Genomic DNA, 57,671 nt, shown 5'->3' with positions numbered 1-57,671 from the left:
GCTAATAAATCCAAATAGCATGATCGATATTTCTTTGCTAGTAATTGATATTGCTGTTGCTTTAGATCCTTGAATATCTATAATAACCATGATACTTCGGTCAGTGTTTAATAATCTTTTAAAGAAGTTCCTATTTATTCCTGCGACCACGTAATTCACTAATTGATTACTTCGGGAATACACTTCACTTGACTGTACAGCTATTTTCTTAGAAACGTAAATGTATGGCATCTGCTCATTATTATGAAAATTCGAAATTACGTTTCCTATTATTTTTCCATTTAGTACTTCAATCATTGTATAAAATGGTTCTCCAATTGTTTCTGGAGACGAAAAATAAAAGACAAAAGTGAAAGCAATGTAACTATTTGCGAAGCAGTAGCAAATTTTAAAAGAGTGAAAAATGGGTGAAAAAACTTTGTCTCCGTAAGATTTTTTTCATTCCACGGTCGAAACCACGGTCAAAGATTTTATTTTAGTGCTAAAACCTTTATAAACACTGTTGTTAAAGCATTTTGTGAAAAGGGAGTTCGACTCCCGCCGTCTCCATATTATGATGTCACAGCAGCGTTTAAGCGATGTGTGGCATCATTATGGCAACAACATATATAACAAAAACGACTTCATCTTTTGATGAGGTCGTTTTTTGTTTGGGTAAAATTCAGGGGTACCTATGCGTTGCGTAAAGACAACCAATTCGTGTATCTGAGTCGTGTCTGTGAGTATTTATTTTGAAGGATGTGGAGAAGTGGAATTAGGAAGCCAGAAGCTGAACCCATTAATATTTACATTCCCAGTATTAGAATGAGGACTCTACTTTTAAGCAAGATAGAGCAAAGGTTTTAGTGAAGGTAAACGAAGAAAAGAATTTATTTTTCATAATCCCTATATTGTTCCAAAAGGATGGTACTATTGTAATGCGAGGGGGATATTATATGAAGAAGTGGTCTTATTTACTAGTTATTTTACTTGTATTTTCTTTGCACAATAATGCAGAGGCGCATTCAGGACGAACGGATAGTAGCGGAGGACATAATTGTAGTCCGAAATCTGTCTCAAAAGGGTTATGCACTAGCTATCATTATCATAATGGTGGAGGAAGTACAAACACAGCACCTGCACCTGCTAAACCAGTTTACAACCCAAAGATTTACTATGATAGTGGTTACAAAGCTGGTTATGGCAAAGGACATGAAATGGGGTACAAAAAAGATTCACCTGAACAGAGTTCTGATGATTCTAACACGGACTATGTTGAAGGCTGGTCAGCTGGATACCAAAAGGGTCTAGAAGATGGACTAGCTAAAATTAATAAAGAAGAGCAAGATGCAAAAGATAAAAAAACCGGAAATGATCAAGGGGAAAAAGACGGTGCAACTTCATTTTTAGATGGGAAAAAAAACAATGATTTTTTATATGCTTCCGGGAGTTCGGAGCTTTATAAGAGTTCTTATATAGAAGCATTTGCTTCTTCGTGGCAATTAACAAAGAATAGTAAAGATAGTTATGATAAGGGTTATGAGCAAGGATTATCGCAAGATGAAATAGTTATTCCAGCTGTTTTTCAAACTGACATACTGACACCTGAATTTGAGAAGGGTCACAAAGCGGGAGAAGATGAACGAGATAAAAATGAAATAGCGAAGTATGGAAAGGAAGGACAGGCTTTAGGGTACGAGGTAAAAGAGTTAGCTATAACTGCGGATATTAAAAAAGATATTTATATCGAAGCATTTAAACAAGGATATGAGAGTGGTCTGCAAAAACGGAAAGAAGAAGTTGTAGAAGAAGGCTATAATTACGCTTTTAAACAAATGAAGTTTGCAAACTCTCCTTATGAAGGAAAAGAACACTTTTCGGAATGGATCAAAGAAGGTTACGACAACAATGAACTTGCAGTAGAAATAAAAACTAAATCAATTGAACTAGGCAAAGAAAATAAAGCATACACTATCCCAAAGAAATATATGGTTAACGATGATGCGATTGCCTTACACGATAAACTTTTCTTGAAAGGACAGAATATCCAAGAAGAAATAGATAGGAATAATCGTAACACTTTACTGACAACTGGTGCTATTGGTATTCCAGCGGTAGGCGGTGGAATATATTTTTGGACTCGAAAACGTAAAAAGAAAATAGCATAATTGTAAAGATGGTTTCATAAGATTTTTAAAAATATATTTATGAAATTATGAAACTATTGGAGAATAGGAAATATCTGCTATAAGTAGTATTAACCGTTACGCGAGGCGACACGATAAGGACTAAACCATTTCAACTTTTTGTTAGCGTTAATGTGCAACCATAAAAGCTCCTATAATCATTTGGGGAGCTTATTTGCGTTGAGAATTAATTAGATGAATATTTTATACAGGCTATCTAATCGTTGCTACGAAGTTGTCTGTGAGAGTGTGAAGGCTTAACAATAGGACTTGCATTTATAAGAATCGATCATAAAGGCAAGTCCCTTAACATCTTGTTAATTATTTTTTTCTGGTATTTTTAAAAATAACTTCAGTTGTAATAATTGCTAATTTTATTGTTATGATTATTAAAAAAAGTTCAATAACAATATTATCAAGATACATTCCTGATGTTAAAAAAGCTTGCATTTTTAAATAAACTACAATAAAAAAACTAGCACTATTTTTCCGAATATATATTTACCTAAATTACTCAGATTACCCGCCCTTTCATCGGAGTTATGTATTCATTTTTTACTGAATATGTAATTCAAATGGCTTGCTAGTTTCGTAACTAAATATTCATTCAATCGGTATATTCTAGAATATTAACAAATATTTAGTGAGTGCAGCCTATGCACGGTGCAAATCAGACACGATTCAGAATTAATTCGAATTGTGTGATACACAGGCAGACAAAACATTGAAGAAATGAACGAACTAAAAGATGAAGAAATCATTCAACATGCAAGTGAGGGTGCTACTTCAATAGTGAATCGTAACTATTCTCTGAATATCATTCTAGACGGTGATGGTCATGACACTAAAGAAGTAGAACTTCTTGTAAAGGATGATTCTATAGTGCAGAAGTTTTGAAATAACCCTACGGTGAATTTAAAGTAGACCTGCCATCAGAGCATTTGCTGGTAGTTTTTTTATTCTTGTATTTTAACGCCTGTTTGATATGGTGGTGGAAGGATGGTTATGGAGGAAATTATGACAAACATCAAAGAATTAGCTGGGCTTCTAGTTTTAGGCTTATTTTTCAGCCTTTTCACTTGGGTAATGATCGATTCTTATCTGGATGAGTACGATTTAGCTTCAATTCGATCAGCAGAAGCGACAGTCATTGAAAAAACAGCAAGCAAAGGGTTATTCACCCCTCCTACCTATTTTGTTTGGGTCGAACTTGCTGGCGGAGAAGAGATTAAATATCGCAACCGTGTTTCCAAAAGTCAGATAGAGAACATTGAAATTGGCGATACGATTAATGGTTATTTGACAGGTGCTACAACCTTTTCGACACTGCGCGATATACTCATTGATGGCCTCTATTACTTGATTGCTATTTTTGTTTTTGCGTTTATAGCTTTCTGTTTACTCGTGGCCTTTTTCTTATCCATTCCTGCATTGGAGCGCTTAGAAGAGAAGATATCTTCTGAGCGATTTAAAAAAAGGAAAAGAATGAGGAAAAAGAAACGAAAGAAAAAAGTAGATTCGAGACAAAGGGCTTGGAGAAATGCAGGTATTGTCATTGTAATTTTTCTTTTCATTGCCAAAAGTTTTGTAGTTAACCTGATTCGAACAGTGCAGCCATTCGGAAAGACAAAAACGGAAGCTACAGTGGTTGACCGATTCGAGTATACGACTTATCGGAAATACGAAGACTCAATTCGGGATTTAACCATCTCTTATAAAGATCATACGGGCAGAACTTTTGAAATGGCCAAAGACGTAACGCGACACACCTATCGGCAATATGGCATAGGAGACAAACTACCAATTAGCTATCGAAATGCCGATCCGTATGATGTGTTTGTTCGAGGGAATTCTATATGGGATTACCTTCTGTTATTTACATACTGGGAATTGTCTGTTTATATTGGTTTGATTGCTGTGAGTGCATTCTCTATTTGGGCTTTTCTAGATGATCATAAAGGAAAAAAAAGGTTTTGGCAAAAGTTTAATAGGAAGGTCGATAAAAAGTAAGATAGGCAAATGGATAGGATGCGGATATGCTGGTTTAGCCATGCATTTCTTTTTTGAATATTGCATATCTGTGCAAGAAACTTTTATGACAGTTTTTAAAAAATGCATTTGATTTTAGCGTAGTGGATAGTCAACATTTGCAAGTATATTTACTTAAATATGTAAGTCTTTAGAGGCAGGTTCGACTCCCGCTGTCTACAAATATGTTGTCACAGCAACGTTTAAGCGATGTGTGGTAGCAGTATGGGAACAATATATAGTAAAGAAAGACGATTTCATCTTTAGATGAGGTTGTTTTTTAGTGAGTGCTCCCTGTGCACGGTGCAAATCAGACACGATTCAGAATCAATTCGAATTGTGTGATGCACAGGCAGACAAAACTTTACATCAATGGACATGCCAAAATGTTAACTGATAATAGAGATGAACATTGACAAAATACTCTGTTTTCGTATACACTTTTCATAAGGAAGCTCCTTTCTGTAGAGTAGATAACTGATTAGTCGTCAGTTTCATTTTACAGAAGGAGCCCTTTTTCGTATTAATTTAACTTTATTTCTGATCCCAATCATTTTTTACGTTATTTTACTGCTATGCAACGCTAGTGGGCAACTGGTACTCTTGTAGAAGGGTAGTCAATCGGCTACTCTTTTCCCATCAAACAATAAAAGAACATTTCATTTAAAAATGAGAGGATGAGTAAAAATGGATAATTCACAAGAGAGAATCTGTAAGTTTCTAACTCAAAACAAGTTAAAATTCATCAGTGAAGATCAAGTAGCTAAAAAGTTCGGATACAAGAACATACTGACCTTTTACATTGGGAAAGAAGGATGGTCAGCCTATGGTATTGATGGAAGAGACTTTAAAGGTCGAAACCATCAAACATCTAAAGTTGGATTTCTTATTACAGAGTATAAAGATTCTGAAAAGGATACATATTAAAAAGCTGAATTTATGGGAGGGGAAAGAGTTATCTAATAGAAAATAAAAGCAACATTTTATAGCGCTAATAGAACTTTGTGACACCCGTTTAACCCCTATAATGGGGCTTTAGCAAGTTCATATATTGGGGTAGGCGGTACGGGGCTATTCCCCTTGCAATTATTCCTGAACCATTGGCATATTGAGTAAGTGCTGCCTGTGTACGTAGCAATAATATAGTTAGTGGTGGAAGTGGAAGGAATTTAGAATGGAGATGATTTTAAATGGGGTATCCTGGAATGCCACCCGGGTTTTGGGTAGAACTTATTAAAATATTATCAGTTGCTATTTTACTGGTCGGCGTTATTCCAGCTGTTTTTCGTTATAGAATGGGTGCAAGTAAAAAGAAATGGTTTTCATATAATCATATAAATGAATTTCATAAAAAAGTCGATTGGACATTGCGTATAGTTTTTATGATTTCTCTTATAATTAGTACAATCCTTATTAATAGTCAGCCCTTTATAACATATACAATATTTGGTGTTTTTGTACTAACTCAAATTGGTGTTCAAGCATATATAGAATGGAGATTTTCGGATAACAGAAAAGACTTTCAGGTATCACTAATCCAGCTTACCTTAACTTTTATTACCTTACTTGGATTCGTCTTCTGGTTAGAATATTTTTCATAGGAACAATTACTTTAAGTAGATTTAATAAAGCAAACGAGCGCGATTGTTGGCTAAATACTTTTTGAAAGGGGAGCTTTGGCTACTCTTTTTTTTGTTTTGTTTGCGGTTTTCCCTTTGAAACTTTTTCTGGACATCTAATTTTGTGGTACCTGTACGTCAAGAAAAGACTAGCAATTCGCACACCTGAATAAACATACAAAAAAAAGCAAACAGGTGCCAATTTGTCTGATTTTCATTCTATTATTACACAATTATAGTGAATTAACTAATTAGTTCTTCGAGCAGGTACCTGACACTATTACTCCCGCCGTCTCCATATTGAGAAATCTTTAAATTACAAATAGCATGTGACTTTAAGTATATTTTAGGCAAGGTTATACTTAAAACTATTCCATACAGCCAAAATCCAGGTTTAAAAACCCTATTACTTTGGTTTAAAGGGTATTATTTAGTAATATTAACATCAAATAAACAACACAAAAAGCGCCCGAAACCGTAAAGGTTTTAGGCGCTTTTTGACTCAACACTATTCAGTTTATCATTTGTGAAGAGAATTCAAATACCAATTTACGTGACATCCATTTCGTCAAGGGTTATATAGTTACTATCCTTTGACCTTTAATAGACGAAGTGCATTTAAAATAACGATCAGCGCAGCACCGGTGTCACTTAATACAGCAACCCATAGCGTTAACCAGCCAGGAAGAATTAATAGTAAAGCTACGATCTTTACGATTATCGAAAACCAAATATTTTGTTTGATAATGGATAATGCTTTTCGACTTAGCTTAATTGTATGTGGCAGTTTGTCTAAGTTGTCTGCCATTAAAACGATATCTGCAGTTTCCATTGCGGTATCTGTACCAGCACCACCCATCGCTATCCCAAGGTTTGCAGTAGCTAGTGCAGGGGCATCGTTTATACCATCACCTACCATGGCTACTCGATAGCCTTCTTCTTGCAATTTTTTTATCACATCTACTTTTTCTTCTGGTAATAATTCAGAGAAATAGCGATTCACGCCAACTTCTAAAGCGATTGCTTTGGCAGTCCCTTCGTTATCACCTGTCAGCATGACCACTTGTTCAACGCCTATTTTTTCTAGGCTTACAATCGCTACTTTAGTTGCTTTTCGGATTGTATCTGAAACGCAAATTATCCCTAAAATCTTTTCGACCGTCCCTATAATGATAATGGTTTTCCCTTCATCTTGCAGTCTTAAAATTTCGTCAAGATGATTATCAATAGGAGTGTTGACCTCTTCAAACAATTTTTTGTTTCCTGCAAAGTAGAGTACATGACCGATTGTTGCTTGGATCCCTTTTCCTGCAAGGTTCTTAAACTTTGAACCATTCTTTGCTTGAATGCCTTTCTCTTTCGCGTAGTCCACTATTGTTTTAGCGATGGGATGTGTGGAGTATTCCTCTAACGTTCGAGCGATTGATAACATGTTTTCTTCTGAATCATTAAAGACTACTACATCAGTAACTTTTGGTTTTCCTTCAGTGAGTGTTCCAGTTTTGTCAAAGGTGATGGCATTAATTGTTCCTGCAATTTCTAAGAATGCTCCACCTTTAATAAGAACGCCATTTTTGGCAGCATTTCCAAGAGCTGAAACAATGGCAACTGGGGTCGATATAACGAGTGCGCAAGGACATGCAATCACTAACAGCGTTAGCCCTTTATATATCCATTCATCCCAAGTACCAAATCCAAATAATGGGGGAACGAGCATGACTAAAAGAGCAAGTATGAATACAACAGGTGTATAAATACGTGCGAATTTATCAATAAACGCTTCTGTAGGCGCCTTTTTCTCTTGAGCTTCTTCAACTAAATGAATGATTTTAGAGATAGTTGTATCCTCTATAAGTTTCGTAACTCTAACGCTTAGTGAGCCATGTTCATTTATAGAACCTGCATACACGAAACTACCTTTTTCTTTATCGACAGGGATGGATTCTCCAGTTATAGTGGCCTGATTGACACTGGATTCACCTTCTATCACATCACCGTCTAATGGGATTCTATCCCCAGGCTTCACGACAATCAGGTCATTAATTGCTATCTCTTCAACAGGCTTTTTGATTAATTCGCTTCCAATTTTAACCCAAGCTTCTGGAGGAGCTAACTCCATAAGTCCACGAATCGATTTTCGTGTTTTTTCGATGGCGCGATTCTGCAAATTAAGCCCTAATGCAAACAGCCAAACAACGGTGGCCCCTTCAAGCCATTCGCCTAGAAAGGCAGCCCCGATTGCAGCAGCTGACATGAGGACGTTCATGTCTAACGAACGGCTTCTAATCGCATAATAAGCACTCTTCACAGGTTTATAGCCACTAATTATCATTGCGATCGCGTACATTGTTATCGTTAAATAAGGAGAAATTCCCGTGTAAGAGTCGATAAATCCTAGCGTAATTAATATACCTGAAAAAATGACAGCCCAATTCTGATTACTAGAACGTGTGGAGGAAGGCGGCTGCTTATTGTTAGTGATGAGTGATGCTTTAAATCCAGCTTTAGCTACTTCGTTAATAATGTCTTCTGGGCTATTTTCATGTTCAATCTTCATTTTGCCCGTTGAAAAATTCACCTGAACGTGTTTGACAGTAGGAAGATTATTCAAGTGGTTTTCAATTGTTAAGGCACAAGATTCACAATCCATGCCTTCAATAAAGTAATTATTCAAGTTGGTATTAACTTGAATAGGTTCAATTTCAAAACCAAGCTTCTTCATTTGTTTTTGGATGAACTCAAATTCAAGTTCTTCAGTCGAACTAACCTGCATTTTTCCTGTACTATAGTTTACGTTTACTCCATCGATACTTTGTTGAGTGCTTAGACTTTTTTCAATTGTCACCGCACAAGCTGGGCAATCCATTCCATAAACTCGAAATTCCTCTTTCAATCCTTCATTGAGGTTTACGTTAACCGGATTTAGAATTTCTTTTGAATTAGTGCAACAATCGACTGAAACAATCGAAGTCTTATCTAGTTCTTTACCGCTGCAGCAATTTGTTTGTTCCTCTACTTTTGGGGGTTCTATTTGGCTCGAACAGCATTTTTTGTCCATTTTTCGCACCCCCTTAACTTATATGATTTTCACAACAAGCAACATTGCCTTCAATTTGACTAAGTACATTATCAAATGTGTCTAATAACTCTTTAACTTGCTGATTTCGCAATCCATAGTAGACGTATTTTCCCTCTGGTCTTCCTACAATGATCCCACACCCTCTGAGACAGGCTAAGTGCTGCGAAATATTTGACTGATTACCTTCTATACTTTCAACAATTTGTGATACAGTCTTTTCCTCATATTTGATGCACTCTAATATTTGAACCCTTGTTTTATCTCCGAATGCACGTAAAAACTTTACTTTAAGATCTAAATCTGTCTGATTCATGCTATCTCTCCTTATATATTAGACAAGACTAATATGATTTGTTATTATCATATTAGCAACAACTAATATGTGTGTCAATTTTATGTCTTTATCTTATAGTAGCTGTGAACAATGCGTGTTTTTTCCAAAAGAAATGTTTTAGTATGTTTCTTTTCTTGTACACTAAATTTTGATTTAACGCTATTGAGAGGAAGAGAAGCAATGAAGAGGATTATTAGTGCAACATTAATTTTGTTGTTCACATTTACAACCACTGTCTCTGCACATACCGGTTTAACGATTTCCTCACCGGCTGACGGGGAATACATAACTGAAGATGTCTATGAAATTGTATTGGAATTTAATTCGAAAATCGAATCGACAAGTACTGTGAAGGTCTTTGACGAGAGTAAAGAGGAGATCATCATCAGTAATACTCAAGTGAGTGATAATGTGATCACAGGAGGTTTCATGTCGCCATTGGATAATGGCGCATATACAGTAGAATGGAAGATTATCGGTGCAGATGGGCATCCGATACAAGGAACTTATTCATTTATGGTAAGTCAAGACGAATTAGAAGAGCCAGTAGTAACTGAAGAAAACCAAGAGACATCTGATGTGCCAAAGGAAGAATCAATAGAAGAACCTGTAGAGCAGTCAATTGAAGATTCATCAAAAATAGCATCGAATGATGTTCTTGTTCTAATTCTTGTTATTTTATTTACGATAGCTGGCGGATTTTTTGGATGGATCCTAGGAAGAAGGCAAAAGTAAATGGTTTGGATTTATATTTCTGAAAGTCTTTTGTATCTCTGTTTTTCGCTATTAATGGGATCATTTATCCTTCAATTTATCCCGGAACGGCTGAAACCCAAAATAAGCATCCCTAAACGCTTGATCCAACTTTCCGTGTTAGGAATTATATTCTTTTCAGCTGCACCCGTAATTCGAATCATCTTGTTTCTTTATGAAGATATTGGGTTAATGTTAACAATGCAAAATGTTCTCGGTGGTTTTGAAGTAGGGAAGGCTTGGAATGTCACAGTCATACTTGCACTGTTTTTTTATCTGTTTGTTTCGTTGTTTCCGGTATTGAAAAGCAAAGTACTGGCTGGTATATCTCTAGCTTTTACTTTCATTCTTCTCTTGGCGTTGGGATGGGCAAGTCACGCAGCATCCCTCACTGAATGGAGTGGATTCGTTGTTCACTCATTACACTTTTTAGCTGTTACAGTCTGGGTAGGTATACTCCTGATCGTTGGTTGGTGTTCAAAAAATCAAGAGAATTGGCTTTCTTATTTAAAATGGTTTACACCTTTGGCAATTGGCTGTTTTCTCACGATCATGGGAACCGGAATATATCTTATGACATTAGTCATCGATGTGAATGAGTATGGGGACACATGGATGCTACCATATGGACAAGCCTTACTGTTGAAGCATCTGACCATCATCCCTGTTTTATTTTTTGCTTTTATTAATGGATTTTGGATTAGGCGAAAATTGCAACGACAAGAGCAAATCAATCCAATACCATGGTTGAAGTTCGAAAGCATACTACTTTTCTTTACTTTTGTTTCGACAGCGGTCTTGGGCCAACAGGAACCACCTCACAGTATTGAGATAACTCTTGGTGGTAGTGGTTCTTCGGCAGTCTTCGATTATTTTTATTCAGGGATTATTGATCCTTCAATGCATGTGCAATTCGGATTAAATACAATAAGTACAATGTTTTTCATAGTGGCGATCATCTTCATGTGGCTTATCTTATATAGCTTCAGGAAAAAGGCTCCCGCTAGTGTTTCTTTTTTCATGGGAATGTTCTGTATCCTTTCGCTATATTTAGGATTAATAGCTAGCATTCAATAATTGGGTAGAAAAATAATAGAGAAGAGGTATTTGATGAAACAGAATAAGAATTCAAATATGAAATTTATAGTTGTATTAACACTTGCGGTAGTACTAATATTGGCGGCAGTCGCTGTACTCAGCAATAAACAAGAATCCTTGCCAACAGATATAAAGCAAATCGATGTCACTGGGCAGCCCTCACTGGGGGAGAAAGATGCTCCTGTAACGGTAGTTGAATTCGGTGATTTCAAATGTCCATCATGTAAAACATGGGGGGAAATAATTTATCCGAAATTAGTTAATGATTATATCGACACAGGTAAAGTTAACTTTTCATTCGTGAACGTATTATTCCACGGTAAAGAATCGACTTTAGGATCGATTGCCGCTGAATCCGTTTATGAGCGGAACCCCGATGCGTATTGGACGTTCCATCAAGCACTGTTTGATGCACAGCCTGTTGAAAATCATGATGGACTATGGATAACACCTGAAAAGATACTGGAAATTGCAAGTGCTTATCCTGAGATTGATCAAACATTGTTGAAAGAAGACATGGAAAAGGAAGCGACAATGGAGAGCGTTAAAATCGATGAAGCTTTAGTAAGAGAAGCAGGAATTTCAATGACTCCGTCCATTGTGATAAACGGAAGAATGATGGAGGACCCCTTTGATTATGAAGCCATTAAGTCAGCAATAGAACAAGAGATGATGGTATGTCAACACTAAATCAAACGATATTATTAAGGGCTAATTTTTTATAAGCAACCGGACTTAGGTAGCCTAATGTACTGTGCGAACGGATATTATTGTACCAATTGACATAATCGAAAAGTTCAAGGGACAACTGGTTAAGGGTTTGATAGTGCGCTCCGTTGATTAATTCTGTTTTTAAAATCTTAAATGTTGCCTCTGCCACCGCATTGTCATAAGGATTCCCTTTATGGCTAAGTGATCTTTTAATTTTATATCCACTTAATAATTCATCGATACCAACGTTTTTAAATTCAGAACCGCGATCTGTATGAAACAAGTTCACATTTCCCAATGGGTATTTAACAGAATCGAAGGCACGTTGAACTAGAGCAGCGTCTTTTTGTGCTCCTACGCTCCACCCGACAATTTCACGATTGTATAGATCGATTAAGAAACAAACGTAACTCCAGCGATATCCTACTTTCACGTATGTTAAGTCGCTTACTAACACGGACATCTCTTTGTCCACTTCAAATTCTCGATTTAATACGTTTCGAACGGATTCTTCATTTGGTCTTGTTGCCATTGGTTTATAGGAAGGTTTGGCGTATTTTGATTGAAGTCCAAGTTCGCTCATCAATCTTCCAATTCGGCGTCTCGAGATTGTAAGGCCTTCTGTCTCTTTATCTAGTTCTATTTTTAGTTTCCGAGTACCATAAACGTGTCGGTTTTCATTGAAAACCTTAGCGATCTTTTCTTTTAATACGCGTTCTTCTGCCTGTTTTATTTGTTCTTTTTGAGCGGATACTTCAGTGTCATAATAGAAGGTGCTACGCGCAATTTTCAGGATTTGACACATTGCTGATACCGAATAGGTGTGACGGTTTTGTTGAATCACATCTATTTTCGTCCCATGATCAGCGCTGCTTGCTTTAAAATATCTACTTCCATTTCCAGTTGCTTATTTCTCTTGCGTAAGGCAATCAACTCCTGCTCTTCTGGAGATTGATTATCTTTCTCTGTGAATGAACCAGACTGCCTGAATTGTGTAATCCACCTATCAAAAGCAGATGCGGTTAATTCATATTCTTTGACAATATCTTGTCGGCTTTTTCCGTTTTCATATAGGGCTACCACTTGTTTTTTGAAATCTGTAGAAAACGTTCTTCTTTTTACGGACATAGTAGATCTCCTCGCTTCTTGTGTATTATTCTACTAGCCCCTAATTTAATTGTCCAACTAAGTGTAACCTATCCAATGAAGGATAAAGACTGATGGAGGGTACTAAAAGAAAGGAATCCAAACCGCAGGGATATTTATTATATGGCGCTTGGGTTGTTTCATTAGTTGCAACGTTTGGGAGCTTGTACTTCAGTGAAATAAAAGGGTTTATTCCGTGTGAGCTATGTTGGTATCAGCGGATTCTCATGTACCCCCTTACTTTGATATTAGGGATTGGAACTTTTCAAAATGACAGTTCCGTAAAAAAGTTCGTTCTTCCGTTAGCACTTATTGGAGGAGGTATATCTTTCATGCATTATTTAGAGCAGAAGATACCCGGCTTTGGAGGCATCAAGCCGTGCGTGAGTGGTGTACCTTGTAGTGCCCAATATATAAATTGGTTTGGGTTTATTACGATACCATTTTTAGCATTAGTTGCTTTTGTGATTATTGCTTGCTGTATGGTTTTTATCAAATCAAAGAAGTCTCTTGAGTAAATAAAGTTACTTTAATAAATGAACCGTTACTTCCTTACATAAGGAATAACGGTTTATTTTTATTTTCAATCAAATATATGTTGCGGATTATTTAAAGCTCTACTTGGAATTATTGGAATTACCAGTTCAAATGGATACTGAAGTTCTAAGTGTAATAAAAACTGAAGGCGGTTTTTGTGTAGAAACAACTAAAGGTATATTTAATGCGACAAACATGGTGGTAGCCACAGGACCATTTCAAAAAAAGCGGGTCCCTGCATTTTCGAATTTACTTAGCGGAAATATTGTACAGTTACATTCTTCTGAATATAAGAATCCTAGCCAATTACAAAAAGGAAATGTTCTTGTTGTAGGAGGTGGTAATAGTGGTGCTCAAATCGCAGTTGAAATAGCAGAAGAAAAAGAAACATATATAGCAGTAAGTAAAAAGCTTAGTTATTTCCCATTAACTATTGGTGGGAAAAGTGTGTTTTGGTGGTTTGATAAATTGGGAATATTAAAAGTAACTAACACATCATTTTTTGGGAACATAATTCGGGGGAAAGGCGATCCGGTCTTCGGAACTGAATTGAGAAATGCTATAAAAAAGGGCGGTATTATTCTTAAGGGAAGAGTAACAAGTGCTTTGGATAGCTCAATCATATTCGAGGATTCAACTACTTTAGAAGTGAGCAACATAATATGGGCAACCGGATTCCAACAAGAGTACGAATGGCTAAGAATGGAAGATGTAATTGGTAATAAGAAAGAAATTATTCATAACAGGGGGGGTAGCCCAATAAAAGGACTCTATTTTTTAGGTCTACCATGGCAATCACGTAGGGGGTCCTCACTGCTTCAGGGAGTAGGTTATGATGCCGAGTATATTGTTGAACATATTAGAAGACAGAACTATGAGAGAGATAATTAGTGTGTAAAAGAGAAGGTTGAAGCCAATTTTAGATTAACAGTCTAACAAACTAAATCGACAAAATTGATGGTGTCAAGCAGCGGGGTTGATAATCAAAATTCAGCTTTGAGCAAAACTCCGCACGCATTGATGTAATTTCAGGATGTTTTTCACATGAATTATTCAAATGGAATCCTCTGCCATCTGTTATTGTTCGGCAGATATTAATTTAGTCGTTAATCATAAGTATGCCTAAATTATTATTAAGCAATTAATTACCTGAAATCAGGATATTGATTATTTTATCTTAATTTAAGCGGAAGTGTTGGTATGACTGGACTGGAAAGTATATGGCGAAATAAGCGGCGAAGAAATGATTAAAATCACAATTTTTGGCATCATTATAGCAACAACATATAGTAAACGAAGACGATTTCATCTTGTGATGAGGTCGTTTTTTTGGGGCAAATTATTGGGTACTTGCGTCGCACAAAGACAAACAATTCATACGCCTGAATATACATATAAAAAAAGTAGATAATCTCCAGTTTTACTGATTTTTATTCTATAATTGTACAATTGTAATGAATTACTTGATTAGCGCCACGCATAGGTACCTGAAATTTAACATAGAGAGGAATTCGGTCATCGGGAAACTGATACCGTAGAAGATAAGAAATCAGATGACACAATAACATACCGATTTCCATACACTATTCAAAAAGGAGATTTTACCTTTATGGATAGCAACTGCGAACTAAGCCATGTGACAAAAGCCTATCTGGACCATTACTACGATATCCTCAATACTATGATTTGTGATATGACAAGTGTTACCCTCACCAATAGTATTTCAGATAACTTTATTAAGCAGATGATTCCACATCACTTAGCAGCAATTAAAATGTCTAAAAACATACTACAGTACACAACAAATCTTCAATTGCAAAGTATCGCCACAAATATCATTTCAGAACAAACAAAAAGTATCTCAAATATGCTAGCTATACAATGTAAATGTAGTAAGCTGACAGATTCAGAATATGACCTCTATCTATATCTGAATAATTTCAATAAAATAGCTGAAACAATGTTTATGAAGATGGGTTCGGCCGCTATTACAAACGACATAAACGCAAACTTTATGCGAGAAATGATTCCTCATCATAAAGGTGCTGTCCGGATGTCAAACAATGCACTTATGTTTAATATCTGCCCTGAACTCAAACCAATTCTATATGCAATCATAACTTCTCAATGCAAGGGCATAAAACAAATGCAACAACTGCTAAGAGAACTCGATAACTGTTAATGTAAGACATCCGTTAGTCGTTAAAAGAGAAGAAATTAAACGGAGAACTACAGATGATGCTGGAAGAGACGGAGGATGTCCCGCCGACAACAGTGAATATCTATTATCGGAGTGAAAAGGCCAAGATATTTCCCTTCCCACGATGATTATTCAAGTGTTTGGACAGGCTTATATGTAGAGGTCTAGCGAATGGGCTCCATTGTGAACGTTAATAAAAATCGGGATATTGTACCTGATCATTGATCGAATTTCAATAAATCAAAAAGCAGGCATGCCAGCACATATCGGCTTTTTACGATGTATGAGATCCGTCCGTGTGAACGTCCATGGCGGCCGGTATATACTACTGAAATCAATAAAGCAGCTCTGACTCAGACAAAGGGAGGGGATGCAGATTGTGGGGTACACGTTACTCATTCATTCAAAGTTAAAAAAGCCTAATCCCTCCGTATCTTAGGCGAGGAATTAGGCTTATCATTTTCAACAATAGCACCCGATGATTGAATAAGTATGTTCATCACCTATTTTCTTTCTTGTCCCTATTGGTGAAAAACGTAGACATCAAAACTATAAAAACAGGCAATATACTCCATAAAAAGAATCCCCAATTATGTGTAATTAAAGATAATACTAAGAAAAAAGCAAGTGCTCCAATTGAAATGTAAACCGTACGTTCTTGATATTTATTCAACATACACACCCCTTTTTGGTATTGGAAATATTTTGCGTGAAATTTAATATACATTTTCCTTAAATGGCCCTATTACTGCACAAATTTATTTCGTTATCGTGCACGTTTTTGAGACTGCGTTATTCAACAAAATGACTCTATTCCTAAATCGGTACAGAACCTCATTCTAGAAAAGAGCCTATTTATCGAACAAGTTGAAAATTACTTTTTAGGCATAGCGAATGTCGCAGAAATACCATTGATTTCTTCGATTTTCTTAAATATTTCATTAAGAACTTCTAATGCTCTTTCATTTGATTCGTACTTCCCTAAATCTTTACTCCATTCGTCTAAAGACGAACCGCTAACAAAACCTTTTATTTTTTCCCGTTTACAGTAACTTCTTTTACATTTATCAAACTGTGCTTATCTTGTGTAGAAATCCATAACATAGAAAAACTCATCCCCTTTGTTCGTATTTGTCCGAATTATACCACAATTTAGCTCGATTATTGAAGACAGTTCTTCTTGAAATTCAATCAAAAGAGTACAATAAGTATGTAAGCGCATATTTGACGCTTACGGGACAAGTTACTCATTCGATCATGAAAGTTCACACAAACTTGTTTGTTCCATTAATGATCGGGTGAATACACTTTGAAAAGATAGAACAATAACTCCATCTTTTTTAAACGCTTAATGAGGCAATGCCTATGAAAATATGGGATGTAGATTTATTTCAGGATGGGCTACAGCGCAACATTACTATGTTGGACAGGCTAAGCGGTGAGATGGAAGCGATCCACCATGCAGTGGAGGGGCTAGTTCAGATGGAGGAACAATTTAAAGGAGCCGGGGGTAATGCCATTCGTTCATTTTACCAGGAATGTCATTTACCATTTCTTCATTTTTTCCAGTTGTTTTCCGAACAGTTCAAACAAGTGCTTCAGCAGATGGAGGCAGCACTTCATTCACTCGAACCTGATTCAACCGGTTACATATTAGAACCATTCCTAGAGGGAGAGCTAGAACAGGGACTTACGCTAATTGGTCGCCTCACCGCTAGTTTGACGGATGAGGCAAACAGTATCATGGATCAGGTGAGTGATATTGTCGGACTGCCCCACTTAGATGATAGCGGAGTGCAGGAGGGAGTCATTCGTTCTAAGAGAAAACGTGATGATACGAACTCACAACTGTATGAATTTGATGCAACTCAGACTACTGTACTACATCCCATTGAACAAGATTTGCAGACGATGAACACGTGGCTTACGGATATGGAGGGACTGTTCCAAGCAGGAGTAAAGGATATCAGCTTCGTGCCGAGCCAATGGAATGTTCTGACGTTTAGAAGTGAAATTAGAACAGAACTGTTCCCAAAAGTGTACTCAAATCCAAATGACTTATGGGTAAAGGAACATCAACAGCTGATTGGTACGATGATTACTACAGCGACTTTTCAAACCCTTGAAGGGAAAAAAGTAAACACTGTCAAAGAGAATCTGGATGAAAATATAAAATACCATATGTATGAAAATGGTTTACTCATTAAAGAGTATGTTGTAGGCCAAACAGTTTTCTATGAAGTTGTTTCCAAAGTTGACTATAGGGAAGAAGAGACCGTTAAAGTCGACAAACCCAAAGAAAACAAATTACTTGATTCTTTCCAGTTTGGATTAGATTTAGCAGGGCTTATACCTGTTGTTGGTGAAGTCGCAGATGGCGTAAATGGTGTTATCTATACGGCAAGAGGGGATGCATTAAATGCGGCCCTTTCTTTTGGAGCGATGATTCCAGTTGCTGGCTGGGCAAGTACGGGTGGGAAATTAGCCTTAAAAGGAACGATTTAAATCAAGTAAGTAAAGTGGTAAGTACAGAGAAGATGGCGTCCATTTATTCGCCAATTTACCAAGATGTCGTCAACAGTCCACTAGGAAAAACTCAAAATCAACTAGATCTCTTAACTAATACTCATTACCAATTGGGTACGCCAAATGCCCTTGCATTCAATATGCCATTCCCAAAAACAGATATTCCTACGAGTATCAAAGTTGGAGATGTTAAGGTTGAAGTGAAGAATGTGGATGTTGGGGGTAAGGGTACGGGAAAAGGTAATATAGTCAACGAAGTTAAAGAAATTGACTTCGGAAAGCACATAATAAAAGGTGAAAATGGTAAGAAACAACTACTTCCAAATACTAAGTATGTAACCAATAATAACTACAAATATACTACTGATGAACTTGGAAGTATAGTAAATGTAAATGCTCCTGAACTTGTATTGAAAAAGGCTGATAGAAATAAATATGCCCAGGCAAATGTAGGGGGAAAAGACAGATTACCAGATGATGATGGCGGACATTTAATAGGAGCACAATTTAATGGTCCTCCTGATATTGATAATCTTGTACCACAAAATAGTCAAATTAATAGGAGGGGTGGAGTTTGGTACGAAATGGAGACTGAGTGGGCCAATGCATTGAAAGAGATACCACCGAAGAAAGTTTCTATTAGCATTGATCCAATCTATTCTAATAATTCAATGCGACCTGATTCCTTTATGGTCGAATATGAAATTGAAGGACAATTCCCAGTGATTCGTGAGATTGCAAATAAATCAGGAGGCTGATATTGATGAGTTTTGAAATAGAATTAAACAAGTTATATAATAAAATTGCACAACAGGTTAATGATATGATTCCAACTGAATGGGATAATTTCTATTTTAATGGTGAAGTTAAGGAGGGAGAAGGAGGAGTTTTCTTCTTTTTTACACCCCAAGGTGAGGAGCAACACGTTTATTCACATTATATTCCAAAATTATATAGTATAGATAAGAGGGCTTATAATAAAGAACTACATAAATTATTGCAACTAACTGTTGAACTTCAAAAAGTTTTTACTGATAACGACCAAGAACCTTGGTTTTCAGTGACATTATTATTAAATGATACAGGAAAATTAAATGTACATTTTGATTATACAAATTGGCATGAAAGTGAATTTGGCCCAACAGCTAGAATTAAGTATTTTGAATATAAATATGTAAGCCAAAACAAAGAACAGCCAGATTTAGATTTAATAGAGAGAATGAAGGGATTTGAAAAAAAGTAAACAATAAAGCACTTGATTGCCTTTTAGGCAACAGGTGCTTTTGTTTTTGGCGAGAAATTTAAATTTTGGGGTACCTACTATAGTGAGAGGCTACTCCACCTCGATTAACTCCTGAATGTTGATGTCTAACACCTTTGCATACCGTTTCTAATGTGGATAGATATACTCTGTCCACGATGTCTGAACAAAGATGGCTTATTGTGTTGGGACGAAGCCCTGTCATACGTGCCAATTCACGTTGTGAAATGTCACGTTCTTTAAGGATTTCCTTGAGTTTGATAGATATTGGCGAAAAACTCAAAATCAACTAGATATCTTATATACCACTCATTACAATTGGGTACGTCAAATGCCTTTACATTCAATATGCCATTCGCAAAAAAAGATACTCCTACGATTATCAAAAGTGGAGATGTCGATGTTAAGGTTGAAGTGAAGAATGTGGATGTTGGGGCTAAGGGTACGGATGAAATTAATTATGTTTATTTTAATAAAACACATAAAGATTCCTTACCTAAACCAAAAGGAGATGGTCCAAATGGTGGAAAATTACAATCTCATCATGGATTACAGCAGGAATGGGCAAAAAATAATTTAAGTCAGTATGTGTATGATTCTAAACTTGCCCGACAATAACTATCGAGACAGGGAAAGAACTACAACATACATTCATTTCCAATTCTCAAACTGCGAGACGAAATAAACGGATGGCTTCAGGTGTAGGGAAATGGAGCACCACTTTACAGGAAGAATTACAATTCATGGTGGACGATTTAACTAAAGCCGGTTTTTCACGTAATACTACTAGTCAAGTTCTTGAACAACAATATAAGATGCTAGATAAACTAGGTGTTAAGTATGAAAGGATTGATTATTAATGAACATACTAGATAATATCAGTAGTGTGTACACAATTGATGCCAGAAAATCTCCTTCGAAAGAAGAAGAAATTAAAGCACTTCGGGATTTTTCGACAATAGATGTACCTACAGAATATAGAGAAATAATTCAGCTAGCTTCAGACATTGAATTTAATATTAGCGACCAAATGTATATTCGAATTTGGGGAGCATCAGGGTGCATAGAAATGAATGAAGCTTATGAAGTGCAGAAATATCTCCCGAATTCGCTCGCAATTGGTGATGATGAAGGAGGTGGTGCATTAATCTATCTACATGGTAAAGATGGTTTTGGGATATATTATAACAGATTCGCAGATTTGGACATTGAGGAGGCGGTGAAAATTGCACCATCGCTAACTGAATTATTAGTAAGTAATGCAGGTGTGAATACTTTATTAGACATTTGAAAATATTTAGAGAAATTGATAGGCTTTATAGTCTTTCAAGGTTTTTTTAATGATTTAGAACGGAGTGTTATTAAATATACAATTTGCCATCTGGAAAAATGGATATCCTAACGAGTATCAGAAGTGAAGATGTCGATGTTAAGGTTGAAGTAAAGAATGTGGATGTTGGGGCTAAGGCTAAAGCTACTGAGGATGCTATTGCTTCTAAAAAACCATATAGCAGACCTAGTTATGGAAAAGGTCAAGTTAATCAAGTATGGGAAAATGCAAAAGATCCTATTACTGAGAAATTTTATGACCCAACAGGAGTAGAGAAAATTTGGAATAAATCTAAACCAAGAAGTGGCAAATGGGATATGGGGCATATACCAGAAGAAAAATATTCTGATATGCATGAGTTGTATATGAATGGGACTATTACTAAGAAAGAGTTCTTAGTGGGTATAGAGAACCTCCAAACTATCGACCAGAATTACCTAGTACTAACCGAATTCATAAGTTTGAATGAAGGGATGATAGAAGAAATGGATATTAATAAAACTGATTATTGGACTATTATAAAGTTTGGAAGTCTTGAATTGTTTCTGGAGAAGCTAAGAATTGAGAAAGAATGTATTGAAGAAGTTGTAAACTCTATTGATAAGTTAATATAATTTAAAATGATGAATGTAATGAATGGCACTATTTAGCAGCAAATATTAATTGTACAGGTGCGGTTGAATTGGATGTAGATTTGATTTTAAAAGATAAAAAATTTGGTGATTCTGGAATATGGTCTTTATGTCAAGAAGTTTTTAAAAAACGAACAAAGGAAGGAAATGATTTAATCGTAAAATGTTTAGAAAAACGTCCAAATATTAATAATTTAAATAAATCTGGATATTTATTGAAGTATTTAATTGAAGAAAGTGGAACTGAAGATATGAAAAAAAGTCATGGAGGTGATTAGTTGAAAAAGAGTAGTGGATTAGGTGGTAGCGTTGTATCTACTAATATTTTGCGGAATAAAGGGAAATTGAAGTGGTGTATTAAAGAAAAACCAGTAAATGCTCTTGATAATGGGTGGAGATTTTTGTCAGATATAGATACAGACGAATATCTTGCTGATGCTTCAAATATGTCAATTTGTGATTGGGGAACTATTATTGAGATAGAACCAGCAATAATGTATATATTTGATATGCCATTAGGAACAGATATCACCTTACTTAATGAAAATAATACAAAGTCCTTTGTCTATACTGAGTCAGGGGAAAAGGTAATGTTTAAATAGTTTAGCAACACAACATGAAATTGTAAGTATCCCATTGTATTCGCACAAAGTACAGAAGGCGATTGATTTATGGGGAAATAAAGAAAGGTATAGTTGAGATATTGAGAAAGCACTGTGAAAGAAAAGAAGTGAAAATTATCGGAGCTCTAGCTTGTAAAGATCATATATATTTGTAGGTAAGTACTCCACTTAAAATAAGTTTGTCTTCATTTGTAGGATATCTCAAGGGGAAAGACAGAATGACGATATTAGACAGACATGCGAATTTAACATACCGATACGGGAACCGAAAGTTTTGATGTACAGGATATTATGTAGATGCAGTTGGGAGAAACAAAATGATAAAAGAAGGAAATTGCTATGAATATGACACATGAGCAGCTAAAGAATACTTATTTAAATGTGAAATTAACTCAATAATCAAAGGGGGGGGCTTTTTAAGTGGAAACTATATTTAGCGATTTTATTAAACATGAAACTGTTGATGAAGATGTTATTTTGAAGTATAAGGATAAACTTCCTGAAGAGTTAATAGAAACATGGGAAAAATATGGTTTTGGTAGTTTCGTAAATGACTATTTAAAAGTTATTAATCCAGACGATTATTTAGATATTTTAGAGAGAAGTTACCTAAGGTATGAGCAAGCGATTCCTATTTTTACAACCGCAATGGGTGATATTATAGTATGGGAAAAAGATAAGTATGTAAATTTGTTAAACTTTAGGAAAGGATATGTTAATGTTGTTTCATCCGGATTTGAATTCTTTTTTGATGATTTGAAAGATAATGACTTTATGAACGATGAATTAATGTGGCAGCCTTATCCTGAAGCGACTAGTAAATATAGTGCCCCTAACTATGACGAGTGTTTTGGATACACCCCTTTATTAGGATTAGGTGGAACAGAAAAAGCTGAAAATCTAAAAACAGTGAAACTAATAGAGCATATATTAATTGCCACTGAATTCATGGGTCCTATTGAATAACAAGAAACTCAGTTTTAGATAAGACGAGTCGAGTGAACAATGATTAACTCATAAACTAAGCTGGAAGATATATTATCTTCCAGTTTTTTATATCTTACTTTTTAAATCTGTTTCCCGTATTAATATATATAAGCATAAATACAACTATGCCAAGAAATAAGACAAGACCAAAGGAGAATAACCAACTAATTTCATATGCTTCACTGAGTAACCAAAACAACATACTAAACGACAATGAAAACATCATTATCCCCATAAACTTACAGAGGGCAACTATATCATATTTTTCTTTTTCTTCTGGAGGCATTGTATTATACCCTGCAATTAAGAAGGAGCCTTTGCCATTGATTAATAAAATACCTAATACAATAAACAACCCAATGACAAACATCATTACAACCAATTTTATCCCCCCCACTAAGAAGTGAAATATTTCGGTAGCATACTCTACAATCTGGTCCGTTTGCGAAAGACTGATCTTATTGAAAATCAGTCAAATTTGTATAACAAGTATAACATTATCTTTTTCGGAAATATGGTTTCTGATCTTTAATCATCCAGTGGTAGAAACTATGTCAGGACTGCACATTTCTTTGGCTGTATTCAAATGATGTTGACCTTTGCTTTTTTGTAACATGTGTATAATACATCTAACGTCGTTTTCACAATTTTATGACCCAAGCGAGCGAGTGAAATCAGGTTCTTAAAGATTGTAACTAGAATCAATCAAAATAATTCAGAGAAGAAGAGAGGACGGTATTAACATGGAAAACGTATCAAATGTAGATAAATTGGAATCAATAAAATCCTTCCAATCGACAATTAGTAAACTCGAAAATGCCTTGGCTACGATGACTCAGAAAGGCGCAAATACTACATTATTAAAGAAACGGCTCAAAGCTATTTACATTGGGTTAGCCATGCTGGAAAACGTTTGGAATCAAAAGATGCATCCTTACACCCAAAAAGATTTAGCAGAAGCCCGCAATGTTCTTACTGGTTTATTTCCATCAATTAAGAGCATTTATGTGAAGTTAAAGGCAGGTAGTCCTCAAAGAACGCTTTTAGAAAGAAGAATTAAAGCATTGGAACTAGCTGTTCAAGCGATTGACGATTTTTCCGATGAATAATTTGTGAAGTGAATAAATTTCAGATACCTAGTAGCGTTGTATTTTACCTTCTGAAAGTAGAAATGACGGGTACAGTTAGGAGGGGGAAATGATTTTTAATAAGGTAATAGAAGAACAATATATTCAAGTCGATAGTAAGGTCAATAATAGAGAAGCAATAAGAGCTGTTATATTACGAAATAATGAAATCCTCTTGATCCATACGAATAAGGAGGATTATAAGTTTCCGGGTGGTGGGGTTGAAGGTCAAGAAAGCCATTCGGAGTGTCTCATTCGTGAAGTGGCAGAAGAAACTGGATATGTTAACTGTATAATTAAAGATAAGCTAGGGACCGTTATTGAAAGGAAATTAGACGAATATGACAATACCTCAGTATTCCAAATGACCTCACACTACTATCTTTGTGAATTAAAAAACAATGAAAGAATTGCTCAACAATTAGATGATTATGAGTTCGCTCAGGAATTTAGACCTGAATGGATTCACTTGATTGAGGCGATTGAGCAAAATGAAAAACGGATTAATCGTTTTGAAAAGAATACATGGGTAAAACGTGAAATCTTTGTTTTAAAGGAACTCCGAAATATACTGAAATTTTAGGTTTTTAAAACGGTGAGGTGATAATTGCCTATAGTGCAACTGGATTTAGTTATTCAATTGGAACAAAGATGGGTCTAGGAACCTTAGTATCAGGTTTATTGTTTTCGGCAGTAGGTTGTTTTAACAACGATAGCAAGTGTTTTAGAAAGGGAAAAGTGTTGGTGAAGAGTTGACGAACATAAAAATTAGAAGTGCGACAAACGTTTTTTGTATTTTAAATGCCATCTCCTTTACCGTAGGTTACTATACTTAAAAATACATATTGTGAGGTGGGAAAATATAGCTTTAGCTATTATTATTACACTATCGTTAGTACTTGGAGCGGCGGTAAATTTCAGATACCTGTGGTTTGCCCCCTATATATCGGACGCAGTTAAATACTAGCTTTGAGGTAACAAGTGCGCTTCCAAGAAGGCTTTAGGTGTCTTATACCCTAAACGTTTTTGGCTTCTCTCATCGTTAAAGTAGTTGCGGAAGGCCAGTAAGTCGATTTTAGCCTGTGCATAATTATTCAAAGGATAATGAAAATCAAATTCGGTTTTGAAGTGAGAAAAGATACTTTCAATGACCGCGTTGTCCCAACAGTTTGCTTTTCTCGACATACTTGGCGTAAAGCCAAGTTCCTTTGATTTCTTATGGTGCTGAAGTGATGTAAAGACACTTCCTTGATCGGTATGGAAGAGAATGCCTTTCATTGACTGAAGATCACGTTCGTTCATTGCCATATGAATAGTAGCTTCCACTAGCTCATAAATCGGCCTGGAACCAACAGCCAGCGCAATTAGTTCTCGATTGAACAAATCAACAATAGCTGAAATGAACAGTTTTGCGCCCTCTGCTTTGATTTCGGTGAGGTCCATAACCCATTTTAGATTCGGAGAATCTACATCAAAATTTCGATTTAATATATTTGGATAAACATGGCCAACAAGGTTTGTTCTTGTTTCTCTAGTGATTCTTGCCTTTCTTATCTTAGATGCTAAATTCAATTCATGCATTAATCTGGCCACGCGTTTATGGTTTATAATATGGCCTCTTTCTTTAAGTTCTCCTGCAATATGTTTACAACCATAAGTACCTTTGCTCTTATTATACGTTCGTTTTATAGCTTTAATATCTCGAAGATCGCGTTCTGATGGTCCTTGTTGTGGGCGCTTCATGTAATCATAATACCCACTTTTTGATACACCAAGTGTCTTGCAAAGTCTTTCAACCGAATATTCCTTTCTCAAAGAAGTTATGGCATCATATGACTTTTGTTTTCGTTCTCCTTGAGAAAGACCTGGAACTTTTTTAGAATTTCAATCTCCTCTTGTTGTTGATAATATTTCGTCTCAAAGCAACGTAGGCGTTCTAATTCAATCCTATCATCTGATAGTAAGTCTGGGTTTTTCGATTGAAGACCAGTCTCACCGTGCTGTTCAAAGGTTTTGACCCAATTAATTACTGAATTTACACTGAAGCCAATTTCTTCGGCAACAAGCCTTTTGTTTCGGTTGAACTCTATCACTTGTGTAACCGCATATAATTTTGTTTCAAATGTTGAACGACGCTTTTTTAACTTTTTCCGGATATACATAATAACCTCTCCTTTAAATAGAATAATAAGGCTTTGTATATTCTATACCCTATTTTGTCCGTTTTAAGGGGGGCGACCACTGCGCACGAAGCTATTCCGATAATTCACTACAATTATATATTTAGTAACTGGAGATTAGATAAGTGCATGATAATCTAATCTCCATTGTTTTTTTATGCAAGTATGTGAATTGTTTGTTATTTATTAGTTGCACAGTGTACCTAACATTATATCTGGAAAAGAGATATGCTTGTTACAAGCTAAAATGAAAGAGGTATTATCATGCAATATATAGTTTTCGATTTAGAGGCAACGATGTCACATACAACAGATATGCCACAGTATATAATTGAAATTGGCGCTGCCAAAGTCTCGGATGTCGAAGGTGAATTAAAAATCATTGATAGGTTTCAGTCTTACGTAAAACCCCCACAAATGGATTTACTTGATAAGAGAACATTGAAATTTGTAGGGCTAACTACTGATCAGTTCATTGATTCACCGAACATGGTAGAGGTAATGCAAAGATTTCGTAAGTGGATAGGCGAGGAAGATTACTATCTATGTAGTTGGAGCAATAGCGACCTTCGACTCCTTGTCAATCACTATGCGAAGGAAAGATTTGATTTATCGTGGGTAAAAAACTTTAATGATATACAAAGACCTATATGTGTGGATGTTTTTCAAGAAAACAGACAAATTTCACTGAAAGAAGCATTAACGATGAGTGGAATTGAACAAGATGGAGAACTTCACTCTGCTGGTGATGATGCGGTTAACACAGCAAAACTTCTTGTGAAAAATATAAAAGATATCGTAGCCACTACATCTGAAGATCCGTTTGCTCAAATAATTTGCGCTCTGTATAAGAATTGTTTCATATGTGGTAAAACTACAAGGCATAATGACCTTCACTTGAATGAAAAAGGCAAGAAGACTAATAGATGTAATACTTGTTGGGAAAGAATAAACGAAGAAAATCTAGCGAAAGAGTTAGAGGGAAAAGCCAATATCAAAGTACAATAAATCGGGTGCCTGTGCGCCACACAGATACAAGCAATTCACACCTCTGAATTAATATAAAAAAAAGCAGACGTTCTACAATTTTCCTGATTTTTACTATATTATAATACAATTAAAGTGAATTAACTAATTAGTTCTGCGCACAGTGGTCGCCCCCCTTAAAACGGACAAAATAGGGTATAGAATATACAAAGCCTTATTATTCTATTTAAAGGAGAGGTTATTATGTATATCCGGAAAAAGTTAAAAAAGCGTCGTTCAACATTTGAAACAAAATTATATGCGGTTACACAAGTGATAGAGTTCAACCGAAACAAAAGGCTTGTTGCCGAAGAAATTGGCTTCAGTGTAAATTCAGTAATTAATTGGGTCAAAACCTTTGAACAGCACGGTGAGACTGGTCTTCAATCGAAAAACCCAGACTTACTATCAGATGATAGGATTGAATTAGAACGCCTACGTTGCTTTGAGACGAAATATTATCAACAACAAGAGGAGATTGAAATTCTAAAAAAGTTCCAGGTCTTTCTCAAGGAGAACGAAAACAAAAGTCATATGATGCCATAACTTCTTTGAGAAAGGAATATTCGGTTGAAAGACTTTGCAAGACACTTGGTGTATCAAAAAGTGGGTATTATGATTACATGAAGCGCCCACAACAAGGACCATCAGAACGCGATCTTCGAGATATTAAAGCTATAAAACGAACGTATAATAAGAGCAAAGGTACTTATGGTTGTAAACATATTGCAGGAGAACTTAAAGAAAGAGGCCATATTATAAACCATAAACGCGTGGCCAGATTAATGCATGAATTGAATTTAGCATCTAAGATAAGAAAGGCAAGAATCACTAGAGAAACAAGAACAAACCTTGTTGGCCATGTTTATCCAAATATATTAAATCGAAATTTTGATGTAGATTCTCCGAATCTAAAATGGGTTATGGACCTCACCGAAATCAAAGCAGAGGGCGCAAAACTGTTCATTTCAGCTATTGTTGATTTGTTCAATCGAGAACTAATTGCGCTGGCTGTTGGTTCCAGGCCGATTTATGAGCTAGTGGAAGCTACTATTCATATGGCAATGAACGAACGTGATCTTCAGTCAATGAAAGGCATTCTCTTCCATACCGATCAAGGAAGTGTCTTTACATCACTTCAGCACCATAAGAAATCAAAGGAACTTGGCTTTACGCCAAGTATGTCGAGAAAAGCAAACTGTTGGGACAACGCGGTCATTGAAAGTATCTTTTCTCACTTCAAAACCGAATTTGATTTTCATTATCCTTTGAATAATTATGCACAGGCTAAAATCGACTTACTGGCCTTCCGCAACTACTTTAACGATGAGAGAAGCCAAAAACGTTTAGGGTATAAGACACCTAAAGCCTTCTTGGAAGCGCACTTGTTACCTCAAAGCTAGTATTTAACTGCGTCCGATATATAGGGGGCAAACCACAGGTACCTGAGAAATTCAAGATCTCCGTATATTGTCGGATTATACGAATAGTTTAAAGGGCTGAGATCTATAAAATTCAGCTCATTTTTTATGAGGCGCTTAATTACAAGAAAAGTTTGCAACTTTAGAAATGAGTGAATCGTCTAGATAACGGATCAAACAACGAAAGCAGGTGCACTTCATGGTTTATCAATGGTTGGGATGGGCACAACTCATTCAAGCCTTATCGCAATCCAGCTTAGCCTTTTTAAGTAATATTTACGATATCGAACGCTACGAAGAATTACGCATGATTTGTGCAGAAATCAAGGATTTATTCATGAATGACACAGGCTATCAAACGCCTAAAGTGGATGTTCGTGGGGATAGTTTTCAAGTGATGAAAGTGTTATGAGTAGCCTTCCTAACGATTTTTATAAAGATGTTGATGGTCATATGAGTGAGTTGGAAGAGTATGATGTTGTTTACCTTCTGAAAACAGAGTTTAAATAAGGGTTTTAGACAATTATGGATATAGTGATGGAATGCTATCCTTTAAAATACATTTTTGCGAGGTGAAAGATATGGCTCTAGCTATTATTATTACACTATCGTTAGTACTTGGAGCAGCGGTAGTATTGATTTGTGGGAAAGGGAATTTCAAGGGGATGATTGCTCTGTTACTTATGTTATGGGCAGGCGATTTCTTGTTTCTGTATGCAAAATTTGTAGTGGGTGACCCCTTTTTAACGTCAATTATTTATTTACCTGCGATGATTTTGGTGGGAATTCCCGTAATTGGGTTGATTATTATTGTTGTGAAAAGTAATGGAGGAAAAGATAGTGAGAAAATAGTTCGTGCGATTGTATTTTCCATAACGATGACAATTATCATTGTTTTTGTACCGTCATTAAAATCAGAGGGTAAATTCAAATTATATCAAAACGATTTTTATGCCGTTTCAGATGCGGTTTTTCAAGCGTACGACGATGGTAAAGTATCAGTTGGAGATCATTTTTCTTCATGGTCATCTAACACAAGCGATTTAGTAAACACGGATTCTGTTTTTTCTAGCAATGAAATTGTGAAGAAAATGGAAAAATTAAAACAGTCCGCTGGCGTATATGGTTATGATTTTGTAGATAAAGATGTCATCTATTTCAGTTTCGGTGCTGTTTTCCAATCAATTAGCGGAATTGCGATCAGTAGGAACGGTAAAGATCTTTCCACAGATGAAACACTGGAATCGGAACCCTATGATGGTGTTCCTACGTATAGGTATATAATGGATGGCGTCTATCATTTTAGCGATGGGTTATAAGTAGTTATTTCTTTGGTAAATACTTATTCGTTCTAATAAAAGTACGAGGGGGTTTTTGTATGGAATTTTTTGGATTGTACTAGGGGCATTATTGGGAACAAGTGGTTACGTGTGTCAGTTGACGTATATGAAAAATTTACACGAAGGAAAGGATATAAAAAATCCAAGGTTATTAGGCATTCTATCTATATTTTTTGCCCTTGTAATCGTCATGATGTTTATTGTATTTGGGTTGATGTGATTTAGTGATAAGATAGTTATTAAACTGGTGATTATTGTAAGACCCAAACAAAATATATTCTATTTATATTTAAAAAAATTTCAGGTACCTGTGTGCGAAACTATTGTAGTAATTAATTTAAATTACATATTTATGAACTGAAGATTAGATAGGTACATGATAACCTAATCTCTATTGATTTTTTAAGAAATTGTGTGAGTTGTTACTTGTTTTTTATTGCGCAGGTACCATACACTCAGGCAGTTTTTATCCTATTAAACTATCGGATAGATTAGTTCAATAAGAAGTAGACTATTGGAGAATTTCACTAATAAATTGATTGTGGGGATCTACTTGATTATTAGAAAACTTTTTTCGGGATTAATTGCTGGTATTTTGCTCATGTTAATTTATTTTCTATTAGAACAGTCTGGATTTGTCCTCTTAATAGGTGTTTATCTCTTACCCATTCTTTTGATTTATGGAGTGCTATCATCTATTCTTTCTGATTTCGTTACAAAAAGACTAAGAGGATTGCTCAGAGGAAGTTTGGCGCTATTCATTCATTTATTCTTTGCTGCTTCGTTTGTTTTAATGCCAATCTTAGAAATGGAAAGGAGATTTAATCGCTTAGTTTTAATTACCGCTCTTTTATCATCAAGTCTATTTTGGTGTATAGATGAGTTCCTTAGGTCTAAAAGAGCTAAAGATATATGCGAAAAGATAGATGAATTAGAAATTTATTGAATATCCATTTTAACATTCAACAAACGCGGCAGTTTAGCTTAAAAAGGTATCTATTGAAGTTGATAGATTATCAGTGGAGGTATAAAAAATGGAAGAAAGAAATTTTGATACTTTAAAGTTATTTCAAATGTTTTTTGCAATCCTTTTTATGTTACTTATTATTTATGGTAAGGTTACGGAAAAACACAACTTACTACCGTTGACTTTAATAGTTATGAGTGTAATGTTCCTTATAATAGGAATACGAGAATACAAAAAAACACAGAATTTAATGTGGGGGATCTTCTATTTATGCACTTCGTTATTCATTTTATTCGTTGGAGTTAAGGCATTATGATTAATTTAATAGAAGTAATGTTCAACTAACTGGTATTTTGGTGTAACAACAGTAATGCTTTGGTATGTCAACACTAAATCAAACGATATTATTAAGGGCTAATTCTTTATAAGCAACCGGACTTAGGTAGCCTAATGTACTGTGCGAACGGATATTATTGTACCAATTGACATAATCGAAAAGTTCAAGGGACAACTGGTTAAGGGTTTGATAGTGCGCTCCGTTGATTAATTCTGTTTTTAAAATCTTAAATGTTGCCTCTGCCACCGCATTGTCATAAGGATTCCCTTTATGGCTAAGTGATCTTTTAATTTTATATCCACTTAATAATTCATCGATCCCAACGTTTTTAAATTCAGAACCGCGATCTGTATGAAACAAGTTCACATTTCCCAATGGGTATTTAACAGAATCGAAGGCACGCTGAACTAGAGCAGCGTCTTTTTGTGCTCCTACGCTCCACCCGACAATTTCACGATTGTATAGATCGATTAAGAAACAAACGTAACTCCAGCGATATCCTACTTTCACGTATGTTAAGTCGCTTACTAACACGGACATCTCTTTGTCCACTTCAAATTCTCGATTTAATACGTTTCGAACGGATTCTTCATTTGGTCTTGTCGCCATTGGTTTATAGGAAGGTTTGGCGTATTTTGATTGAAGTCCAAGTTCGCTCATCAATCTTCCAATTCGGCGTCTCGAGATTGTAAGGCCTTCTGTCTCTTTATCTAGTTCTATTTTTAGTTTCCGAGTACCATAAACGTGTCGGTTTTCATTGAAAACCTTAGCGATCTTTTCTTTTAATACGCGTTCTTCTGCCTGTTTTACTTGTTCTTTTTGAGCGGATACTTCAGTGTCATAATAGAAGGTGCTACGCGCAATTTTTAGGACTTTACACATTGCTGATACCGAATAGGTGTGACGGTTTTGTTGAATCACATCTATTTTCGTCCCATGATCAGCGCTGCTTGCTTTAAAATATCTACTTCCATTTCCAATTGCTTATTTCTCTTCCGTAAGGCAATCAACTCCTGCTCTTCTGGAGATTGATTATCTTTCTCTTTGAATGAACCAGACTGCCTGAATTGTGTAATCCACCTATCAAGAGCAGATGCGGTTAATTTATATTCTTTGACAATATCTTGTCGGCTTTTCCCGTTTTCATATAGGGCTACCACTTGTTTTTTGAAATCTGTAGAAAACGTTCTTCTTTTTACGGACATAGTAGATCTCCTCACTTCTTGTGTATTATTCTACTAGCCCCTAATTTAATTGTCCAACTAAGTGTAACCTATCCACTTTGCTTAGTGTGCTAGCAGAGCTTTAGTTCAATAAGAAAAATTGGAACTTTCATTCGGTTAAAACATATTAAAGTAAAGGGGCAGGCTAGTTTAAGTGTTCCCCCTATAAGCTGTTAGAAGAATCCAAAGGAACTTTTATTTAGATATTAATCAATCACTATTTTCCCATCTTTATCTAGTAAAGGAGTCATTCCACTCAATCCCAAACCACTTGTCATGAGATAATTTACACCTGTTTCAGTATCCACTACAATTTTAATAAGCCCTCCACTTAGATGTTCTTTTAATTTTACTTTAAATCTTTTTTCATTTTACATGAAGTTATTAATAGATACCATTTTGTACCCAGCAGATGTAGGTATCATTTAAAAAATTATATATAATGTCCATCTTGGGCTCACCTAAAAAGGAAACCTTCAATTTTAAGGTTTCCTTACTCATTATTTAACTTATTAAACTTCTTTTTGTAAGTGGATTAAATGTGGATCGATACAGTAAAAATGCTATTATGTTAGTAGTAGATTCACATTATAAATACATAAAGAAGGAAGTAGTGAAATGTATGGCAATTGCATCGCATTCTGTAATCATTCCAGCACCTGTAGAGAACGTATGGGACTACGTTAGTCAAATCGAAAACTGGGCAGTAATGGTTCCTGCCTATAAGGAGCATGAACAAATTGATGAACAAAAGTCGGTTTGGACATTCGAAGGGAATATTAAAGGATTTAAAAAGGCTGTAAAAATGGAGTTAAACATAACTGAATTTCATGAGCCAACGATGATTCGGTTCGAGTTAAAAGGGTTAACGGACAACTTTACAGGTAGTGGCCAGTTTACTGCTGATGAAACGGCAGGGCAAACAACGATGACAGGGACAGTTGAAGTAAATGCAGGCGGCTTAACAGGCGCTGTGTTGACACCTGTTATTAAAATGGTGTTGCCGAAAGTGACAACACGCTTAACAGAGAAAATTGCACGCCAAGTTAAACAGGAAAAGTTGTCGGTTCGGTAAAGAAGGTTTTACTTATTTAGGTGACAGGTCCTTTTATATAATGTGGCTGACATTTAAATGAAATGTGGTTAGTCAAAAGATGTCACAGAAAGTAATCATTCAGCTTCTTGGTCGGAAGCGGAGTGGTTACTTTTTTTCTATTGGTGGATCATGCAATCATCGCTACAACAGCTGTCGCTGTCAATGCATGGAACCTTCACTGATTTTATAGAATTTACTTCCCTGCATCGTCAATTTCATGGAATTTAAAACTGTTCACCAACAAAAGTTTCACAGCCGCCGAATCGGTTTCTACAATTACTTCTTTCATATCTAGGGGTACTCTTCCTGACGGTTCGATAACCAACTGTATTATGCTCTCAGATAAAGATTCGGTACTCTCCTTGTCGCCACTGTACTCCACGTTACATAATGGCTATCGTCATGACTAATTCACTTCCTACAAGAAACATCGTTTCAATCTTGATTAGCATGTCCTCTATAACAATTCCAGCAATTTCACAAGGTACATTAAATTTATCCTAGGACGGTTTTTTGCCTTGTTCATAATAGGAATTGACTGTATTGTGTAAGCAGAAATTTATTTCCTTGAAATTGTGATTGAGTACGCTAATCAGCTGTTCACCTTAATTTTTGGGTCGACCACTGTGTTTTTAAAAAGCAATTCAGATTATTTATAACCAGGTACTTTGAAAATTTGGAAATTCCTAAGCTCGGACATTCTACATAAAGACGATAGAAGGTGCGAATATCCTTCTTAATGCGTCAGATATATATCACGATTCATTAGCAACGTGTTAAACTATAGGCAGATGAATTTCGAGGTATAGTCCAAAAAATATTCTTAGAATACACTATAAATGGATTGATATTCATCAAAGCTGATTCCATCCTGTTATGGTGTCTATGCTTGTACATATATGTGAATAAACGCGAATAAACGCGAATGTTTGTAGAACAGGTGACCTGCAAGGATTTACCCTGCAAGGATTTACATAGAAAATAATAGGATGGTGCTTCCATGATTGGTATGGGCTATCGGACGATAAAGACTGCTGTGGGAGCAGGGCTGGCCATTTGGATTGCGAGTTTATTGGATTTGGAATTTGCAACATTTGCAGGAATTATTGTTATTATGTGTATCGAGAAAACGAAGAAAAAGACATTAATTACAATGAAGGATAAATTCTTGGCCTCTCTTTTATCTTTGATTCTTGGTGCTTTGTTTTTTGAAGTATTAGGTTATAATCCCATTGTTTTTTCCTTATTTATTTTATTATTTGTTCCAATCCTTGTAAGAGCTCACATTCAGGCTGGTTTTGTCACAAGTATGGTTGTCGTATTACATGTTTATACGGTAAAGGATGCTACCTGGGTTCTGTTTCTGAATGAGGTCTATATTATTTTCATCGGTATGGGAATTGCTCTTCTCGTCAATAGTTTCATGCCAAATTTCAAGCGAGATATTGAAAACTTTAAGAAGGAGATTGAACAAAAGTTTGAAATTATTCTCTTTGAATTCTCTGCCCATTTAAGGGATAGTATGCGGAAGTGGGATGGGAAAGAGATTCTTGAGGTAGAAGATTTGATTAATCAATCTAAAAGCATTGCCATTCAAGATGTAGAAAATCGTCTGCTGCGAAAACAAAATATAGATTATTATTATCTGGAAATGCGAGAGGATCAACTGGAACTTCTAAAACATATGATGAAAATCGTTGCTATTTTCTCTTCATTCAGCCTAGACGTTAAACAGAAAGAAATGTTTGCAGAGTTCTTGGAGAACTTAAGTCGAAACGTTCATTCGGGAGATACAACGGACATTTCACTAAATGAGTTAGAGGAATTAAATTCCTTAATCCGCGAGATGGAGTTGCCGAAGACAAGAGAAGAATTTGAAATACGGGCGAATCTATTTTATTTGATTTTTGAAATGAAAAACTACTTAAACATAAAGAAAAAACTTTTTGCAAAAAGAATTCGATAGTGGAAAGTGCCTGTGAGAGGATATTCATCACGATTTCATAAAATAAACGGCGGATATCGATTATATAACGCTCTGTCGATATCCCCTGAATTTTTAATTGCAAGTAAGTGTTGTTGCCATACTTTCATGAGGTATTGGTTCGCCCCGCGCCGTCTCCATAGTTTGTTTCATTGAGTTTCAATTAACGTCAAAACCCTTGATTCAGCAAGGATTTTGACGTTTTTTATATCATACAATTTCATTGGGTTTTTAAAAAAATAGTAGCCTAAACCATGTCCGTGGTTTGGGCTACTAGTGCAAATTTGTTTAGTTTTTATTTTAAGTGCTGCCTAGTAGACCCCATTTTGTATTAATTCCAAATCATATATTGCGGGTCTGCATTTGTTTCATCCGTTTCTGAAAATATAAACGTCCATGGCATAGAAGTATTGCCGGCAATTTCACAAGGTAAGCTAAACGTAGCATTGGCCCGTTGTTTGCCTTGTTCAAAATAGGAAATGACTGTATTGTGTAAGCGGAGATTTATGTCCTCAAAATTGTGAATGAGTACGGCAATCAGTTGTTCACCTTTATAATTGCGTGCGTTCCATAAAAATGACAAATGGACACCGTCTTGTAGCTGTTTTGTTTGTTGGCGGAAATGATGAGTAATTTTTTCGCGATCGGCAGGGGCAATTGTTTTGTCCCATGCAGGTTCAAAATAGAGCTTTTGCATCGTCATCGCCTCCAGTTACTCTTCCAATGTATTTAGTTAGTATTATTTGGGACGCGGAACCTATCTCCGTGTCTCGTGCTTGACTTAGTCTAATTCTAAAACTGGCTGTACTAAACGACGGACTTCATCTGTTGAATTTGTATTCATTAATTGGTTTCTTAATTCAGCTGCGCCTTCAAATCCTCGAATATAGATTTTGAAAAAGCGATGAAGTTGCTTAAATGAACGAGGTTCGATTTCGTTTGAATATTTATCGTGAAGATCCAAATGTAAAAGTAATAAAGTGAGAAACTCTTTCACACTATGTTCTTTAGGTTCTTTTTCGAAAGCAAATGGATTGGTAAAAATGCCGCGGCCGATCATGACACCATCAACGCCGTATTGTTCCACTAATTGTAATCCTGTTGCGCGATCGGGAATATCTCCGTTAATGGTTAACAACGTATTTGGAGCTATTTCATCACGTAGTTTTTTGATTTCAGGGATTAGTTCCCAGTGTGCATCTACTTTACTCATCTCTTTTTTTGTACGAAGGTGAATGGAAAGATTCGCAATATCTTGTTTCAATACATGTCCTAACCAATCGAGCCACTCGTCAACATTTGTGTAACCCAATCTTGTTTTAACACTAACTGGTAATCCACCTGCTTTTGCTGCTTGAATAATTTCCGCTGCAACTTCAGGATGTCGTATTAATCCAGCACCTTTACCATTGGCTGCCACGTTTTGTACTGGGCATCCCATGTTTAAATCGATACCTTTAAACCCTAGTTTTTTCATATCAATACTCATCTGTTCAAAAAATGCTGGTTTATTGCCCCAAATATGAGCGACAATCGGTTGCTCATCTGCTGTAAACGTTAACCGACCACGTACACTGTCTCTTCCTTCAGGGTGACAATAACTTTCTGTATTTGTGAATTCTGTGAAAAATACATCGGGTTTTGCTGCTTCACTAATGACATGTCGAAACACCACGTCTGTGACATCTTCCATTGGTGCTAATATAAAAAACGGCTTCGGTAAATCAAGCCAAAAATTATCTTCGTTATTCATTCTATATCCTCCTGTTGCAACAAATAAAAACCATATTTATCGATTGCATAATCCTTTGCCCATTATACATATTATCATTTCTTGTAGTTGGATGCACTGATACACTTCCCAAATATGAACCCAAAAGAGAAGTCGTTTTATTACGGCATAGTTTATGGGAACACTTTCAAATGGTGTTACTGCGTAGTGGGCATGCTAATTGAAGAAAACTGCGAAGCAGAGGATGATTTCATCACAGAAACAACCAAAAAATAACTATGATATAATTATTTGTAAAAGAAAGTGTCGATTCACTAAGGGTGCAATTAAAAATATAGGAGGACAGTATGATAAAGCAGGCTTTAGTTTATAGTGTGTCGTTTTTTATATTCCCAACAGTTTTACAATTTTTATTCAAACCAGAGATAAACTGGGTAGACAATATTGGACTTTCTATATTTGCGTTCTTTGGTTATATTTTCTTCGCATGGATGAACAAATCAGCAAAGAAAGATAATAAATAGAATATCTCGCTATCTCGCAATTGGGTGCGATAACTGGATAACAACTGCGTACTCTAGAATCGGGCCAGAATATGAATGGAAATCAGAAAGGGTACTGGTATGAGGCTAATTCAGTTTATATATATAGTGTTACTTTGGGGGCTACCCATTCTGTTTGCGTGGCGTTCTTTCAACAAAATGGAAGAAGAGAAACGGCGCGTGGTTATAAAAGAAATTAAAGAACCTTTATTTATTTTTGGAGCTGCACCTATAACTATTGGTTTGCTTGTGTTTTTTACTGGTTCTGTTTCGGCACCGGGAATAAAAGTCTTACAACATTCGGGAATGGGTTTAGTGTTCCTTGGTTGGTGTGTAGCGTGGGTGGAGGAATTGGTAAACAGAAATAAAAGTACGTTGAAAAGTATTGCTATGATTGCCATGGGGATATTCGGAATGGTCGCTTATATTTATCTGTATTAAATAAACGGCACGATAATTGAATAGATCAGGCCAGATTGTGGTAGCTATGTGAAAATCTCAAGTAAGGATTTATCCAAAAATTGGGGGGCAGTGGCGTCGGGTGAGATTAAACAAATATTTTATATGATATTCACCTTACTATGTGCGCAGGCGCATTGGGGTAAGGGGCTGAGGAGTCACTTTTACTTATTTAACCGGATTATTGAGCGTCATGTTCATGATCCTATCTTTGAGAAAAAGAGAAGGGAATAAAAAGTATTCTTATCCTCTTTACTTATCTTACTTAGGACTCTCTCAAGTTTGGCACTAGGGATCAGTTTCTTAATGAAGAGTTCTTGTCGGAATCTAAAAATTATCTTGTCCTAAGCTTGCTAAGTGAGGAAAATATCGTAAGGATTAAAAGCTTTCCCTACTATACGAGATTCCAATTAATCACTCTTCTAAAAAACCTTCAAAATGATGTTCAAATGAGTTTCGATATGTATACGCGTTTCTATGAAAATCATTATAGATTAATAAGTGATTGAGAAATTGGTGAACGCCAGGCATGATTGATACTGCTGTGCAAGAATATAAAATAATGTTTTCAAAAGAGGGGATTGGGGATATGAAGGTAATGATTTATAGTTCTTTTGTAATTATAGGTCTTGTAGTTGCAACTATTTTAGGTATCTTTGGTCAAGTTATAGCTTATGATTTTAATGAACGTTTCCCAACAATTGAGTTAACGACAGCTATAACTATCGTAACTTTCATTAGTATTGGATTATATATAATTATCCCTATTTCATTATTTATTTTCAATAAAACCGCAAAAGTAGTCCTTATTGTGAGTGTTATTGCGTGTGTCTTAATAGGGCTTCCGATTTCTATATGGTCATTTTTTGTTTGGGGGATGTGGATGGGTTAATTTAATAAAACCAGTAGCAGGTTAATACATAAAGGTCCTGTTTTTGGAAATGCATTAGATTTTGCTTGTGAAACACTGGGTGTTAAAAATATGAAATCATAATTACTCTAAAGTATTTACGGTTAGTAAGAAAGAAGGGAAATGGTATACCTTTTTGAGAGAGAGGTTATATCTACCAAGAAAAAAACTTTACTGATTATGAGCTTGGTAAAAAATACATAGTACTTACATTTCTATAATTAGCTGGTACGGGATTATATTAGTAGTTGCTTTTAACTATTGAGCGCGATTGCTTAATAAGTGATTGCGTCCAAATCGTCCAAACGAGCCAGAGTGCAAAAGATCGAAATTAAATGATAGAGGCTGGATTAACGGGAAAGTAGGTGCAATTTATGAAGGCATTTAAAAAAACGATCGAATTCCTAAATAGAATGAAAGTCATCGACATATGGGGGGACAGAAACGAGGGCTTATCCAATGATGATAAAGAATATATAGACAGAAAAAAATCTCAAAATCCTTATGGGCTTATAGGAATGATATTGGGTGGAATTGCATTCACATTTGGACCTCAGTATGGTTTTATTCCTGTTATTACCCTTATCTTTTGCATAGTTACCTTTTTTACATTTGATAAAGAAAAAGAAGATAATCCTTGGCCATTTTACGTAGGTATAATGCTTTCATTGATCGGCTTAATCATGGTTATTACTGGGGAAGTACACGATCTGATATTTTAATATCTTTTCTTGAAAGGCTTCATCCTCATAGGACATGCCTATCTCATTTCTGTATATTTACTGGCTAACTATGGATTAACAGCTTATTAAATGAACGGGCGCGATTATTGAATAGAACATCTTCGGCGATGGGGCTGCCCTAAAGCGAACCGTATAAAGCAAATGGGCCATATTGTCGAAGAACAGGTAGATTGTAAAGTGAAGGGATGTACTTAAACAAACAAAGAAGGATTGTTAAAAAAGAAAAGGTTCCTGAATTAGTTAATTTCCGGCAGATAAGGAGGTAAGTAATGATATCAGAATTAAAAAAGTCAGAATTTTATAAATGCGAATATATGTTATATGAGCAAGGTCAATTAGAAGCTAAAGCAGTCGTCGAAGGGATAAATCCAGGTCGTATTTTTGTAGATGATATTGAATCTCCTGCTTCGGGACTTATCTGGTTAGGTAATAATGACGGTTTTTTCTTTATTGGAGATGAAAGAAACGAAGGGTTCAATACCGAATTAAATCATTTTATTGATACAGTAATCATTCTAGAAGCAAAGAAGGTGGGATTAACTTGGTTTGAGGGGATTGGTAATCATAATAAGTGGGATGAGACTATTATAAAGGTGTTTGAAAACCGCAATTTAGGAAGTTGGAATCAGAGGGTTTATACGTTACAAAAAAAAGATTATAAAGGCAACTTCGAACTTACTATTGAAGAAGGATATAAAATTGTGAAAATTAGTAAAACACTTTTTAAAAACAGTGATAAATCAATTGAAAATATTGAGTTTTTACATTCCAAAATAGTAGAGTTCTGGTCTTCACCCGAAAGGTTCTTTAATGAAGGCTTTGGATACGGTATAGTTTGTAAAAATAAAATTGTTAGCGTCTGTTTTTCGGGTTTTGTAGTTGATAATGTACATGGTGTCGATATTGAAACCTTGGAAGAGCATCAAGGTAAAAAGTTAGCACAAAAAGTAGCCATTGCTTTTGTAAAAGATTGTTTGGAAAATAATCTTGTTCCTTATTGGGATTGTATGGAATCTAACAAACCTTCAATTGCGGTCGCAGAGAGTATAGGATTCAGAAATGTATATAACTATATAGGTTATGAATTTATGTTTGAGTAATTTTTACTTCAATTGAATAGAGCAGTTACTGGAGGAAGAATTATTGAACTGATGGAGATGAAAAGTTAACTAACACAAAAGAGGGGGCAATGTTTTGGGACAAAACACATCACATATTTACACACCATCTAAGCACTTTGTTTCAGCTGCAACGATTGTACTCAACGATCAAAAGGAAATTCTGCTAATTAAAGGACCTAAGAGAGGTTGGGAAATGCCAGGTGGAATAGTCGAGGAAGGTGAGTCTCTGAAAGATGCTGCAATTAGGGAAACTAAAGAGGAGTCAGGTATTGATATTGAAGTTCTTAAATTCTGTGGAATATTTCAAAACGTGGATAAGTCAATTTGTAATACACTCTTTTTAGCTAAGCCGATTGGTGGTAAATTAACAACTTCGCCAGAAAGTTTAGAAGTGGGATTCTTCCCTATTGAGCTAGCAATGGAAAGGGTGACTTTTGGGAACTTCAGGCAAAGAATAGAACACTGTCTTGATAACAGTATTCAACCATTTTGTGTAGAGTTTTAGGTCCTATGGAAATTAGTAATAACGGTATTGCTCATTAAAATTACGCTGTTAGTTGAACAAGACGAGTACGATAATCTTCCACAATCGGGTACGAAGGTTGAGTAAAAATCAATTGAGTGGGGTGATTACTATAGCAAATATAATTCGTGAAACTGGATTTAAAAGATCGATTATTTTTTTTATATTCGCTGTAGCAATAACAATTGTTGCAACGGTAATAACCTACATAATCAACCCGGATATAAAAGAAATAACCGAAGGAATAGGAAATAAATTACCGGATCAAGTGAAAGAATCTGAAGGTATAAAAAAGGTGTGGTCATTTGTTGTTAATAATGGATTTATGGTGCCATTACAAATGTTTATCTTGGCTTTAATTCCAATACAATTTCTATATCTCTTGAATATAATTTCAACTGTTACTCTGCCTGGTATTCTTTTTGGGATTGCTTTACAGGTCAATTCAATAAAAGGTCTTGGTATAATCATTGCCACTATCCCTCATTATATTTTTGAAGTATTCGCTTTTTGTTTATTTGCAGCAGTTCTCTTTGAGTTAAATCAAGTTGTTAGAGTTAAAATAAGAAATGTATTTAAGACAGAGGAAGTAGGAACATCTCTTATTAAAAAAGTTCTAGAGACTATAAAGATTTACACCATTTTAATTTTACCGTTAATTATTATGGCTGCATTTTCAGAAACTTACATTGCAGATATAATATTTAGCCTGTTTGAATAGCAAAATTCAAAAAATGGACGCGATTCTGGGTGCAAAACGTTCCTGGCTCAAATGAAATGTGGTCACACAATTTCGGTAAAGGTTAGACAGTTATAGTGTTCTAAAACTGAAGGGGGATGTCGAGGAGTCGAATGAAGAGGTAACGCTCTGAAAGGTTCCTCTTGCGTCGAGTAGCACACTGATTGGTAAGATATTGCGTGGTATAAGCTAGGCTATTAGCGGCGAAAACTGGTGATAAATTCAAAGGCTTACCAATCATTCTAATTAACTCTGTTCAATCAGCTACAAATTACTCTTTATTAAATTATGGCACCTTTTGCAAAAGAAATTCAAAAATAATCAATATCCATCACATTTATTAAGAGCTTGTTTTGTTCAATCGTATATTGGGATGGTGTTAAATAGAAGGGAATAAACTAAATTAGATGAAACGTATAAAGAAATTAATAAAGTATATTGCAATTATTATCGTAACAGTACTCGTAATAGCACTTTTCTTTCCTACATGGACACCCAATATAAAAGGTGATAACAGTATAAGTACATTAGAACAAATAGAGATAAATGGAAGTGGTCACGAAATTATGATACGTGGCAATGATAAGGATAATCCTGTCATCATTGTCGTACATGGAGGACCTGGGGCTCCGGAAATACCATATGCCAATAAATACGCAGACTTATTGGAAGCCAATTTCACAATTGTTAATTACGATCAAAGGGCAAGTGGAAAATCATATCACTTTTTTTGAGGACTATTCTACTCTTTCAACAGACTTATTGGTAGATGATTTATTAGCCTTGACCGAATATATATCAGAACGGCTTGAAAAAGAAAAGGTTATATTGATGGGGCATTCTTCTGGTACATACATTGGAATACAAGCTGCTTATAAATCCCCCGAAAAATATGAAGCATATATTGGGATTGGGCAAATGGGTGAAACAAAGGAAAGTGAGATTGAAAGTTTAAAATACTCTATTAGCCAGGCCCAAAAGGCTGGTAATACGGATGATGTTTTAGATTTACAAGGACTCACCGAGCAAATTAAAAATGGCGATACGGTTACACCAAGAAACTATGTTATGAAATACGGCGGGGCTGTTAGACTCATTGATAATCCCGATGGTGATAATATAGGTGTTTTATTGAGCAGCGAGTATAACTTATTAGACGTTATTCGTTACAACTATGGTATGGGGTATTCCCAAGAAAAGTTGTTAAGTGATCTATTAGAAAATCCAATACCTACCATTATAACAAAACTTGAAATTCCTTTGTATTTCGTCATGGGTAAATACGATTATATGACTTCCTCTCATGCAGCAAAGAAGTATTTTTATATGATTGAAGCCGAACATAAGGAATTTATTTCTTTCGAGAAATCAGCACATTATCCACAATTCGAAGAGAAAGAAAAATTTAATGAATGGATGTTAGATACGTTCATCAATAAAAATAAGTAATGCGCCTTTTTTCTTACTTTGAAAGGAAGATTGTTGTCGAGACTAGTACTTAAGTTATAAAAATCAGATTACCGGTATGCGAGTTTTCGTTAAAGAGTGCGAAAATCGAATAGATTTTCTTAAGGCAATGGGACTGTTCTAAAGGATACCAGACATGGAGAGACTATATGGAATTGAAAAACAAACAATATAACTAATCCTTGTTTTTAACATATTCTAATCACCTCACCATATTATCTGCTTTTACGAGGGAGTTATGCGTAAGATTAGTTATTAAAAAAACGAGGGCTTTACTTCATTTAGGGGCTAAACACCCTTTTCAATTCAACGACAGGGGCAGTATAGTAGAAAAGGAACTAAAATTTAAATCTCGTATATCTAATGTAATCGGTTAGCTAAAATTTGATGACAGACAGGAGTTAAAGACGATGATTAAAGGTTTCGGAGGAATATTTTGGAGAACTAATAATCTTGAAATTGTGAAAAAATGGTACAGTGAAGTGTTGAAAATTGAAATAGACAATTGGAATGGGGCTGTGATAAAACCCCAATTAGGAAATGAGACTATCTTTTCATTCTTTACGGAGAATGACAGTTATTTTCCAACAGAACAACAAGTGATGTTAAATTTCCAAGTACATGATCTAAACGAGACTATAAAGCATCTTGAATATATTGGTGTACCTCTTGCAAAGAAAAAAGAGATTAGTGAATTTGGAAAGTTCATTTGGATTAACGATCCTAAAGGTCGACTGATCGAGCTTTGGGAGAAGTAGCGGGTTGTAATCATTAACTAGTAAGCTAACGGGTGCGCTTCTACAACAAGTAGAGGCGCATTTTTACTAACTGGGCAGTTGAGTTAAACAAGAAATTTGATTATGTGGTATTATTAGGTAATTATAAAAGCTGAAGTAGGGGAATTTATTTGGAATTTATTTCAGAAAAGTTATTGTTTATATTTTTGTTTATTTTTGTAATTCACTCAATAGAAACCCTCGCTTATGCTGTTAGGTTATCAGGTGCAAGGGTAAGATTGATTGCCTCTGCTCTATCTCTATTTAATTTAATGGTTATTATTTCAAGACTAGCTAATATGATGCAGCAGCCTTTTACAGGAAGCCTTATAGATACTGCACCTACTGAAAATACTTTAGAATTTGTAGAGAGCCAATATAGAATACTTATAAGCGCTTCAACTTTTGGGACATTAGTTGGTATCCTTTTATTACCCACTTTTATTGCCATATTTTCAAGAGCTATAATCCATTTATCAGAAGAAAGAGGTTCAATTCCAAGTTTAGTTAAAAAGGGAATTTCCTTTGAATATATAAAGCGTGGGATAAAACATTTTAGTTTACCTAAGCTAAGTTATTTGAAAGATATTAGGATAAAAGAAATTCCTCTAAAATTGTTTTTTGTAAATATGATAATCACTGCAATATATACCATTGGGGTACTATCTGCTTTGTACGCATCATTATTGGCACCAGATAGAGCTTCAACAGCCATTATGGCATCTGGACTTATAAATGGTGTTGCGACTATTCTTCTTGTAATATTTATTGACCCCAAAATTTCTGTTCTTGCTGACGATGTAGTTAATCAAAGGGGAAGCTACTTTACACTAAAGAGCATTTCTTTAATGATGATTGCTTCAAGACTATTTGGAACTCTACTTGCACAGGTATTATTTATACCCGGTGCTAAATATGTAGCATGGTTTACAAAATTTATGATTTAATAATTATCGAGGTTGTTCAACTAACAGGGGGGGACTGTAACAAGATTCAATAAGAAAAGTCGATTCCTCAATATATAGGAAATCGACTTTTTTGTTGTAATTCAATTATTGTACAAACTTTACAAAATGCTGACTAACATCCTTTCTGTCTATTCAGTGGGCGTTGTAGGACGTACGGCAGCCCTTTCGTCATTCAACTGAAGAAAAGTATGTACTCCAGCCGTTGCAACGGTGTACCCCCCTGTTAAAAAATAGCCCTGTTCAACTAATGCGAGAGTAACTGTTTAGTTTGAATTGGTGAAACTTTCCAGTCGTAATGAACGTATTAGTAGTAGAAAGATTCTTTATTCAAGTAACGGACAGTTCAGTTAAAGACAAAAGGGGTGAGGTATATGAGTGACCGATTTGAACTAAGTTTTAAAAACAAGGTAGTTAGAATGTGGTTGATTATTATGGTGCCAGCTGTAATAGCAGAAATATTAATTATGCAATTTACTGCAATCCCAGTATTACCTTCAATATCTTGGACAATCTTTTTTATTTGGCTTTATTTTTATAAGAGGAAACAGAAGAAAGAGCATTCCATTTCCTCGTGATTTTATTTTAAAAGGATTGGTTAGGTCCTATTTTTATTAACCTAACGGTAGCTTTAGTTCAACAACAGGGGCTCCTTAGCGAGCTCTTTTTCCTTCTTAACTTACGGGACAGGTTAGTTGAACAAGCAGGTTATATTTAGATTGGTGTCGAAGTACTTTATTTAGATGAAGAAATAATAGTATACATACGGAGTAGGTGATAATAAATGACTTTCTTCTATTTTATAGTTGGCTACTGTGCCTTATATTTAGTGATTTGGATACATGAAGTTGGACATGGGGTCGTATATGCAAAATATAAATGCAAAGACAATCCTTTTAAAGTTCATGTGCCATTCTATTTATTCTTCTCTACACCCCAGCCTATTGATGAAAAAAAGGCACAAACTCTAACCAGTAAACAGTATTTTAATGTTGGTATAGCGGGAATAATAGTGAATCTTCTTATTGGTATCCCTATATCCTTCCTTTTCTTAAACATTGAGTTTAATAACTCTATTGTAGTTTTCTTTTTTTATTCTTTTGCCTTATTTCATTTAGTGGAGGCTGCAAGTTACTTGACAATTAGCAATATTTTTCTTGCAAGTGATATGATAACTGTACAAAACTACAAACCAAAATTAAGAATACCCTTATTTTTAATAGGAATATTCTTAGTTGTTCTAATCACTTTCATGCTAATCAAAAGTCCTGATAGTTGGAAACTGGGATACATTATTTCAATAATAATCATGATTTCATGCATGGGATTAGGAAGAATCGTCTTTAGCCGAAGAACACGGACTGCGTAGGTAACTCGTGTTCTTATTGCACTAACGGAGTTAACTACTTCTATTAATCGGTGTTATATTTACCTAGTGTGCATGGCGCATGCAAGGTCGTTCAGTGAACGAATCGATAGTTCGCGGATGAAGATAATTAAATTCTTGTTCAACAAACGGGACATTTTGTGGAATAGTGGTTTGAATTTGATACGTTTGTTGAAAACACCCCTTATAAAACCTTTGTATACAAAAAAACGCAGTAGCAATTCATTTATGAATTGCACTGCGTTTTAATTTAATTGTTTTAAAAGAAGTTATTTAACAATCTAAAAGAGAACGAATTAGAGTCAAATCAGAACATCTAGTCTTAATAATTTTCAATCATCACCAGGTTTCATCAAGGTGATCAGCATAGTACGAAATCCCTCTTTTGAAGTATTGAAGATTTTCATCAGACGTTGTTTCCATCAAGTTAGTCAGAACAATTTCCATTGCCTGTTTATAGTTTTTTGAATTGTACAGAGCCATTGAGTAAAAAATTTGGAGGCCGCGGTGTTCAGGAAATTCTGTCACACCTCGACGTAAAGTTTCAACTGCTTCTTGATAGTAACCCAAAGCACGGTAGGTACTGCCAAGACCGAGTAAACATCTTTGAAGATCTGGTCCTGCGAGACCTTGCTTGAGAGCCTTTACATAATAAGGGATAGCTTCCTCGCCCAATCCAGAATTATCATGAGCAATTCCCGCCTGATAGTTGACTTCAGCATGATCTGGATAGGTAGCAACCATTTCTAAAAGGAGAGTACGTGCTTCCTTCAGAATGTCTTGGTCTTGCTTAGCACGCCCATCTTCACGCAATTCAATAGCTTTGTCTAAAAGTAAACGCAAATTTGTTTTATCCGTATTATTTACTATTTTATCATTCATTTTTTAAAACTCCCTCAAATGTAGTATTGCAAATGGCAAAGTGACGTTGTAATCACAATACTCCCGGGAAATTTATTAATTTTGAAAGTGGTTTTGTAAAAACAGTATCATTGTCCTTTAATCCTCCTTAGAAATCAAGAATGAACATTAGGTTCTTTTTTATAGTAATGTTTATGCTGATATATGTCAACGAACCTTTAGAATCATCAGTCATCTTGAAAATGACAGCAAAAACCGTTAAGTAATAGGATTTTAAGGAATGGTAAATCCTGGACATTATCCGTTGAATGATTTAAATCAGTTGATTTTTATTAAATGGCTTCCCTCGAATAGTATATTGTTTCGCAAACGGGTGCGATTGTGACATAAGCGTCGCTGTTCTTATTAAACTAATAAGTGTTTTAGTAGAAATTCGGTTGTTTTTCATGGCAGCTCTTCTTATTGAATAATGGAATAAAATACTGTCGTGAACTGGCGTTATGTCAACTTAGTGTGTATGGCGTATACAAGCCCATTCATCGACCTACTTCGCCAGCCATAGTATCCAATACCCGTTTTGTTCACATTTTCATCCCCCGTGGTGTAGCGCTGATTTTGTGCTACATATATGGCTAATGGGGCTTTTGGGTTCAATTGACAAAGGAAGGTAAGTGGGGAAAATGGAGTGGAAGAGTTTTAAACCTGTACAAGGGTATTGTTTGGCTGGAATTTGGTCAAATCAACTGGTTGTTAATCAAAGAGGAAATGAATGGGATTATAGTTTTGGAGATCTAATATTAAATATAAAAAAAGATTTTAAAACGGATGAATCCTGGTACTGGAGATTATTTGGGTCCGAAAATGAAGAGGGGGATGACTTACTAATTATAGAAGAACAGGAAACACCTGAACCCCTCGAATATTTTTACGAACCTGAATTATCGAAACAACCTATGATAATAGGTTCTAAAATATCTTTAGATCATTCCCTCATTAAGAAGGTAAGTGGTTATGGATTCAAAGATGGCGATTATGAAATCTTAACGACTCTTATTTTTGCACTTGAGAAATTATACGTTACATTTAAAATATCAGGTCCTATCGTAACTGCAAATATAAGTGAAACGGAAATTGAAAAATTTGGAGATTTATTTTTTCTTCTTGAACTTCCATGAAAGTGGGAATACTCTAATTATTAACAATAGCTCATAACAAAAAAGGTCGAAAAAAGATTGGTTCAAACTCTAATGATAATAGTCAAAACAAAGAGAGATACAAGGTCATGATAGAATATACAACCTTTTAGAGGAATGTCAAGAGTATTTCGTTTTAATTCAAGGTACAAAAAAGAATATCAATCTGATTATACATATACTATTGGACAATTGGGTTTGCCTAAGGGTACTCAGTTAGTTGGAGACGGCACAATTGATTAAAATATAGCTATTTAAAATTCCTTGTTTACTAACGGTTTTTTTAATGGCTGCTGTATGCTATACAATTGCATGAACCGAAACATAAATAGCTTCATTATTTAACATAAACGTAGATCTATTAAAGTGTGATTAAAAAACTTCCCAATCTAACACAATACAAATATGTTTGATTTGCAAAAAGTCTCCCTCTTTTGTGAAAAGGGAGACTTTTTTTAACTATTGGAGGTGTCATAAATAGACCGGAAAATGGGACAGGATCGGAGCTATTGATGATTCTCTTGATTTATTTAAGGTACATGGTTCTGATAAAACCTCAAATTGATTTAGTATGAGTTACCTTTTTTATTTTTGAGTCTTATTCCTGGATAACTTATATACAATCACGATATCTCCTTCGCGTTCAAGGGATTGTAAGGTGATGTGAATGTCTAAGGAAAGCGTACTATCGCACCTTTTTCTTTAGCTTGGTAATTCTCTATCACTCGACTTTTGTTAACTCATGAACGATCAAATTCAAAGAATTTTCCTTAATCAGCGGATAATCACTGATGGTCCAATGGGGCACACTGTAGACCTGTCCTGCTTTCACAGCGGTGAGGTTTTTCCAAACAGAAGTAGCGGCATACATCTCTAGATCCGTTTGCGCTTCCAGATCTTCTTCAGAGTTGCCTACTTCTAGGAAAAGATGATCTGGGTTAAAAGAAGGCAGTGATTCCAGCGAAATTTGTTCTGCCTTATCAATACTTTCGATTCCAGGAGCAGGGGTGAGTTCCAACCCCGAGAACAGAATTTCCGCAAAGCCATGATTCGGTCCATATAATCGGATGACTTTCGGTTGAATGCGTAAATACATGAACGTTTCACCAGGTTTCACATGTGTAGCGATGAGTTTTCGGGCTTCGTCCAATTTTTGTTCATATTGCTCGATCCATTGCTGCGCTTCCTCTTCCTTTTGCAAGACTACACCCATTTTAATAAGTCCTGTTCGCCAATCATCAGAATTTTCGATGATTACTGTCGGAGCGATTTTACTCAGATCATCGTTAATCTTGGAATCCCGGGATATGATTAGATCCGGTGCCATTTCCACTAGAGCTTCTAAATTAGCAGAGTCGCCAAGCGGAATGACGCCGGACAATGCATCGCTGTCCAAATAAGGAAGCTCAAGAGAACCTATGTATGTAGTGGAAGCATACGGCTTTATGCCAAGTGCCAGCATTTGATCGGCCAGTCTGTAATCGAGTACGACAATTTTCTCCGGTTTCCCTACAATGGTGGTTTGACCGGCGGCATGTTCAATGATCCGCTGCTGTGGTGTGTCCGCGGATGCTGCTTCATGAGTAGTGTCTACTGAGTTTTCTGCTTTGGGAGAGGTACAGCCCGAGAGTAAAATGAGTAGAAGCAGTAAGGATAGGATGATTGGCAATCGTGAACGTGATGAACGATCTAGGTTGTTTTCGTACATGTTAATATAAGTAACCTCCATTATGATTAATTAAGTTTGTCTACTTGATAATGATAATCACTATCAATTATTTAGTCAAGAAGAGATTATCCTGAGTAAGCTAAATACAGGCCATTTTTAAGCTCTATAAACGGGTGTTATGTTAGGGGTGCATGTAGCATCCTACTTGAATTAAAGCAGTGGATATACTAAAGTGTGTTTAAAAAACTTACCGATCTAACACAATTTAACTATGTTAGATTCACAAAAACAGCTTCATCCCTTGTGTATCAAGGGATGAAGCTGTTTTTTTAGCCATTTACTAAAAAGCAGTTAAGTTAATGAAAGAATTTGTTGTAGAAATCAAGACTTAATATAGCAAGCAAGAAAAAAACGGTCGGTGTTTATACACAGTTTCATATTGCATGTTTAGAAGGATGCTATTAATATAGATTGCTATTTACTTTTTCAATGTCCTTTTGTACTGAAAGGGCTATTATTTCTTGATAATCCCAAATTGATCGACAATGTAAGGTTCTGCATTATTTTTGCTTTGATCGATCTCGTAAGTTATTGCAGTCAGTTTGTCTTTATTAATAGTGATACCGACGAAGTTTTGAATTTGGCCGCGTACTGGACGGCGGTTATCGTTCGGATCTGGACCATAGATAGCTGCATGATTCTCATCTGCTACTTCAAAGAGATTATAGTAAGCTGGTCCAAGTTCGGGCGCTTGATTTTTGTAATATACTTTTGGTCCAGCTGTAGCGGGTATCAAATAAATCGTACCATCTGGATTTACGGTATATTCTACGGTTTGTCCTTTTTTAGTCCAACTAATTTTTTCGGTTTCTGAAGCCGTACCATCACTCTTGATAGGCTTAGTACGTGCATAGATATGGTCATGTCCTTGAAGAACAAAGTCGATGTCTAGTTCCGCCATGAGTGGTGCCACCTGATTTCTCACACCGTTTGGATCTAGGATATCATCATCTGTTGCATGGTTAGATGTCGTGTAAGGTCCCTTGTGAATATTGACAATAACCCACTTAGCTCCATCAGCTTTGGCTGCCTTCACATCATCCTTCAACCATTCAATTTGCTCTTCTGAAAAATTGGCGTATTTTTTGGAGTCTTCGTTGCTATTAAGTACGACAAAGTGAGCGTTACTATAATCGTAAGAATAATAAGCACCTGTCTCAGTTGCAGAATTTTCAGGTGTATCAAAATTAAAATGATCGATAAAAGCAAAATTTTCATCTTCGTGATTCCCTGCGGATGGTGCAAATGTCGTGTTTAGCAAACTTTCCTGTGAATGTCCAAGAAGCCAATCCCATTGTTCCTCTTTGACTCCATCGTCAACTAAGTCGCCATTGTGAACAATGAACTCAGCATTAGGGACAGTATCTAGAGCCTTTGAAATAGTCTGGGATGAAAGAATTGCTTCATCTTCTGTTTTAGCCTGGGTATCAGCCAAATCAATAAACGTGAAAGTCCCATCTTTTGGAGATGTCTTAAATGAACCCATTTCACTCCAGTTATTGAGTTCTTCATCTCCAACACGGAAGTAGTATTCAGCATCTGCTTTAAGCCCAGTTGCTTCAGCTTTGTGTACATACTCTTTCTTGGAATTAGTAGAGAGGGAAGCAGTACCTGAAAATTTCAAGGCTTTATTAAAATCAGGTTTCTTCGCTCCTTTCCTTTTCACTACCTGCAAATCACTATTCTTGTAATCTAGTGATGTATACCAAGTGAGTCCCTTAGAATTGGTCGTATCCCCTTTAAATGTGACAGTTACCTTGCTGACATCAGTATGATTTGGACTATCTGTTGCAAAAGAGAGCGTACTGCCAACTCCGCCTACTATGGATAAAGCTAGGGCAACTGAGATGATTTTTTTTTTGATTTTCAAGAAGATCATCCTCCAATTATATTGTAATAATCCATCCTCATGGACAGTAATTTCACTATAACATTTTAATCTCTAAGCTTTGTTAACTTTATATATTGATAGTGTAAAGAATTGTTAATGCTATTTTATTTGTTAATCCGGAATAATAGTGGGGTAACTGAATAAAAACTACGTCCTCCAGATTCGGGCCAGATAGTCGAAGAAAAAAGGGAATTAGAAGGTTCCTATTGAAAGTTAAAGGGGTAGATAGTCCTTTTAAAATACTGAGAAAGAGTGAGGATTCTGCGAATATGGCAATAATAATCAAAAATAGAAGTTGATCTTTTTGTATTTGTAAAAAGGAAACAATCCAGATGCCCCAGTTAATCATAATAGTGAGAAGTAGCAGAACGGACTACCGAAGCACGTCAATTTGACTAAATTGACCGATTAAATTCTTTGTTGTATGTTGTTAATCCCTTTCCTGCATAATTTAGTTAGAATTAGGGAAAGTAATTATAGACAGTGCATAAAGTGAACAACGCTCTGTTTTAAAAAAAATCGTGTTATTCTAGTCGTAAACATGATTGTCTGTATGACTAGTTTTTTTATACGAAAGCCCTAAAAAATATAGAAAGGTGATGAATAATAGGATGGGTGTACATCAATATTTTAAAAGTTTATCTGATTTAGAACAAATTATTCGTTGTCCAGGAAAGTTTAAATATCAGGAGCATTCCGTCGCCAGTCATTCATTTAAGGTGACAAAAATCGCTCAATTTCTTGGAACAGTCGAAGAGGAATCTGGGCAGAAAGTGGATTGGAGAATCTTGTATGAAAAGGCATTGAACCATGATTACGCGGAACTTTTTACAGGAGATATTAAGACACCTGTAAAATATGCATCGAAAGAGTTGAAGCAACTATTCAGTGAAGTAGAGGAAGAAATGACAAGAAAGTTTGTAGAAAAGGAACTTCCAATTGAGTTTCAAGCCATTTATTTGGAACGACTTAAAGAAGGTAAAGATGAGACTTTGGAGGGGCGCATTTTATCTGTAGCTGATAAAGTTGATTTGCTATATGAAGCATTTGGTGAGATTCAAAAGGATAATCCAGAACCATTGTTTTTAGAGATATACGAAGAAGCATTAAGGACAATTCTGCTGTTTCAAGATATGAACTGTGTAGAATACTTCCTAGAACATATTCTTACGGATATGCTTAGTGAACGATTTACTGAACATGGGGAGTTGACGGGCATCGCAATGCGGATAATTGAAGAACATGGAGGTTGATAAAATACATAAAAATATCCAGTTCTAAATCAAACTAATGTACAAGGCTAAACTTCTACAAACGAATCATTCTCTTGAATAACACTGACAACGGTTTTCTGTCTGGGTTATTGCGGGAGGCATCCCCAAACGCCGAGCGATGTTGAGAAGATTCTTTATGTCAACATATATAGAAAGAGAAATAACGAATTTGGAAAAGGGGATTGAAAATGGATGTAAGATTTCCAATTGGAGAATTACAAGTTCCTGAAAAAGGTACAGTAGAAAATAGTCAAGAATGGCTAAAGGAAATCGAAACTTACACGATTCGATTAAGAGAAACTGTTGATCCATTAAGTGATGATGAGTTAAGCAGAACATATCGAGATGGTAGCTGGACAGTTCGTCAACTTGTTCATCACATTGCAGATTCTCAGTTGAACATGTATCAACGTTTGAAGCTGGCTTTAACAGATGAGAATCCAACAGTACCAGATTTCGATCAAGAAAAGTGGGCTATTCAACCGGATACAAAGCTTCCAATAGAAAGTTCTATTAAAATGCTAGAAGGTATAAATGAGCGCATCGTATCTTTAGGATATAGTTTAACTGAAGAGCAATTAAATCGAGCTTTTACACACCAGAAGAACGGTAAAATAACAGTCGCAACAAAAGTTGCAAAATTAGCTTGGCACGAAGAGCACCACTTAGCCCATATAAAAATTGCATTATCAAACTAATACAAGATGTATGGAATTGGCTTATCAAACTTCGATAAGCCATTTTTATGTAACGATGTTAATTAGCCTGTGAATTGACATACCAATTAAGCATGAAATAACTGTAAACATTGCTATGACAATAAAAAGAAGGGACTAAAACCATCGCGGTTTTGAGTCCCTTTTCTATTGTTTCTAAATGGTTTGGACCTCTGAAGAGAACCCTTTAATTTATGTTATAGATCTTTTTATATTTCATTTTCCTTCTGGCTCCATACCCTCGGGAGCTTTCATCCCTTCTGGTGGCTCCATCATCCCTTCTGGTCGTTCCATACCTTCGGGAGCTTCCATCCCTTCCGGTGGTACCATATCCCCGTGCGCTCCCTTACCACCTGGACCTCCCATACCGCCAGGACCAGAAGTTTTTGCAGTGGTGATTCCAGATTCATCAAGCCATGTTACGGTGTCGGAAATTGTGAACTCCACAACTTTCGTGCCGCCTTGATAGTCACCATCTTCAAAAAGACCATTACTTTCTTTACCAGACGTTGTCCCTTCTGAGTAAAGGGTATAGGAAGCATCTTTCGTTAGTTTTGGCGAACTAATGACGACCGATTGATAATCTTTTTCGGGCGCAAAGGTCACAATCTCATTTCCTTCGCTATCTTCTAGATGCAGTGTGGTTCCTGCAGATTGTGTCTTCGGATAAGTCATCAAGATCGTATGCTGTGATGAGCCTTCTGAAGTGGCCATCGCCATACCAGAACTTCCTGTAGCGATGAGAACTCCGCCACTTATTTCAAAGTCTTCGTCATAATCCAAAGCACCATTGCCATTGTTCGTAGGTCCATTAACGATCACGGTACCGCCTGTCATGGATATGGAACCATTTGAATCGAGTCCATCGCCGGCTGCATCGACATAAACGTAGCCACCATTTATTGACAGCAGAGGATCTTCCGCTTGTTCAGTAGTCGTGTCAGAATTATCGTCGGCTTCGCTAATGTTAATGCCATCATCAGTTGCTTTAACATGAATTTTTCCGTCCAAGATTGTGATGGAATTACTTTCTATCCCTTCATTACTCTTCGTGATGTCAATGTTCCCGCCTTTAATCAGAATGGACATATCTGCATGGATTCCGTCATCACCGGTAGCCACTTTCAAATCGCCGCCAGTTATGGTGATCGAGTTGTCGCTGTGTATCGCATCATCTAATGAATCCAGTTCAAAGGTTCCCCCGCCAATTGCCACTTCTTCATTTGCCTTAAGCCCTTTGCCACTAGATGTCTCAGAGCTAGCGTCAGTTGTGCTTGTTTCCGTGTCTACAGGGGTAGGCCGACCCATTTCAGCATTTGCTATTTTTTCAGGACTGCCGCCGCCAGATGAAATGTTGAACTCTCCGTCTGCGATTAGAAGTGAAGTCTCAGCCTGAATGCCATCATCAGCTGCCTTGATATCGAAACTGCCTCCTTCAATGGCGATGACCCCTTTTGAAGCATCTTTGTCATTCGTGGACTTCATGCCGTCGCCACTCGCTTCGATACGGATAGTGCCATCTTTAACAGCGAGGAGATCTTTTCCCTTTAATCCATCATCAGCTGAATTAATTTGGATTGTTCCTCCTGTAATTATCAATTCGTCTTTACTGGTGATTCCGTCGTTGTAATTGCCTTGCACGATTAGTTTCCCACTGCCGTTAATGGTGAGATCATCTTTGCTGAACAACGCTGCATTCGGCTCATCTTCCTCTGAATCCTCATAATCAGACTTAGCTCCGTCAGATAACACGTTTTCAGTTCCTTCTTCTAATGAAACAATCGTTTTTTCTGCTTGTTTCACGTAGATTGCTGAAGTAGAGGAAGAATGGATTTCCATACCATTCAAAACGAGCCGAACGATGCCATCGTCTTCTGTGTCCACAATGAGTTGCCCATCATCCAGTTTTCCTTGGATTGCATACACGCCTGAAGTTGTTATCGTGACGATGCTTTTGTCGATGACTACTCCGCCATCACCTTCAAAGCTGGCACCACTTCCATTCAACTGAATAGACGTTGCGTTTTCCCAATCCTCGTAAAAATCTTCATCGGAATAGCTTACATACTCGCTAATAACACTCGCTATTTCTTGATCCCCAATCGTACTTAAGCTCTCGCCTTTTGCAGTAGACTCATTATTGGTACTTACCTTTTCTGAATCATTGCTGCAAGCAAACAAAGATGCGGTGAACATAAGAGAGGCGGCTACCTTTATAAATTTAGAATTTTGTTTTTTCATCATAAGCTCCTTCTTGCAAATGAAATTTCATCCGTTTTTCAGATGATGTTTTGCTAATAACCCTATTATTTAGGATGAACCTTAAACAAAGCTTAAAAAGACGTTTTAAAATTAAAGTTTGCTTTTATTTCAGTTGGTTCTATAATCTATCGTAACGATATCAATCACGCCTCGGCGTGATTGCGTCCAGATTTTGAAGGCATATCTAGCATTCATCTCACCACTTATAGAAGTGGGGGACTTCTGTTGAATTAAGTTAAAACGTAGATAAATGATACAAGGGGGGGCACTATATGAAATTACTAATCATTGAAGATGACAAGTATCTCTCTGAATCAATATGTGAAACAACAAAGGAAATGTTCGATTCCGAGCAGGCTTTCGATGGAGAGGAAGGACTGTTTCTTGCGCAGCAAAATATTTTCGATGTAATTATTTTAGATATCATGCTTCCGTATATGAACGGTTATGAGGTATTAGAAAATTTGAGAAAGCAAAATATCACGACTCCTGTCATTATGCTGACAGCCAAAGATGGAATTGATGACAAGATTAAGGGTTTTAAAATGGGAGCAGACGACTATTTAGTGAAACCTTTCCATCGAGAAGAACTATTAGTGCGGCTAGAGGCAATGGTAAGGAGATCCGGAGGTTTATTAAAGGAAAATATTC

The 57,671-nt window shown here is 35.9% G+C and carries 60 protein-coding genes and 4 pseudogenes (2 of these 64 cut by a window edge); 49 read left to right on the top strand and 15 right to left on the bottom strand.

Going from position 1 to position 57,671, the window contains the following annotated elements; translation table 11 throughout:
- The 6 genes from MKZ26_RS09950 to MKZ26_RS09925 all read left to right on the top strand — a co-directional run.
- Positions 1 to 18, top strand: partial view of a hypothetical protein gene (locus tag MKZ26_RS09950; protein WP_340766068.1) — the 3' end only. The gene continues 213 nt to the left of window position 1, outside the view; only the last 18 of its 231 coding nucleotides appear in the window; its start codon lies beyond the left edge, outside the window; the stop codon is at positions 16 to 18.
- 917 nt (positions 19 to 935) lie between these two features.
- A complete protein-coding gene (locus MKZ26_RS09945) occupies positions 936 to 2,147 on the top strand; it encodes a YHYH domain-containing protein (RefSeq protein ID WP_340766066.1) in 1,212 nt (403 codons plus the stop codon).
- A gap of 750 nt (positions 2,148 to 2,897) precedes the next feature.
- Complete coding sequence (locus tag MKZ26_RS09940) at positions 2,898 to 3,062, top strand: hypothetical protein (protein ID WP_340766064.1); 165 nt, start codon at positions 2,898 to 2,900, stop codon at positions 3,060 to 3,062.
- 120 nt (positions 3,063 to 3,182) lie between these two features.
- Positions 3,183 to 4,175 (top strand): DUF3592 domain-containing protein, encoded by a 993-nt coding sequence (locus tag MKZ26_RS09935; RefSeq protein ID WP_340766062.1) that lies wholly within the window; start codon positions 3,183 to 3,185, stop codon positions 4,173 to 4,175.
- A 705-nt stretch (positions 4,176 to 4,880) separates the two neighbouring features.
- On the top strand, positions 4,881 to 5,120 hold the full coding sequence (locus tag MKZ26_RS09930) for a hypothetical protein (protein WP_338653502.1): 240 nt from the start codon (positions 4,881 to 4,883) through the stop codon (positions 5,118 to 5,120).
- 263 nt (positions 5,121 to 5,383) lie between these two features.
- Entirely contained in the window at positions 5,384 to 5,794 is a 411-nt protein-coding gene (locus MKZ26_RS09925; RefSeq protein ID WP_340766060.1) for a DUF4181 domain-containing protein, read from the top strand.
- 604 nt (positions 5,795 to 6,398) lie between these two features.
- On the opposite strand, the gene MKZ26_RS09920 is transcribed toward MKZ26_RS09925, so the two are convergent.
- Both MKZ26_RS09920 and MKZ26_RS09915 read right to left on the bottom strand, forming a co-directional pair.
- Positions 6,399 to 8,870 (bottom strand): heavy metal translocating P-type ATPase, encoded by a 2,472-nt coding sequence (locus tag MKZ26_RS09920; protein ID WP_340766057.1) that lies wholly within the window; start codon positions 8,868 to 8,870, stop codon positions 6,399 to 6,401.
- Positions 8,871 to 8,883: 13 nt separating this feature from the next.
- The gene (locus MKZ26_RS09915; RefSeq protein ID WP_067206104.1) at positions 8,884 to 9,204 is read right to left on the bottom strand and encodes an ArsR/SmtB family transcription factor; all 321 of its coding nucleotides are present in this window, start codon (positions 9,202 to 9,204) and stop codon (positions 8,884 to 8,886) included.
- 201 nt (positions 9,205 to 9,405) lie between these two features.
- Here MKZ26_RS09915 and MKZ26_RS09910 point away from each other — a divergent pair, with 201 nt between their 5' ends.
- From MKZ26_RS09910 to MKZ26_RS09900, 3 genes are all read left to right on the top strand, one after another.
- A complete protein-coding gene (locus MKZ26_RS09910; RefSeq protein ID WP_340766055.1) occupies positions 9,406 to 9,960 on the top strand; it encodes a copper resistance CopC family protein in 555 nt (184 codons plus the stop codon).
- Positions 9,961 to 10,170: 210 nt separating this feature from the next.
- Positions 10,171 to 11,055, top strand: coding sequence for a copper resistance D family protein (locus tag MKZ26_RS09905; RefSeq protein WP_340766053.1), 885 nt, complete (start codon positions 10,171 to 10,173; stop codon positions 11,053 to 11,055).
- Between the two features lie 33 nt (positions 11,056 to 11,088).
- Positions 11,089 to 11,766, top strand: a complete 678-nt coding sequence (locus MKZ26_RS09900; RefSeq protein WP_340766051.1) for a DsbA family protein — start codon at positions 11,089 to 11,091, stop codon at positions 11,764 to 11,766.
- Between the two features lies 1 nt (position 11,767).
- Here the strand turns inward: MKZ26_RS09900 and MKZ26_RS09895 are convergent.
- A protein-coding gene (locus tag MKZ26_RS09895) for an IS3 family transposase (RefSeq protein ID WP_340766049.1) occupies positions 11,768 to 12,915 on the bottom strand; the annotation gives its coding sequence in 2 pieces (ribosomal slippage) (positions 11,768 to 12,669 and positions 12,669 to 12,915; 1,149 coding nt in all).
- Positions 12,916 to 13,007: 92 nt separating this feature from the next.
- Between MKZ26_RS09895 and MKZ26_RS09890 the strand changes: the two genes are divergently transcribed.
- From MKZ26_RS09890 to MKZ26_RS09865, 6 genes are all read left to right on the top strand, one after another.
- Complete coding sequence (locus MKZ26_RS09890) at positions 13,008 to 13,451, top strand: disulfide oxidoreductase (RefSeq protein WP_067206113.1); 444 nt, start codon at positions 13,008 to 13,010, stop codon at positions 13,449 to 13,451.
- A 55-nt stretch (positions 13,452 to 13,506) separates the two neighbouring features.
- Positions 13,507 to 14,361: a flavin-containing monooxygenase gene (locus MKZ26_RS09885; protein ID WP_340767635.1), complete on the top strand. Its 855-nt coding sequence runs from the start codon at positions 13,507 to 13,509 to the stop codon at positions 14,359 to 14,361.
- 718 nt (positions 14,362 to 15,079) lie between these two features.
- The gene (locus tag MKZ26_RS09880) at positions 15,080 to 15,652 is read left to right on the top strand and encodes a DUF305 domain-containing protein (RefSeq protein ID WP_340766047.1); all 573 of its coding nucleotides are present in this window, start codon (positions 15,080 to 15,082) and stop codon (positions 15,650 to 15,652) included.
- Positions 15,653 to 17,035: 1,383 nt separating this feature from the next.
- Positions 17,036 to 18,175, top strand: a complete 1,140-nt coding sequence (locus tag MKZ26_RS09875) for a ribonuclease YeeF family protein (RefSeq protein WP_340766046.1) — start codon at positions 17,036 to 17,038, stop codon at positions 18,173 to 18,175.
- A 32-nt stretch (positions 18,176 to 18,207) separates the two neighbouring features.
- Complete coding sequence (locus MKZ26_RS09870; protein WP_340766044.1) at positions 18,208 to 18,954, top strand: DNA/RNA non-specific endonuclease; 747 nt, start codon at positions 18,208 to 18,210, stop codon at positions 18,952 to 18,954.
- A 5-nt stretch (positions 18,955 to 18,959) separates the two neighbouring features.
- Positions 18,960 to 19,439 (top strand): immunity protein YezG family protein, encoded by a 480-nt coding sequence (locus MKZ26_RS09865; RefSeq protein ID WP_340766042.1) that lies wholly within the window; start codon positions 18,960 to 18,962, stop codon positions 19,437 to 19,439.
- Between the two features lie 90 nt (positions 19,440 to 19,529).
- Here the strand turns inward: MKZ26_RS09865 and MKZ26_RS09860 are convergent.
- Positions 19,530 to 19,740, bottom strand: a pseudogene (locus MKZ26_RS09860) (helix-turn-helix domain-containing protein).
- Between MKZ26_RS09860 and MKZ26_RS09855 the strand changes: the two are divergent.
- The 8 genes and pseudogenes from MKZ26_RS09855 to MKZ26_RS09820 all read left to right on the top strand — a co-directional run bounded on the left by MKZ26_RS09855 (position 19,725) and on the right by MKZ26_RS09820 (position 23,008).
- On the top strand, positions 19,725 to 20,075 hold the full coding sequence (locus tag MKZ26_RS09855) for a hypothetical protein (RefSeq protein WP_340766040.1): 351 nt from the start codon (positions 19,725 to 19,727) through the stop codon (positions 20,073 to 20,075). The pseudogene MKZ26_RS09860 and the gene MKZ26_RS09855 overlap by 16 nt on opposite strands.
- Positions 20,072 to 20,317: a hypothetical protein gene (locus tag MKZ26_RS09850; protein WP_340767634.1), complete on the top strand. Its 246-nt coding sequence runs from the start codon at positions 20,072 to 20,074 to the stop codon at positions 20,315 to 20,317. The genes MKZ26_RS09855 and MKZ26_RS09850 overlap by 4 nt, the downstream gene beginning before the upstream one ends.
- Positions 20,317 to 20,748, top strand: coding sequence for an SMI1/KNR4 family protein (locus tag MKZ26_RS09845; protein WP_340766039.1), 432 nt, complete (start codon positions 20,317 to 20,319; stop codon positions 20,746 to 20,748). The genes MKZ26_RS09850 and MKZ26_RS09845 overlap by 1 nt, the downstream gene beginning before the upstream one ends.
- Positions 20,749 to 20,846: 98 nt before the next feature.
- Complete coding sequence (locus MKZ26_RS09840; protein ID WP_340766036.1) at positions 20,847 to 21,401, top strand: GH-E family nuclease; 555 nt, start codon at positions 20,847 to 20,849, stop codon at positions 21,399 to 21,401.
- Between the two features lie 68 nt (positions 21,402 to 21,469).
- On the top strand, positions 21,470 to 21,697 hold the full coding sequence (locus MKZ26_RS09835; RefSeq protein WP_340766034.1) for a hypothetical protein: 228 nt from the start codon (positions 21,470 to 21,472) through the stop codon (positions 21,695 to 21,697).
- The gene (locus MKZ26_RS09830) at positions 21,698 to 22,021 is read left to right on the top strand and encodes an immunity protein Imm33 domain-containing protein (RefSeq protein ID WP_340766032.1); all 324 of its coding nucleotides are present in this window, start codon (positions 21,698 to 21,700) and stop codon (positions 22,019 to 22,021) included. It abuts the gene before it with no gap.
- Positions 22,022 to 22,054: 33 nt separating this feature from the next.
- A pseudogene (tnpA, locus tag MKZ26_RS09825) lies at positions 22,055 to 22,441 on the top strand (IS200/IS605 family transposase).
- 21 nt (positions 22,442 to 22,462) lie between these two features.
- Positions 22,463 to 23,008: a T6SS immunity protein Tdi1 domain-containing protein gene (locus MKZ26_RS09820; RefSeq protein ID WP_340766030.1), complete on the top strand. Its 546-nt coding sequence runs from the start codon at positions 22,463 to 22,465 to the stop codon at positions 23,006 to 23,008.
- A gap of 94 nt (positions 23,009 to 23,102) precedes the next feature.
- Here MKZ26_RS09820 and MKZ26_RS09815 read toward each other — a convergent pair whose 3' ends face one another.
- The gene (locus MKZ26_RS09815; protein WP_340767633.1) at positions 23,103 to 23,402 is read right to left on the bottom strand and encodes a DUF3784 domain-containing protein; all 300 of its coding nucleotides are present in this window, start codon (positions 23,400 to 23,402) and stop codon (positions 23,103 to 23,105) included.
- Between the two features lie 370 nt (positions 23,403 to 23,772).
- On the opposite strand from MKZ26_RS09815, the gene MKZ26_RS09810 reads away from it, so the two are divergent.
- Together MKZ26_RS09810 and MKZ26_RS09805 are read left to right on the top strand one after the other, a co-directional pair.
- Positions 23,773 to 24,138 carry a hypothetical protein gene (locus tag MKZ26_RS09810; protein WP_340766028.1) on the top strand — a complete coding sequence of 122 codons (366 nt, stop codon included), beginning with the start codon at positions 23,773 to 23,775 and terminating at the stop codon, positions 24,136 to 24,138.
- An 88-nt stretch (positions 24,139 to 24,226) separates the two neighbouring features.
- Positions 24,227 to 24,739, top strand: coding sequence for an NUDIX hydrolase (locus tag MKZ26_RS09805; protein ID WP_340766026.1), 513 nt, complete (start codon positions 24,227 to 24,229; stop codon positions 24,737 to 24,739).
- 380 nt (positions 24,740 to 25,119) lie between these two features.
- Here the strand turns inward: MKZ26_RS09805 and MKZ26_RS09800 are convergent, their stop codons facing one another.
- Positions 25,120 to 25,971: an IS3 family transposase gene (locus MKZ26_RS09800; protein WP_187045316.1), complete on the bottom strand. Its 852-nt coding sequence runs from the start codon at positions 25,969 to 25,971 to the stop codon at positions 25,120 to 25,122.
- A gap of 5 nt (positions 25,972 to 25,976) precedes the next feature.
- Positions 25,977 to 26,318, bottom strand: coding sequence for a transposase (locus MKZ26_RS09795; RefSeq protein WP_187045315.1), 342 nt, complete (start codon positions 26,316 to 26,318; stop codon positions 25,977 to 25,979).
- Positions 26,319 to 26,600: 282 nt separating this feature from the next.
- Here MKZ26_RS09795 and MKZ26_RS09790 point away from each other — a divergent pair, with 282 nt between their 5' ends.
- The 7 genes from MKZ26_RS09790 to MKZ26_RS22355 all read left to right on the top strand — a co-directional run bounded on the left by MKZ26_RS09790 (position 26,601) and on the right by MKZ26_RS22355 (position 31,406).
- Positions 26,601 to 27,344: a 3'-5' exonuclease gene (locus MKZ26_RS09790; protein ID WP_340766025.1), complete on the top strand. Its 744-nt coding sequence runs from the start codon at positions 26,601 to 26,603 to the stop codon at positions 27,342 to 27,344.
- A gap of 222 nt (positions 27,345 to 27,566) precedes the next feature.
- A complete protein-coding gene (locus tag MKZ26_RS09785) occupies positions 27,567 to 27,908 on the top strand; it encodes a transposase (RefSeq protein WP_187045315.1) in 342 nt (113 codons plus the stop codon).
- A gap of 5 nt (positions 27,909 to 27,913) precedes the next feature.
- A complete protein-coding gene (locus MKZ26_RS09780; protein ID WP_187045316.1) occupies positions 27,914 to 28,765 on the top strand; it encodes an IS3 family transposase in 852 nt (283 codons plus the stop codon).
- A gap of 217 nt (positions 28,766 to 28,982) precedes the next feature.
- Positions 28,983 to 29,195 (top strand): NUDIX hydrolase N-terminal domain-containing protein, encoded by a 213-nt coding sequence (locus tag MKZ26_RS09775; RefSeq protein WP_340766023.1) that lies wholly within the window; start codon positions 28,983 to 28,985, stop codon positions 29,193 to 29,195.
- Between the two features lie 169 nt (positions 29,196 to 29,364).
- A complete protein-coding gene (locus MKZ26_RS09770; protein ID WP_340766021.1) occupies positions 29,365 to 30,102 on the top strand; it encodes a hypothetical protein in 738 nt (245 codons plus the stop codon).
- 574 nt (positions 30,103 to 30,676) lie between these two features.
- Entirely contained in the window at positions 30,677 to 31,069 is a 393-nt protein-coding gene (locus MKZ26_RS09765; protein WP_338653470.1) for a hypothetical protein, read from the top strand.
- Between the two features lie 88 nt (positions 31,070 to 31,157).
- Entirely contained in the window at positions 31,158 to 31,406 is a 249-nt protein-coding gene (locus tag MKZ26_RS22355) for a DUF3953 domain-containing protein (RefSeq protein WP_445683415.1), read from the top strand.
- A gap of 78 nt (positions 31,407 to 31,484) precedes the next feature.
- Here MKZ26_RS22355 and MKZ26_RS09760 read toward each other — a convergent pair.
- Both MKZ26_RS09760 and MKZ26_RS09755 read right to left on the bottom strand, forming a co-directional pair.
- Positions 31,485 to 32,632 (bottom strand): IS3 family transposase gene (locus MKZ26_RS09760; protein WP_340766017.1). Its coding sequence is split into 2 segments (ribosomal slippage): positions 31,485 to 32,386 and positions 32,386 to 32,632, totalling 1,149 coding nucleotides; the frame shifts between segments, so codons are not numbered across the junction.
- Positions 32,633 to 32,856: 224 nt separating this feature from the next.
- Positions 32,857 to 33,000 (bottom strand): annotated as a pseudogene (locus MKZ26_RS09755) (DUF6440 family protein); the annotation flags it as partial.
- Between the two features lie 191 nt (positions 33,001 to 33,191).
- Between MKZ26_RS09755 and MKZ26_RS09750 the strand changes: the two are divergent.
- Together MKZ26_RS09750 and MKZ26_RS09745 are read left to right on the top strand one after the other, a co-directional pair.
- The gene (locus MKZ26_RS09750; protein ID WP_340766016.1) at positions 33,192 to 33,725 is read left to right on the top strand and encodes a CoxG family protein; all 534 of its coding nucleotides are present in this window, start codon (positions 33,192 to 33,194) and stop codon (positions 33,723 to 33,725) included.
- A 1,021-nt stretch (positions 33,726 to 34,746) separates the two neighbouring features.
- Positions 34,747 to 35,712, top strand: coding sequence for an aromatic acid exporter family protein (locus MKZ26_RS09745; protein ID WP_340766014.1), 966 nt, complete (start codon positions 34,747 to 34,749; stop codon positions 35,710 to 35,712).
- Positions 35,713 to 36,061: 349 nt separating this feature from the next.
- On the opposite strand, the gene MKZ26_RS09740 is transcribed toward MKZ26_RS09745, so the two are convergent.
- Positions 36,062 to 36,427, bottom strand: coding sequence for an SLAP domain-containing protein (locus tag MKZ26_RS09740; RefSeq protein WP_340766013.1), 366 nt, complete (start codon positions 36,425 to 36,427; stop codon positions 36,062 to 36,064).
- 84 nt (positions 36,428 to 36,511) lie between these two features.
- Complete coding sequence (locus MKZ26_RS09735; RefSeq protein WP_340766012.1) at positions 36,512 to 37,483, bottom strand: tRNA dihydrouridine synthase; 972 nt, start codon at positions 37,481 to 37,483, stop codon at positions 36,512 to 36,514.
- Positions 37,484 to 38,163: 680 nt separating this feature from the next.
- On the opposite strand from MKZ26_RS09735, the gene MKZ26_RS09730 reads away from it, so the two are divergent.
- The 11 genes and pseudogenes from MKZ26_RS09730 (at position 38,164) to MKZ26_RS09680 (ending at position 47,076) form a co-directional block, all read left to right on the top strand.
- The gene (locus tag MKZ26_RS09730; protein ID WP_187046737.1) at positions 38,164 to 38,445 is read left to right on the top strand and encodes a hypothetical protein; all 282 of its coding nucleotides are present in this window, start codon (positions 38,164 to 38,166) and stop codon (positions 38,443 to 38,445) included.
- A 547-nt stretch (positions 38,446 to 38,992) separates the two neighbouring features.
- Positions 38,993 to 39,355 carry a hypothetical protein gene (locus tag MKZ26_RS09725; protein ID WP_340766011.1) on the top strand — a complete coding sequence of 121 codons (363 nt, stop codon included), beginning with the start codon at positions 38,993 to 38,995 and terminating at the stop codon, positions 39,353 to 39,355.
- A 392-nt stretch (positions 39,356 to 39,747) separates the two neighbouring features.
- Entirely contained in the window at positions 39,748 to 40,095 is a 348-nt protein-coding gene (locus MKZ26_RS09720; protein WP_338653430.1) for a cell division protein FtsK, read from the top strand.
- Between the two features lie 290 nt (positions 40,096 to 40,385).
- Entirely contained in the window at positions 40,386 to 41,216 is an 831-nt protein-coding gene (locus tag MKZ26_RS09715) for a GNAT family N-acetyltransferase (protein ID WP_340766010.1), read from the top strand.
- 94 nt (positions 41,217 to 41,310) lie between these two features.
- Positions 41,311 to 41,742 carry an NUDIX hydrolase gene (locus tag MKZ26_RS09710; RefSeq protein WP_340766009.1) on the top strand — a complete coding sequence of 144 codons (432 nt, stop codon included), beginning with the start codon at positions 41,311 to 41,313 and terminating at the stop codon, positions 41,740 to 41,742.
- Positions 41,743 to 41,839: 97 nt separating this feature from the next.
- On the top strand, positions 41,840 to 42,481 hold the full coding sequence (locus MKZ26_RS09705) for a stage II sporulation protein M (RefSeq protein ID WP_340766008.1): 642 nt from the start codon (positions 41,840 to 41,842) through the stop codon (positions 42,479 to 42,481).
- Positions 42,482 to 42,906: 425 nt separating this feature from the next.
- A pseudogene (locus MKZ26_RS09700) lies at positions 42,907 to 43,948 on the top strand (alpha/beta fold hydrolase).
- Positions 43,949 to 44,376: 428 nt separating this feature from the next.
- Entirely contained in the window at positions 44,377 to 44,724 is a 348-nt protein-coding gene (locus tag MKZ26_RS09695) for a VOC family protein (RefSeq protein WP_340766006.1), read from the top strand.
- Between the two features lie 149 nt (positions 44,725 to 44,873).
- Positions 44,874 to 45,689, top strand: a complete 816-nt coding sequence (locus tag MKZ26_RS09690; RefSeq protein ID WP_067206197.1) for a lipid II flippase Amj family protein — start codon at positions 44,874 to 44,876, stop codon at positions 45,687 to 45,689.
- Positions 45,690 to 46,081: 392 nt separating this feature from the next.
- Entirely contained in the window at positions 46,082 to 46,285 is a 204-nt protein-coding gene (locus MKZ26_RS09685; protein WP_067206203.1) for a hypothetical protein, read from the top strand.
- A 206-nt stretch (positions 46,286 to 46,491) separates the two neighbouring features.
- Complete coding sequence (locus tag MKZ26_RS09680) at positions 46,492 to 47,076, top strand: hypothetical protein (RefSeq protein ID WP_340766004.1); 585 nt, start codon at positions 46,492 to 46,494, stop codon at positions 47,074 to 47,076.
- A gap of 357 nt (positions 47,077 to 47,433) precedes the next feature.
- Here MKZ26_RS09680 and MKZ26_RS09675 read toward each other — a convergent pair whose 3' ends face one another.
- Positions 47,434 to 47,976, bottom strand: a complete 543-nt coding sequence (locus tag MKZ26_RS09675) for a tetratricopeptide repeat protein (protein ID WP_340766003.1) — start codon at positions 47,974 to 47,976, stop codon at positions 47,434 to 47,436.
- Positions 47,977 to 48,635: 659 nt separating this feature from the next.
- Here MKZ26_RS09675 and MKZ26_RS09670 point away from each other — a divergent pair.
- Entirely contained in the window at positions 48,636 to 49,130 is a 495-nt protein-coding gene (locus MKZ26_RS09670; RefSeq protein ID WP_340766002.1) for a hypothetical protein, read from the top strand.
- Positions 49,131 to 49,869: 739 nt separating this feature from the next.
- On the opposite strand, the gene MKZ26_RS09665 is transcribed toward MKZ26_RS09670, so the two are convergent.
- Both MKZ26_RS09665 and MKZ26_RS09660 read right to left on the bottom strand, forming a co-directional pair.
- Positions 49,870 to 50,856, bottom strand: coding sequence for an iron-siderophore ABC transporter substrate-binding protein (locus MKZ26_RS09665; protein WP_340766001.1), 987 nt, complete (start codon positions 50,854 to 50,856; stop codon positions 49,870 to 49,872).
- 475 nt (positions 50,857 to 51,331) lie between these two features.
- Positions 51,332 to 52,756 (bottom strand): metallophosphoesterase, encoded by a 1,425-nt coding sequence (locus MKZ26_RS09660; protein WP_445683414.1) that lies wholly within the window; start codon positions 52,754 to 52,756, stop codon positions 51,332 to 51,334.
- A 623-nt stretch (positions 52,757 to 53,379) separates the two neighbouring features.
- Between MKZ26_RS09660 and MKZ26_RS09655 the strand changes: the two genes are divergently transcribed.
- Both MKZ26_RS09655 and MKZ26_RS09650 read left to right on the top strand, forming a co-directional pair.
- Positions 53,380 to 54,021 (top strand): YfbR-like 5'-deoxynucleotidase, encoded by a 642-nt coding sequence (locus MKZ26_RS09655; protein ID WP_067206211.1) that lies wholly within the window; start codon positions 53,380 to 53,382, stop codon positions 54,019 to 54,021.
- 209 nt (positions 54,022 to 54,230) lie between these two features.
- The gene (locus MKZ26_RS09650) at positions 54,231 to 54,740 is read left to right on the top strand and encodes a YfiT family bacillithiol transferase (protein WP_340765998.1); all 510 of its coding nucleotides are present in this window, start codon (positions 54,231 to 54,233) and stop codon (positions 54,738 to 54,740) included.
- A 234-nt stretch (positions 54,741 to 54,974) separates the two neighbouring features.
- Here MKZ26_RS09650 and MKZ26_RS09645 read toward each other — a convergent pair whose 3' ends face one another.
- A complete protein-coding gene (locus MKZ26_RS09645; RefSeq protein ID WP_340765997.1) occupies positions 54,975 to 56,999 on the bottom strand; it encodes a carbohydrate-binding domain-containing protein in 2,025 nt (674 codons plus the stop codon).
- 293 nt (positions 57,000 to 57,292) lie between these two features.
- Between MKZ26_RS09645 and MKZ26_RS09640 the strand changes: the two genes are divergently transcribed.
- Positions 57,293 to 57,671, top strand: partial view of a response regulator transcription factor gene (locus MKZ26_RS09640; protein ID WP_340765995.1) — the 5' portion only. 308 nt of this gene lie beyond the right edge of the window; 379 of the gene's 687 nt are visible here — the first part of the coding sequence; the start codon lies at positions 57,293 to 57,295; its stop codon lies beyond the right edge, outside the window.

Origin of the sequence: Sporosarcina sp. FSL K6-6792 (assembly GCF_038004885.1) — a bacterium.
In the GTDB taxonomy this organism is placed as follows: Bacteria; Bacillota; Bacilli; order Bacillales_A; family Planococcaceae; genus Sporosarcina; species Sporosarcina psychrophila.
Note: the sequence above shows the minus strand (reverse complement) of the source record. Positions and strands in the feature narration are given on the sequence as shown.

Bases quoted from the DNA above. Each gene is read 5' to 3' on its own strand.
- MKZ26_RS09945 (WP_340766066.1), top strand. From the start codon at position 936: ATGAAGAAGTGGTCTTATTTACTAGTTATTTTACTTGTATTTTCTTTG.
- MKZ26_RS09940 (WP_340766064.1), top strand. From the start codon at position 2,898: ATGAACGAACTAAAAGATGAAGAAATCATTCAACATGCAAGTGAGGGT.
- MKZ26_RS09935 (WP_340766062.1), top strand. From the start codon at position 3,183: ATGACAAACATCAAAGAATTAGCTGGGCTTCTAGTTTTAGGCTTATTT.
- MKZ26_RS09930 (WP_338653502.1), top strand. From the start codon at position 4,881: ATGGATAATTCACAAGAGAGAATCTGTAAGTTTCTAACTCAAAACAAG.
- MKZ26_RS09925 (WP_340766060.1), top strand. From the start codon at position 5,384: ATGGGGTATCCTGGAATGCCACCCGGGTTTTGGGTAGAACTTATTAAA.
- MKZ26_RS09920 (WP_340766057.1), bottom strand. From the start codon at position 8,870: ATGGACAAAAAATGCTGTTCGAGCCAAATAGAACCCCCAAAAGTAGAG.
- MKZ26_RS09915 (WP_067206104.1), bottom strand. From the start codon at position 9,204: ATGAATCAGACAGATTTAGATCTTAAAGTAAAGTTTTTACGTGCATTC.
- MKZ26_RS09910 (WP_340766055.1), top strand. From the start codon at position 9,406: ATGAAGAGGATTATTAGTGCAACATTAATTTTGTTGTTCACATTTACA.
- MKZ26_RS09905 (WP_340766053.1), top strand. From the start codon at position 10,171: ATGTTAACAATGCAAAATGTTCTCGGTGGTTTTGAAGTAGGGAAGGCT.
- MKZ26_RS09900 (WP_340766051.1), top strand. From the start codon at position 11,089: ATGAAACAGAATAAGAATTCAAATATGAAATTTATAGTTGTATTAACA.
- MKZ26_RS09890 (WP_067206113.1), top strand. From the start codon at position 13,008: ATGGAGGGTACTAAAAGAAAGGAATCCAAACCGCAGGGATATTTATTA.
- MKZ26_RS09880 (WP_340766047.1), top strand. From the start codon at position 15,080: ATGGATAGCAACTGCGAACTAAGCCATGTGACAAAAGCCTATCTGGAC.
- MKZ26_RS09875 (WP_340766046.1), top strand. From the start codon at position 17,036: ATGAAAATATGGGATGTAGATTTATTTCAGGATGGGCTACAGCGCAAC.
- MKZ26_RS09870 (WP_340766044.1), top strand. From the start codon at position 18,208: ATGGCGTCCATTTATTCGCCAATTTACCAAGATGTCGTCAACAGTCCA.
- MKZ26_RS09865 (WP_340766042.1), top strand. From the start codon at position 18,960: ATGAGTTTTGAAATAGAATTAAACAAGTTATATAATAAAATTGCACAA.
- MKZ26_RS09845 (WP_340766039.1), top strand. From the start codon at position 20,317: ATGAACATACTAGATAATATCAGTAGTGTGTACACAATTGATGCCAGA.
- MKZ26_RS09840 (WP_340766036.1), top strand. From the start codon at position 20,847: ATGGATATCCTAACGAGTATCAGAAGTGAAGATGTCGATGTTAAGGTT.
- MKZ26_RS09815 (WP_340767633.1), bottom strand. From the start codon at position 23,402: ATGATGTTTGTCATTGGGTTGTTTATTGTATTAGGTATTTTATTAATC.
- MKZ26_RS09810 (WP_340766028.1), top strand. From the start codon at position 23,773: ATGGAAAACGTATCAAATGTAGATAAATTGGAATCAATAAAATCCTTC.
- MKZ26_RS09805 (WP_340766026.1), top strand. From the start codon at position 24,227: ATGATTTTTAATAAGGTAATAGAAGAACAATATATTCAAGTCGATAGT.
- MKZ26_RS09795 (WP_187045315.1), bottom strand. From the start codon at position 26,318: ATGTATATCCGGAAAAAGTTAAAAAAGCGTCGTTCAACATTTGAAACA.
- MKZ26_RS09790 (WP_340766025.1), top strand. From the start codon at position 26,601: ATGCAATATATAGTTTTCGATTTAGAGGCAACGATGTCACATACAACA.
- MKZ26_RS09785 (WP_187045315.1), top strand. From the start codon at position 27,567: ATGTATATCCGGAAAAAGTTAAAAAAGCGTCGTTCAACATTTGAAACA.
- MKZ26_RS09775 (WP_340766023.1), top strand. From the start codon at position 28,983: ATGGTTTATCAATGGTTGGGATGGGCACAACTCATTCAAGCCTTATCG.
- MKZ26_RS09770 (WP_340766021.1), top strand. From the start codon at position 29,365: ATGGCTCTAGCTATTATTATTACACTATCGTTAGTACTTGGAGCAGCG.
- MKZ26_RS22355 (WP_445683415.1), top strand. From the start codon at position 31,158: ATGGAAGAAAGAAATTTTGATACTTTAAAGTTATTTCAAATGTTTTTT.
- MKZ26_RS09745 (WP_340766014.1), top strand. From the start codon at position 34,747: ATGATTGGTATGGGCTATCGGACGATAAAGACTGCTGTGGGAGCAGGG.
- MKZ26_RS09740 (WP_340766013.1), bottom strand. From the start codon at position 36,427: ATGCAAAAGCTCTATTTTGAACCTGCATGGGACAAAACAATTGCCCCT.
- MKZ26_RS09735 (WP_340766012.1), bottom strand. From the start codon at position 37,483: ATGAATAACGAAGATAATTTTTGGCTTGATTTACCGAAGCCGTTTTTT.
- MKZ26_RS09730 (WP_187046737.1), top strand. From the start codon at position 38,164: ATGGAAGAAGAGAAACGGCGCGTGGTTATAAAAGAAATTAAAGAACCT.
- MKZ26_RS09725 (WP_340766011.1), top strand. From the start codon at position 38,993: ATGATTGATACTGCTGTGCAAGAATATAAAATAATGTTTTCAAAAGAG.
- MKZ26_RS09720 (WP_338653430.1), top strand. From the start codon at position 39,748: ATGAAGGCATTTAAAAAAACGATCGAATTCCTAAATAGAATGAAAGTC.
- MKZ26_RS09715 (WP_340766010.1), top strand. From the start codon at position 40,386: ATGATATCAGAATTAAAAAAGTCAGAATTTTATAAATGCGAATATATG.
- MKZ26_RS09695 (WP_340766006.1), top strand. From the start codon at position 44,377: ATGATTAAAGGTTTCGGAGGAATATTTTGGAGAACTAATAATCTTGAA.
- MKZ26_RS09685 (WP_067206203.1), top strand. From the start codon at position 46,082: ATGAGTGACCGATTTGAACTAAGTTTTAAAAACAAGGTAGTTAGAATG.
- MKZ26_RS09680 (WP_340766004.1), top strand. From the start codon at position 46,492: ATGACTTTCTTCTATTTTATAGTTGGCTACTGTGCCTTATATTTAGTG.
- MKZ26_RS09675 (WP_340766003.1), bottom strand. From the start codon at position 47,976: ATGAATGATAAAATAGTAAATAATACGGATAAAACAAATTTGCGTTTA.
- MKZ26_RS09670 (WP_340766002.1), top strand. From the start codon at position 48,636: ATGGAGTGGAAGAGTTTTAAACCTGTACAAGGGTATTGTTTGGCTGGA.
- MKZ26_RS09665 (WP_340766001.1), bottom strand. From the start codon at position 50,856: ATGTACGAAAACAACCTAGATCGTTCATCACGTTCACGATTGCCAATC.
- MKZ26_RS09660 (WP_445683414.1), bottom strand. From the start codon at position 52,756: ATGATCTTCTTGAAAATCAAAAAAAAAATCATCTCAGTTGCCCTAGCT.
- MKZ26_RS09655 (WP_067206211.1), top strand. From the start codon at position 53,380: ATGGGTGTACATCAATATTTTAAAAGTTTATCTGATTTAGAACAAATT.
- MKZ26_RS09650 (WP_340765998.1), top strand. From the start codon at position 54,231: ATGGATGTAAGATTTCCAATTGGAGAATTACAAGTTCCTGAAAAAGGT.
- MKZ26_RS09645 (WP_340765997.1), bottom strand. From the start codon at position 56,999: ATGAAAAAACAAAATTCTAAATTTATAAAGGTAGCCGCCTCTCTTATG.